At 66.5% G+C, this 53,545-nt stretch carries 61 protein-coding genes and 1 tRNA gene (2 of these 62 running past the window's edge); 39 read left to right on the top strand and 23 right to left on the bottom strand.

Translation table 11 applies throughout. From position 1 onward, the window contains the following. The 4 genes in view from G3545_RS28075 to G3545_RS28060 are tightly spaced (each overlapping or abutting the next) and all read right to left on the bottom strand, a layout consistent with a single transcriptional unit that may run on beyond the window. Nucleotides 1–473 carry the 5' end (the start) of a CCA tRNA nucleotidyltransferase gene (locus G3545_RS28075; RefSeq protein ID WP_170017577.1) on the bottom strand. The gene continues 751 nt to the left of window position 1, outside the view, so only the first 473 of its 1,224 coding nucleotides appear in the window; the start codon lies at nucleotides 471–473; the stop codon falls past the left edge of the window. Beyond that, nucleotides 470–733: a DUF6111 family protein gene (locus G3545_RS28070; RefSeq protein WP_170017576.1), complete on the bottom strand. Its 264-nt coding sequence runs from the start codon at nucleotides 731–733 to the stop codon at nucleotides 470–472. Before G3545_RS28070 ends, G3545_RS28075 begins: the two co-directional genes overlap by 4 nt. Continuing rightward, nucleotides 733–1,380: a CoA pyrophosphatase gene (locus tag G3545_RS28065; protein ID WP_170017575.1), complete on the bottom strand. Its 648-nt coding sequence runs from the start codon at nucleotides 1,378–1,380 to the stop codon at nucleotides 733–735. Before G3545_RS28065 ends, G3545_RS28070 begins: the two co-directional genes overlap by 1 nt. Further along, the gene (locus G3545_RS28060; RefSeq protein ID WP_170018315.1) at nucleotides 1,380–1,967 is read right to left on the bottom strand and encodes a DUF1285 domain-containing protein; all 588 of its coding nucleotides are present in this window, start codon (nucleotides 1,965–1,967) and stop codon (nucleotides 1,380–1,382) included. The genes G3545_RS28065 and G3545_RS28060 overlap by 1 nt, the downstream gene beginning before the upstream one ends. A gap of 194 nt (nucleotides 1,968–2,161) precedes the next feature. On the opposite strand from G3545_RS28060, the gene G3545_RS28055 reads away from it, so the two are divergent. The 4 genes from G3545_RS28055 (at nucleotide 2,162) to G3545_RS28040 (ending at nucleotide 9,257) form a co-directional block, all read left to right on the top strand. Further along, entirely contained in the window at nucleotides 2,162–3,172 is a 1,011-nt protein-coding gene (locus G3545_RS28055; RefSeq protein ID WP_170017574.1) for a MoxR family ATPase, read from the top strand. A gap of 16 nt (nucleotides 3,173–3,188) precedes the next feature. Then, the gene (locus G3545_RS28050; RefSeq protein ID WP_246702599.1) at nucleotides 3,189–4,169 is read left to right on the top strand and encodes a DUF58 domain-containing protein; all 981 of its coding nucleotides are present in this window, start codon (nucleotides 3,189–3,191) and stop codon (nucleotides 4,167–4,169) included. Beyond that, nucleotides 4,166–7,033 (top strand): DUF4159 domain-containing protein, encoded by a 2,868-nt coding sequence (locus G3545_RS28045; RefSeq protein ID WP_170017573.1) that lies wholly within the window; start codon nucleotides 4,166–4,168, stop codon nucleotides 7,031–7,033. Before G3545_RS28050 ends, G3545_RS28045 begins: the two co-directional genes overlap by 4 nt. 157 nt (nucleotides 7,034–7,190) lie before the next feature. Continuing rightward, nucleotides 7,191–9,257 carry a hypothetical protein gene (locus G3545_RS28040; RefSeq protein WP_170017572.1) on the top strand — a complete coding sequence of 689 codons (2,067 nt, stop codon included), beginning with the start codon at nucleotides 7,191–7,193 and terminating at the stop codon, nucleotides 9,255–9,257. Between the two features lie 18 nt (nucleotides 9,258–9,275). On the opposite strand, the gene G3545_RS28035 is transcribed toward G3545_RS28040, so the two are convergent. Then, nucleotides 9,276–9,800: an N-acetyltransferase gene (locus G3545_RS28035; protein WP_170017571.1), complete on the bottom strand. Its 525-nt coding sequence runs from the start codon at nucleotides 9,798–9,800 to the stop codon at nucleotides 9,276–9,278. Nucleotides 9,801–10,230: 430 nt separating this feature from the next. Between G3545_RS28035 and G3545_RS28030 the strand changes: the two genes are divergently transcribed. Together G3545_RS28030 and G3545_RS28025 are read left to right on the top strand one after the other, a co-directional pair. Further along, nucleotides 10,231–11,235 (top strand): glutathione S-transferase family protein, encoded by a 1,005-nt coding sequence (locus G3545_RS28030; protein ID WP_170017570.1) that lies wholly within the window; start codon nucleotides 10,231–10,233, stop codon nucleotides 11,233–11,235. A gap of 124 nt (nucleotides 11,236–11,359) precedes the next feature. Next, nucleotides 11,360–11,971: a hypothetical protein gene (locus G3545_RS28025; RefSeq protein WP_170017569.1), complete on the top strand. Its 612-nt coding sequence runs from the start codon at nucleotides 11,360–11,362 to the stop codon at nucleotides 11,969–11,971. On the opposite strand, the gene G3545_RS28020 is transcribed toward G3545_RS28025, so the two are convergent. Further along, a complete protein-coding gene (locus G3545_RS28020) occupies nucleotides 11,958–12,890 on the bottom strand; it encodes a metallophosphoesterase (protein WP_170017568.1) in 933 nt (310 codons plus the stop codon). The two genes, G3545_RS28025 and G3545_RS28020, sit on opposite strands and share 14 nt — an antisense overlap. Between G3545_RS28020 and G3545_RS28015 the strand changes: the two genes are divergently transcribed. The 4 genes from G3545_RS28015 to G3545_RS28000 all read left to right on the top strand — a co-directional run bounded on the left by G3545_RS28015 (nucleotide 12,873) and on the right by G3545_RS28000 (nucleotide 15,291). Then, entirely contained in the window at nucleotides 12,873–13,433 is a 561-nt protein-coding gene (locus G3545_RS28015) for an NUDIX domain-containing protein (RefSeq protein ID WP_281411694.1), read from the top strand. The two genes, G3545_RS28020 and G3545_RS28015, sit on opposite strands and share 18 nt — an antisense overlap. Before the next feature lie 112 nt (nucleotides 13,434–13,545). After that, nucleotides 13,546–13,622 (top strand) — tRNA-Met (locus tag G3545_RS28010). 478 nt (nucleotides 13,623–14,100) lie between these two features. Then, nucleotides 14,101–14,874 carry a sulfotransferase family 2 domain-containing protein gene (locus tag G3545_RS28005; RefSeq protein ID WP_246702598.1) on the top strand — a complete coding sequence of 258 codons (774 nt, stop codon included), beginning with the start codon at nucleotides 14,101–14,103 and terminating at the stop codon, nucleotides 14,872–14,874. A gap of 126 nt (nucleotides 14,875–15,000) precedes the next feature. Beyond that, on the top strand, nucleotides 15,001–15,291 hold the full coding sequence (locus tag G3545_RS28000) for a hypothetical protein (protein WP_170017566.1): 291 nt from the start codon (nucleotides 15,001–15,003) through the stop codon (nucleotides 15,289–15,291). Nucleotides 15,292–15,327: 36 nt separating this feature from the next. Here G3545_RS28000 and G3545_RS27995 read toward each other — a convergent pair whose 3' ends face one another. The 3 genes from G3545_RS27995 to G3545_RS27985 form a co-directional block, all read right to left on the bottom strand. Beyond that, nucleotides 15,328–16,404, bottom strand: a complete 1,077-nt coding sequence (locus G3545_RS27995) for an ABC transporter ATP-binding protein (RefSeq protein WP_170017565.1) — start codon at nucleotides 16,402–16,404, stop codon at nucleotides 15,328–15,330. Continuing rightward, complete coding sequence (locus G3545_RS27990; protein ID WP_246702597.1) at nucleotides 16,401–17,945, bottom strand: iron ABC transporter permease; 1,545 nt, start codon at nucleotides 17,943–17,945, stop codon at nucleotides 16,401–16,403. Before G3545_RS27990 ends, G3545_RS27995 begins: the two co-directional genes overlap by 4 nt. A gap of 133 nt (nucleotides 17,946–18,078) precedes the next feature. Then, the gene (locus tag G3545_RS27985) at nucleotides 18,079–19,086 is read right to left on the bottom strand and encodes an iron ABC transporter substrate-binding protein (RefSeq protein ID WP_170017563.1); all 1,008 of its coding nucleotides are present in this window, start codon (nucleotides 19,084–19,086) and stop codon (nucleotides 18,079–18,081) included. A 637-nt stretch (nucleotides 19,087–19,723) separates the two neighbouring features. Between G3545_RS27985 and minC the strand changes: the two genes are divergently transcribed. From minC to G3545_RS27965, 4 genes are all read left to right on the top strand, one after another. Further along, complete coding sequence (gene minC / locus G3545_RS27980; RefSeq protein ID WP_246702596.1) at nucleotides 19,724–20,362, top strand: septum site-determining protein MinC; 639 nt, start codon at nucleotides 19,724–19,726, stop codon at nucleotides 20,360–20,362. A 14-nt stretch (nucleotides 20,363–20,376) separates the two neighbouring features. Beyond that, complete coding sequence (gene minD / locus G3545_RS27975; RefSeq protein WP_170017561.1) at nucleotides 20,377–21,192, top strand: septum site-determining protein MinD; 816 nt, start codon at nucleotides 20,377–20,379, stop codon at nucleotides 21,190–21,192. Continuing rightward, nucleotides 21,189–21,464, top strand: a complete 276-nt coding sequence (minE, locus tag G3545_RS27970; RefSeq protein WP_170017560.1) for a cell division topological specificity factor MinE — start codon at nucleotides 21,189–21,191, stop codon at nucleotides 21,462–21,464. The genes minD and minE overlap by 4 nt, the downstream gene beginning before the upstream one ends. A gap of 492 nt (nucleotides 21,465–21,956) precedes the next feature. Continuing rightward, nucleotides 21,957–22,145, top strand: a complete 189-nt coding sequence (locus G3545_RS27965; protein ID WP_170008862.1) for a hypothetical protein — start codon at nucleotides 21,957–21,959, stop codon at nucleotides 22,143–22,145. A 25-nt stretch (nucleotides 22,146–22,170) separates the two neighbouring features. Here G3545_RS27965 and G3545_RS27960 read toward each other — a convergent pair whose 3' ends face one another. Beyond that, a complete protein-coding gene (locus tag G3545_RS27960; RefSeq protein WP_170017559.1) occupies nucleotides 22,171–23,178 on the bottom strand; it encodes a hypothetical protein in 1,008 nt (335 codons plus the stop codon). 35 nt (nucleotides 23,179–23,213) lie between these two features. Further along, a complete protein-coding gene (locus tag G3545_RS27955; protein ID WP_170017558.1) occupies nucleotides 23,214–23,735 on the bottom strand; it encodes a c-type cytochrome, methanol metabolism-related in 522 nt (173 codons plus the stop codon). Nucleotides 23,736–24,114: 379 nt separating this feature from the next. Between G3545_RS27955 and G3545_RS27950 the strand changes: the two genes are divergently transcribed. The 3 genes from G3545_RS27950 to G3545_RS27940 all read left to right on the top strand — a co-directional run bounded on the left by G3545_RS27950 (nucleotide 24,115) and on the right by G3545_RS27940 (nucleotide 24,952). Next, nucleotides 24,115–24,291 carry a hypothetical protein gene (locus tag G3545_RS27950; RefSeq protein WP_170017557.1) on the top strand — a complete coding sequence of 59 codons (177 nt, stop codon included), beginning with the start codon at nucleotides 24,115–24,117 and terminating at the stop codon, nucleotides 24,289–24,291. Nucleotides 24,292–24,566: 275 nt separating this feature from the next. After that, entirely contained in the window at nucleotides 24,567–24,722 is a 156-nt protein-coding gene (locus G3545_RS27945) for a hypothetical protein (RefSeq protein ID WP_170008861.1), read from the top strand. An 8-nt stretch (nucleotides 24,723–24,730) separates the two neighbouring features. Beyond that, nucleotides 24,731–24,952 carry a DUF4167 domain-containing protein gene (locus tag G3545_RS27940; protein WP_170017556.1) on the top strand — a complete coding sequence of 74 codons (222 nt, stop codon included), beginning with the start codon at nucleotides 24,731–24,733 and terminating at the stop codon, nucleotides 24,950–24,952. A gap of 37 nt (nucleotides 24,953–24,989) precedes the next feature. On the opposite strand, the gene G3545_RS27935 is transcribed toward G3545_RS27940, so the two are convergent. Further along, the gene (locus G3545_RS27935; protein ID WP_170017555.1) at nucleotides 24,990–25,286 is read right to left on the bottom strand and encodes a DUF1127 domain-containing protein; all 297 of its coding nucleotides are present in this window, start codon (nucleotides 25,284–25,286) and stop codon (nucleotides 24,990–24,992) included. A gap of 146 nt (nucleotides 25,287–25,432) precedes the next feature. After that, nucleotides 25,433–26,590 carry an acyl-CoA dehydrogenase family protein gene (locus G3545_RS27930; protein ID WP_170017554.1) on the bottom strand — a complete coding sequence of 386 codons (1,158 nt, stop codon included), beginning with the start codon at nucleotides 26,588–26,590 and terminating at the stop codon, nucleotides 25,433–25,435. A 139-nt stretch (nucleotides 26,591–26,729) separates the two neighbouring features. Here G3545_RS27930 and G3545_RS27925 point away from each other — a divergent pair, with 139 nt between their 5' ends. Together G3545_RS27925 and G3545_RS27920 are read left to right on the top strand one after the other, a co-directional pair. After that, nucleotides 26,730–27,440, top strand: coding sequence for a helix-turn-helix domain-containing protein (locus G3545_RS27925; RefSeq protein WP_206151353.1), 711 nt, complete (start codon nucleotides 26,730–26,732; stop codon nucleotides 27,438–27,440). A 250-nt stretch (nucleotides 27,441–27,690) separates the two neighbouring features. Further along, nucleotides 27,691–28,266, top strand: coding sequence for a DUF1236 domain-containing protein (locus G3545_RS27920; RefSeq protein WP_170017553.1), 576 nt, complete (start codon nucleotides 27,691–27,693; stop codon nucleotides 28,264–28,266). Nucleotides 28,267–28,284: 18 nt separating this feature from the next. Here G3545_RS27920 and phnF read toward each other — a convergent pair whose 3' ends face one another. Next, the gene (gene phnF, locus G3545_RS27915) at nucleotides 28,285–29,043 is read right to left on the bottom strand and encodes a phosphonate metabolism transcriptional regulator PhnF (protein WP_206151351.1); all 759 of its coding nucleotides are present in this window, start codon (nucleotides 29,041–29,043) and stop codon (nucleotides 28,285–28,287) included. Nucleotides 29,044–29,167: 124 nt separating this feature from the next. On the opposite strand from phnF, the gene phnG reads away from it, so the two are divergent. From phnG to phnN, 8 genes are all read left to right on the top strand, one after another. Next, complete coding sequence (gene phnG / locus G3545_RS27910; RefSeq protein ID WP_170017552.1) at nucleotides 29,168–29,662, top strand: phosphonate C-P lyase system protein PhnG; 495 nt, start codon at nucleotides 29,168–29,170, stop codon at nucleotides 29,660–29,662. Continuing rightward, complete coding sequence (gene phnH, locus G3545_RS27905) at nucleotides 29,663–30,289, top strand: phosphonate C-P lyase system protein PhnH (protein WP_170017551.1); 627 nt, start codon at nucleotides 29,663–29,665, stop codon at nucleotides 30,287–30,289. A 3-nt stretch (nucleotides 30,290–30,292) separates the two neighbouring features. Beyond that, on the top strand, nucleotides 30,293–31,387 hold the full coding sequence (locus G3545_RS27900) for a carbon-phosphorus lyase complex subunit PhnI (RefSeq protein WP_170017550.1): 1,095 nt from the start codon (nucleotides 30,293–30,295) through the stop codon (nucleotides 31,385–31,387). A gap of 8 nt (nucleotides 31,388–31,395) precedes the next feature. Further along, on the top strand, nucleotides 31,396–32,274 hold the full coding sequence (locus tag G3545_RS27895) for an alpha-D-ribose 1-methylphosphonate 5-phosphate C-P-lyase PhnJ (protein ID WP_281411741.1): 879 nt from the start codon (nucleotides 31,396–31,398) through the stop codon (nucleotides 32,272–32,274). Between the two features lie 163 nt (nucleotides 32,275–32,437). Further along, nucleotides 32,438–33,214, top strand: coding sequence for a phosphonate C-P lyase system protein PhnK (phnK, locus tag G3545_RS27890; protein WP_170017549.1), 777 nt, complete (start codon nucleotides 32,438–32,440; stop codon nucleotides 33,212–33,214). After that, nucleotides 33,211–33,909: a phosphonate C-P lyase system protein PhnL gene (gene phnL, locus G3545_RS27885; RefSeq protein WP_170017548.1), complete on the top strand. Its 699-nt coding sequence runs from the start codon at nucleotides 33,211–33,213 to the stop codon at nucleotides 33,907–33,909. Before phnK ends, phnL begins: the two co-directional genes overlap by 4 nt. Nucleotides 33,910–33,916: 7 nt before the next feature. Next, nucleotides 33,917–35,068 (top strand): alpha-D-ribose 1-methylphosphonate 5-triphosphate diphosphatase, encoded by a 1,152-nt coding sequence (locus tag G3545_RS27880; protein WP_170017547.1) that lies wholly within the window; start codon nucleotides 33,917–33,919, stop codon nucleotides 35,066–35,068. 14 nt (nucleotides 35,069–35,082) lie between these two features. After that, nucleotides 35,083–35,649 carry a phosphonate metabolism protein/1,5-bisphosphokinase (PRPP-forming) PhnN gene (gene phnN / locus G3545_RS27875; protein WP_246702595.1) on the top strand — a complete coding sequence of 189 codons (567 nt, stop codon included), beginning with the start codon at nucleotides 35,083–35,085 and terminating at the stop codon, nucleotides 35,647–35,649. A gap of 77 nt (nucleotides 35,650–35,726) precedes the next feature. On the opposite strand, the gene G3545_RS27870 is transcribed toward phnN, so the two are convergent. Further along, the gene (locus G3545_RS27870; RefSeq protein WP_029352570.1) at nucleotides 35,727–36,002 is read right to left on the bottom strand and encodes a DUF1153 domain-containing protein; all 276 of its coding nucleotides are present in this window, start codon (nucleotides 36,000–36,002) and stop codon (nucleotides 35,727–35,729) included. 381 nt (nucleotides 36,003–36,383) lie between these two features. Continuing rightward, nucleotides 36,384–37,013 carry a hypothetical protein gene (locus G3545_RS27865; RefSeq protein WP_170017545.1) on the bottom strand — a complete coding sequence of 210 codons (630 nt, stop codon included), beginning with the start codon at nucleotides 37,011–37,013 and terminating at the stop codon, nucleotides 36,384–36,386. A gap of 248 nt (nucleotides 37,014–37,261) precedes the next feature. On the opposite strand from G3545_RS27865, the gene mnmA reads away from it, so the two are divergent. Together mnmA and G3545_RS27855 are read left to right on the top strand one after the other, a co-directional pair. Further along, complete coding sequence (gene mnmA, locus G3545_RS27860) at nucleotides 37,262–38,452, top strand: tRNA 2-thiouridine(34) synthase MnmA (protein WP_170018310.1); 1,191 nt, start codon at nucleotides 37,262–37,264, stop codon at nucleotides 38,450–38,452. A gap of 33 nt (nucleotides 38,453–38,485) precedes the next feature. Next, nucleotides 38,486–39,169: a class I SAM-dependent methyltransferase gene (locus G3545_RS27855; protein WP_170017544.1), complete on the top strand. Its 684-nt coding sequence runs from the start codon at nucleotides 38,486–38,488 to the stop codon at nucleotides 39,167–39,169. A gap of 157 nt (nucleotides 39,170–39,326) precedes the next feature. Here the strand turns inward: G3545_RS27855 and G3545_RS27850 are convergent, their stop codons facing one another. Further along, entirely contained in the window at nucleotides 39,327–39,926 is a 600-nt protein-coding gene (locus G3545_RS27850; RefSeq protein WP_170017543.1) for an NAD(P)H-dependent oxidoreductase, read from the bottom strand. Nucleotides 39,927–40,023: 97 nt separating this feature from the next. On the opposite strand from G3545_RS27850, the gene G3545_RS27845 reads away from it, so the two are divergent. Both G3545_RS27845 and G3545_RS27840 read left to right on the top strand, forming a co-directional pair. Then, nucleotides 40,024–40,416: a helix-turn-helix domain-containing protein gene (locus tag G3545_RS27845; protein ID WP_170017542.1), complete on the top strand. Its 393-nt coding sequence runs from the start codon at nucleotides 40,024–40,026 to the stop codon at nucleotides 40,414–40,416. 33 nt (nucleotides 40,417–40,449) lie between these two features. Further along, nucleotides 40,450–41,187, top strand: a complete 738-nt coding sequence (locus tag G3545_RS27840; protein WP_170017541.1) for an NAD(P)-dependent oxidoreductase — start codon at nucleotides 40,450–40,452, stop codon at nucleotides 41,185–41,187. 326 nt (nucleotides 41,188–41,513) lie between these two features. On the opposite strand, the gene G3545_RS27835 is transcribed toward G3545_RS27840, so the two are convergent. The 6 genes from G3545_RS27835 to G3545_RS27810 all read right to left on the bottom strand — a co-directional run bounded on the left by G3545_RS27835 (nucleotide 41,514) and on the right by G3545_RS27810 (nucleotide 46,681). Then, entirely contained in the window at nucleotides 41,514–41,765 is a 252-nt protein-coding gene (locus G3545_RS27835) for a hypothetical protein (RefSeq protein ID WP_170017540.1), read from the bottom strand. Between the two features lie 32 nt (nucleotides 41,766–41,797). Further along, complete coding sequence (locus G3545_RS27830) at nucleotides 41,798–42,070, bottom strand: hypothetical protein (RefSeq protein ID WP_246702594.1); 273 nt, start codon at nucleotides 42,068–42,070, stop codon at nucleotides 41,798–41,800. Nucleotides 42,071–42,388: 318 nt separating this feature from the next. Next, entirely contained in the window at nucleotides 42,389–42,619 is a 231-nt protein-coding gene (locus G3545_RS27825; RefSeq protein ID WP_170017539.1) for a KGG domain-containing protein, read from the bottom strand. Between the two features lie 111 nt (nucleotides 42,620–42,730). Continuing rightward, a complete protein-coding gene (locus G3545_RS27820) occupies nucleotides 42,731–43,132 on the bottom strand; it encodes a globin family protein (RefSeq protein WP_170017538.1) in 402 nt (133 codons plus the stop codon). A 70-nt stretch (nucleotides 43,133–43,202) separates the two neighbouring features. Then, nucleotides 43,203–43,640 carry a heme-binding protein gene (locus tag G3545_RS27815; RefSeq protein WP_170017537.1) on the bottom strand — a complete coding sequence of 146 codons (438 nt, stop codon included), beginning with the start codon at nucleotides 43,638–43,640 and terminating at the stop codon, nucleotides 43,203–43,205. A gap of 68 nt (nucleotides 43,641–43,708) precedes the next feature. Next, complete coding sequence (locus G3545_RS27810) at nucleotides 43,709–46,681, bottom strand: FAD-binding and (Fe-S)-binding domain-containing protein (protein ID WP_170017536.1); 2,973 nt, start codon at nucleotides 46,679–46,681, stop codon at nucleotides 43,709–43,711. Nucleotides 46,682–46,820: 139 nt separating this feature from the next. On the opposite strand from G3545_RS27810, the gene G3545_RS27805 reads away from it, so the two are divergent. The 8 genes from G3545_RS27805 to G3545_RS27770 form a co-directional block, all read left to right on the top strand. After that, nucleotides 46,821–48,029 (top strand): aminotransferase class V-fold PLP-dependent enzyme, encoded by a 1,209-nt coding sequence (locus G3545_RS27805; RefSeq protein ID WP_170017535.1) that lies wholly within the window; start codon nucleotides 46,821–46,823, stop codon nucleotides 48,027–48,029. A gap of 83 nt (nucleotides 48,030–48,112) precedes the next feature. Beyond that, nucleotides 48,113–48,793 carry a GntR family transcriptional regulator gene (locus G3545_RS27800; protein WP_246702593.1) on the top strand — a complete coding sequence of 227 codons (681 nt, stop codon included), beginning with the start codon at nucleotides 48,113–48,115 and terminating at the stop codon, nucleotides 48,791–48,793. 160 nt (nucleotides 48,794–48,953) lie between these two features. Next, nucleotides 48,954–49,439, top strand: coding sequence for an SRPBCC family protein (locus G3545_RS27795; protein WP_170017533.1), 486 nt, complete (start codon nucleotides 48,954–48,956; stop codon nucleotides 49,437–49,439). A gap of 11 nt (nucleotides 49,440–49,450) precedes the next feature. Beyond that, nucleotides 49,451–49,948: an SRPBCC family protein gene (locus G3545_RS27790; RefSeq protein WP_170017532.1), complete on the top strand. Its 498-nt coding sequence runs from the start codon at nucleotides 49,451–49,453 to the stop codon at nucleotides 49,946–49,948. A 253-nt stretch (nucleotides 49,949–50,201) separates the two neighbouring features. Further along, nucleotides 50,202–51,209 carry a tripartite tricarboxylate transporter substrate-binding protein gene (locus tag G3545_RS27785; RefSeq protein ID WP_170017531.1) on the top strand — a complete coding sequence of 336 codons (1,008 nt, stop codon included), beginning with the start codon at nucleotides 50,202–50,204 and terminating at the stop codon, nucleotides 51,207–51,209. An 88-nt stretch (nucleotides 51,210–51,297) separates the two neighbouring features. After that, nucleotides 51,298–51,780, top strand: coding sequence for a tripartite tricarboxylate transporter TctB family protein (locus tag G3545_RS27780; RefSeq protein ID WP_170017530.1), 483 nt, complete (start codon nucleotides 51,298–51,300; stop codon nucleotides 51,778–51,780). Between the two features lie 18 nt (nucleotides 51,781–51,798). Then, complete coding sequence (locus tag G3545_RS27775) at nucleotides 51,799–53,313, top strand: tripartite tricarboxylate transporter permease (RefSeq protein ID WP_170017529.1); 1,515 nt, start codon at nucleotides 51,799–51,801, stop codon at nucleotides 53,311–53,313. Nucleotides 53,314–53,386: 73 nt separating this feature from the next. After that, nucleotides 53,387–53,545, top strand: the beginning of a protein-coding gene (locus tag G3545_RS27770) for a GntR family transcriptional regulator (protein ID WP_170017528.1). It continues 573 nt past the right edge of the window; the window shows 159 of its 732 coding nt (coding positions 1–159); its start codon is at nucleotides 53,387–53,389; its stop codon lies off the right edge, out of view.

The following is a 53,545-nucleotide window of genomic DNA, read 5'->3' as shown; positions in this document are numbered from 1 at the left end:
CGGATGCGCTGGTCGGCATCGCCGATGAAGCGCACATGGCCGGCCTCGGCATCCGCTTGGCCGCCGACCAGGTCCACCACCTCGCCGTCGCGGCGCATATAGAGCGCGTTCATGGTGAAGTCGCGCCGCGCCGCATCCCGTGCCCAGTCGCGGCCGAACATCACCTTGGCGCGGCGCCCATCGGTCTCGACGTCTTCGCGCAGGCTCGTCACCTCGAATGGCTCGCCCGCCGCGATTACCGTCACCGTGCCGTGCTCGATGCCGGTCGGCACCGCCTTAAGCCCGGCGGCCTCGACCCGCCGCACCACCTCGTCGGGTAGCGCCGTGGTGGCGAGGTCGATGTCGGCGCGCACGCCACGCCCGATCAGCCAATCGCGCACCGCGCCGCCGACGATGCGCACCTCCTCGCCGTCGCGATCGAGCGCGTCGAACACCAGAGGGAGGCCCGGATGGCGCGCCAGCAGCGGATTCATTCGATATGCCCCGGGGTGAGCACGCCATCCTTCCAGGCGGGCGGCACGTAGCGGCCCTTGGTCGGCCCGCGGCCTTCCCATTCGATGACGTAGAGACTGCCAGCGACGAGCACGACCGCGATCAGCGTGCAGATCGCGAACGCCGTCGTCGACCACCCGGCCAGCAGGGAATCGAGCCCCCGCCCGAAGCGCAGATAGAGCGCGAACACGATGAACGGCGCGAGAAACAGCAACAGCTCAGTGAGAGCGACGCGCGCCATCAGCCGTACATCCTCTCATACATGTTGCGCAGGATGCCGGCGGTGACGCCCCAGATGAAGCGCTGGTCATAGGCCATGGCGTGGAAGGTCCGCGTCAGCCCATTGGCCTCGCGGGTATGGCGCTGGTGGTTGCCGGGGCTCATCAGGAACTCCAGCGGCACCTCGAACGCCTCATCGACCTCGCCGGGGTTCAGCGTCAGCCCAAAGCCGGGCTCCACCAGCGCCACCACCGGCGATATGCGGAACGCGGTCCGGGTGAGGTAGGTGTCGAGATAGCCGAGCGGCGCGACGCGCTCGCGCTCCAGCCCGACCTCCTCCTCCGCCTCGCGCAGCGCGGTGGCGATGGCATCGGTGTCGGTCTTGTCGACCTTGCCGCCGGGAAACGCGATCTGCCCGGCATGGTTCGGCAGATGGGCCGAGCGCAGCGTCAGCAGCACCGTCGGCTCAGGGCGCGCGATCACCGGGATCAGCACCGCGGCCTCGCGGATCGCGGCGCTGTCGACCAGCGCGCGCAGCTCGGGCATGAGGTCATGGTCGCCCGCCCGCGCGTCGCCCGACGGGGCGGAATGCAGGCGCGTGCGCGCCCGCTCGAGGAAGTCGGCGAGGCCGGGGGACGAGGCGGCGGGAGGCGGCACGAAGGCGGTCATCAGGACATATCCAGCGCCGCGGCCGGCACTATGGGGAAGAAGGCTCCGGCGGAGGCGACGCCGAACATCGCCTCCCCCTCTACCTCCCGCACCTCGCCGAGGGCGGCAAGGTCAAGCGCGAGGGCCGGCGTGAGGCGCGCCCAAAGGTCGCGGCGCACATGTATATAGGGACGCAGGCCGCCGGTCGCGCCATCGGTCTCGAAGCGCAGCGGATGGCCCCCGTCGCAATAGACGAGGTCGTCGAGATTGGTGCGGAAAACCAGGCGGTTTCCCTCGGCCATCTCCTCGCTCGCCATGTCGACGGCGAGAAACGGCACGTCTTCGACGGAAATGCCCACCTTCTCCACAGGCGTGACCAGTACGTAGCGCTCGCCCTCGCGCGTCAGCACGGAGGCGAACAGACGCACCATGGCTGGACGATTGATCGGCGTTCCGGCATAGAACCACGTTCCGTCGCGCCCGATTCGCATGTCAATTTCGCCGCAATCCGGCGGATTCCAGCGCTCCACCGGTGGTAGGCCGCCTCTATCCACGGCCTTAGCGGCGTTCACCAATTCCTCAAGTCGCGCCGAAACGCTTGGATTCATAGGTCTTTCCGCTTCACACAAGCGTAATCGCGCAGTCGTGATGCACTGCCGCATGGTCGACGCGGTGGCAAGATAGCGTAAGCTCAACGTTACGACAGCCGGATTGCCGTCGGCCGATGGATGCCGACCTGGTGCGTTGCAATGTTTGATGTTGCAATGCAACATAGCCAGCGAATGGTCAGGAGCATGAAATAATGACGTCCGCCACCAGCGAGAATTTCGAATCGCTCGACGCCATGATCATCCGCAATGCCGAGACCACGGCAGCGAATGTACGCGCCGCGCGCACCGGCATCGGCGCGGTGATCTTCGGCCAGGAGGCGGTGGTCGAACATGCGCTCATCACCATCCTCTCCGGCGGCCACGGCCTCCTCGTCGGCGTGCCCGGCCTCGCCAAGACCAAGCTGGTGGAAACGCTCGGCACCGTGCTCGGGCTCGATGCCCGCCGCGTGCAGTTCACCCCGGACCTGATGCCCTCCGACATTCTCGGCGCCGAGGTGCTGGAAGAAAGCGCCGGCGGGCGCCGCTCCTTCCGCTTCATTCCCGGCCCGGTGTTCGCGCAATTGCTGATGGCGGACGAGATCAACCGCGCCAGCCCACGCACCCAGTCGGCCCTGCTGCAATCGATGCAGGAAGGCCACGTCACCGTCGCCGGCGTGCGCCACGATCTGCCCAAGCCGTTCCATGTGCTGGCGACGCAGAACCCGCTGGAGCAGGAAGGCACCTATCCGCTGCCCGAAGCCCAGCTCGACCGCTTTCTGATGCAGATCGACGTCGACTATCCCGACCGCGACGCCGAGCGGAAGATCCTGTTCGACACCACCAGCGCGGAGGAGACCAAGCCGCGCGCGGTGATGACCGCCGAGGATCTTGCCGCCGCCCAGCGCCTTGTGCGCCGCCTTCCCGTCGGTGAATCGGTGGTCGAGGCTATCCTTACCCTCGTGCGCTCCGCCCGCCCGGGCCCGGAAACCGGCGCGATCGGCAAGGCGATCTCGTGGGGGCCCGGTCCCCGCGCCTCGCAATCGCTCATGCTGGCGGTGCGCTCGCGTGCACTGCTGGACGGCCGCTACGCCCCTTCCATCGACGATGTCGCCGCGCTCGCCGAGCCCGTGCTGAAGCACCGCATGGCGCTGACCTTCGCGGCGCGCGCCGATGGCGAGAGCGTGCAGGGCGTGATCCGCAAGCTCGTGGCGAAGATCGGCTGAGGGGGGACTTAAGCGGGTGGAGTTCGACGCCGATACCGCCGTCCATAGCGCGGCGCAGGATGCAGCAGGCCTTGTCGCCGCGATGCCACGCCTCGTGCTCGAGGCCCGCAAGATCGCCGCCAGCGTCTATCACGGCCTGCATGGCCGACGGCGCGCCGGCACCGGCGAGAATTTCTGGCAATACCGCCGCTTCATGGATGGCGAACCGTCGAACCGCGTGGATTGGCGCCGCTCCGCCCGCGACGATCATCTCTATGTCCGCGAGCGCGAATGGGAAGCCGCCCACACCGTGTGGATCTGGCCGGACCTGTCGCCCTCCATGGTGTTCGCTTCGCCTTTGGTCTGGGAGACCAAGCGCGACCGCGCGCTGGTCGTCGCCTTCGCGCTGGCGGAACTGCTGGTGAAGGGTGGCGAGCGCGTCGGCATTCCCGGCATCATGCGCCCGTCGGCAAGCCGCGGCATCGTCGAGAAGATGGCCGAGGCAATCGTCCATGCACCGAGCATGCAGGGCAGCCATATTCCAAGCCTGCCGCCGAAATTCTCGCCCTCCCCGCTCGCCGAGGTGATCGTGCTCGGCGATTTGTGGAGCCCGACTCCCGAAGTGATCGCCAGCATCGCCGGCCTGTCCGCCACCGGCGCGCACGGCCATGTGGTGCAGGTGTGCGATCCGGCGGAAGAAACCTTCCCGTTCTCCGGCCGCGTGGAATTTCGCGAGCCTGAGAGCGGCACCACGCTGACCATTGGCCGCGCCGAGACGGTGCGCGAGGACTATGTCGAGCGCGTCGCCCGCCACCGTGCCGCCATCCGCTACGAGGCCGAGCGGCGCACCTGGACCTTCATTGTCCACCGTACCGACCGCCCGGCGAGCGAACTGCTGCTGGCACTGCATGCCCGTATGAGCGGCGGCGTGCCGCTCGCCGACGCGCAGGCCGCAAGACCGACCAATATGATGGACGACGAGGGGGTGCAGGGCACGGCCACGGAGAGCGCGGCATGATGGGTTTGTTCGGCTCCTTCCCGCTCGCCTTCACCTCGCCGCTGATCCTTGGGGCGCTGGTCGGCCTGCCGCTGCTGTGGTTCCTGCTGCGGCTGGTACCGCCGCGCCCGCGCCGCATCGCCTTCGCGCCGACCCGCCTGCTGCTCGACATCCCGCCTAAGGAAGAGACACCGGCGCGCACCCCGTGGTGGCTCACCGCGCTGCGCCTGCTGATCGCCGCCATCGTCATCTTCGCCGCGGCCGGCCCGATCTGGAATCCGCCGGTCGCCGGTCCCGCGGCGTCCGGCCCGGTGGTGCTGTTGATCGATTCCGGCTGGCCGGCCGCCTCCAGCTGGGAAGCACGGCGCGCCAGCGCCGCGGGCGCGGTCGCCGATGCCGATCTCGGCAATCGCGGCATCATACTGATCCCCACCGGCGAGCCGCCGCTCGACATCCGCGTGCTGCGCCCGAGCGAAGCGCGCGACCGGCTGCGCACGCTGGCGCCGGTGCCGCACCTGCCGGACCGCCACGCCGCGCTGGCGAGCCTAGAGAAGGCGCTGCAGACCGCGCCCGACGCCTCGGTCGTCTATCTCTCCGATGGCATCGAGCTGGCGGATGAGGACGGCTTTCCCGCCGATCTCAAGCGCGCAGTGGGAGACCATCCGCTCACCACGCTCGCCGGCGGCCTGCGCGAGCCGCTGGCGCTCGCTGCCGCCGACAATGGCGTCGAGGCGCTCACCGTGAAGGTGTTGCGTGGCGACCGCGACACCTCCTCGCGTGAAGGCACGGTGCGCGCGCTCGACATGCGCGGCCTGCCGCTCGGCGACGCGCCGTTCACCTTCGAACCGGGCGCCCGCGAGACCGAGGCCCGCTTCGAGACCCCGGTCGAGATCCGCAATGAGGTGGCCCGCCTCGAGGTCGTCGACGAGCATTCGGCCGGCGCCGTGCAACTGCTCGACAAGCGCTGGCGCCGCCGCGCCGTCGGCCTGGTCTCCGGCGCCACCGCCGACCAGCGTCAGCCGCTGCTGGCGCCCTCCTACTACCTCACCCGCGCGCTCGGCCCGTTCGCCGATCTGCGCCCGTCCGAAGGGCGCGGCACCTCGGAAGCCATCGAGCGCTTCATCGACCAGAAGCTGCCGGTCATCGTGCTCTCCGACATCGGGACCATCCCGCCGGAGACCCATGACCGCCTGGCGCGCTGGATCGAGGGCGGCGGCGTGCTGGTCCGCTTCGCCGGCCCGCGCCTCGCCAACGGCTCCGACGATCTGGTGCCAGTGATGCTGCGGCGTGGCGGGCGCGTGCTCGGCGGCTCGCTGTCCTGGGAGCAGCCGCAGAAGCTGGGCTCCTTCTCCGGCGAAGGCCCGTTCCGCGATGTCACCGTGCCGGACGACGTCACGGTGCAGCGCCAGGTGCTCGCCGAGCCCGACGGGCTGCTGCAATCACGCACCTGGGCGACGCTCGCCGACGGCACGCCTCTCGTCACCGGCGAGAAGCGCGGCAACGGCATGCTGGTGCTGTTCCACGTCACCGCCGACACCTCGTGGTCGAACCTGCCGATCTCCGGCGCCTTCGTCGACATGCTGCGCCGCGTGGTGGCGCTCGGCGGCGCCAGTGCAGCCGAGGCGGCGGCGAATGACGGCAGCGCGGCGCCGAGCGGCGAGACCGTGGCGCCGAGCCGCCTGCTCGACGGCTTCGGCGCCTTCCGCCCGGTGACGCCCACCGCCAAGGCGATCTCCACCGGCTTCAATGGCCGCGCCAGCGCCGACCATCCGCCCGGCTTCTACGGCCCGCCGGAAGGCCTTGTCGCGGTGAACACGCTGCTGCCGCGCGATCGGCTGGCCCCGCTCGACCTGTCCTCCCTCGGCCGCATCGAGCCCTATCGCGAGGCCGCACCGCGCGACCTGCGGGCGCCGATGCTGCTCGGGCTGCTCGCACTGCTGCTGATCGATGCCATGATCGTGTTCCTGCTCTCCGGCGGTCTCGCGCGCCTCACCACCCGCCGCGCCGCTACCGCGGCGAGCCTGCTGCTCGCCTGCGCCCTGGCGCTTGGCGGCGTGTCGGATGCCCGCGCGCAAGTGCCGCCGCCGCCCGCCGGCCCACCTGTCGCACGCGCCGCTCCGACCCCCGCGGACGACGATTTCGCGGTGAAGGCGACCAGCGCCACGCGGCTCGCTTATGTCATCACCGGCGATGCCGCGACCGACGAGGTCAGCCGCGCCGGGCTGAAGGGCCTCACCGACTTCCTCGGCCAGCGCACCGCACTTGAGGCCGGCGACCCGATGGGCGTCGACCCCTCGCGCGACGAGCTGTCCTTCTTCCCGCTGCTCTATTGGCCGATCCTGGCCAATGCGCCGAAGCCGACGCCGGCCGCGCTCGCCCGCGTCGACAGCTTCATGAAGCAGGGCGGCACGGTGCTGTTCGATACCCGCGACGCCGAGACGGTGCTGCCCGGCTCGAACGGCTCCGGCACGCCGGAGAACGATGCGCTGCGCGCTATCCTCGACGGTCTCGACATTCCCGAGCTGGAGCCGGTGCCGCGCGACCATGTGCTGACCAAGGCATTCTATCTGCTGCGCGACTTCCCCGGCCGCTTCAACACCGGCACCACCTGGGTGGAGGCGCTGCCGCCGACGGAAGACGGCGAGGAGCGCCCGGCCCGCGCCGGCGACGGCGTCTCGCCGGTCATCATCACCTCCAACGACCTGGCCGGCGCCTGGGCGGTTTCCGACGACGGCCAGCCCTTGCTGCCGATGACCGGCGGCGAACCGCGGCAACGCGAGTTCGCCTACCGCGCCGGCGTGAACCTCGTGATGTACGTGCTGACCGGCAACTACAAGGCCGACCAGGTCCACGTACCCGCGCTGCTCGAAAGACTGGGGCAGTGATGATTTTCTTCTTCCTCTCATTCCCCACGTCGTCATCCCGGCCGCAGGCGCAGCCGGAGAGCCGGGATCGCAAGAAGGTGCCGATCAACACCTTCCTACGATCCCGGATCGGCCTGCGGCCGTCCGGGATGACGGCGGATGAATGTGGACGTCCCGCATGAATCTCGGCCTCTCCTTCGATCCGCTCATCCCCCTGCCCTGGCTCATCGCGGTCGGCGGCGTGGCGCTGCTCGTTGCGGCTCTCGTTCTGGTCGCCCGCGCCCGCGGCGCAGTGTTCCGTGCGCTCGCCATCGCGCTTGCCGTGCTGGCGCTCGCCAACCCGTCGCTGACCAGCGAGGAGCGCGAGCCGCTCTCCACCGTTGTCGCGGTGGTGGTCGACAAGAGCGCCAGCCAGGAATTCGGCGATCGCACCGCCATGACGGAAGCCGCCCGCGCCGAGCTGAAGCAACGGCTCGAGCGCTTCCCCAATGCCGAGGTGCGGTGGGTGGAGGCAGGGTCCGGCTCCGGCGAGGTCGACGGCACCCGCCTGTTCACGGCGCTCTCCGCCGCGCTCGCCGACGTGCCGCCGGAGCGCGTCGCCGGCGCCATCTTCCTGACCGACGGCCGGGTCCACGACATCCCCGCCACCGCCGCCGCGCTCGGCTTCCGGGCGCCGGTGCACGCCATCATCTCCGGCCATCCCGGCGAGCGCGACCGCCGTGTCGCGCTGACCTCGACGCCGCGCTTCGGCATTGTCGGCCAGACCCAGACCGTCGGCTATCGCGTCGAGGACGAGGGCGCGCCCGCCGGCGCCCGCGTCGGCGTCACCGTGCGCCGCGACGGCGAGGTGGTGGCCCGGCCCATCGTCACCGCCGGCCAGCCGGCGGAAGTGAATGTCGAGATCACCCATGCCGGCCCGAACATCGTCGAGATCGAGGCCGCCGGCCTTCAGGGCGAACTGACGCTGGTGAACAACCGCGCCGCGGTCTCCATCGACGGCGTGCGCGACAAGCTGCGCGTGCTGCTCGTCTCCGGCGAGCCCCATGTCGGCGAGCGCACCTGGCGCAACCTCCTGAAGTCGGACGCCAATGTCGATCTCGTCCACTTCACCATTCTCCGCCCGCCGGAGAAGCAGGACGGCACGCCGATCAACGAGCTCTCGCTGATCGCCTTCCCGACTCGCGAGCTGTTCCAGCAGAAGATCAAGGATTTCGACCTGATCATCTTCGACCGCTACGCCCAGCAGGGCGTGCTGCCGATGATCTATTTCGACAACATCGTGCGCTATGTCCGCGAGGGCGGCGCCGTGCTGGTCGCCGCCGGCGCCGACTATGTGTCGGACGGATCGATCTTCCAGACCCCGCTGGAATCCATCCTGCCCGCCGAGCCCACCGGCAAGATGACCGAGCAGCCCTATTACGCGCACATCACCGATGCCGGCCAGCGTCATCCGGTGACCCGCGCGCTGCCGGGCTCGGAGAGCAACCCGCCGCACTGGAGCCGCTTCTTCCGCGTCATCGACACCAATGGCGCCAAGGGCACCAGCGTGCTCGAGGCTCCCGGCAACAAGCCGGTGCTGCTGCTCGACCGGGTCGGCGAGGGCCGCGTCGCGCTGTTGCTGTCCGACCATATCTGGCTGTGGGCGCGCGGCTATGAGGGCGGCGGCCCCTATATCGACCTGCTGCGACGCCTCTCGCACTGGCTGATGAAGGAGCCGGACCTCGAGGAGGAGCGGCTGCGCATGGTGGCGCGCGGCGGCGACATCGTCATCGAGCGTCAGACCATGGGCGATGCGGTGAACCCGGTCACGGTGACCACGCCGACCGGCCAGACCCGCACCATGACGCTCTCCGCCGCCGAACCGGGGCTGTTCCGCGCCACCTTCCCGGCCGACACGCTGGGCCTGTGGCGCGCGACCGACGGCACCTTTACGGCCCTGGTTAATGTCGGCCCGCTGAACCCGAAGGAATTCGCCGAGGTCACCTCGACCACGGAGACGCTGAAACCCATCGTGACGGCGACCAACGGCGGCGTCTGGCGCATGGCCGACCTTGCCGGCGGCGTGCCGCGCGTGGTGGCGGTACGCTCCGGCGAGCGCTATGCCGGCGAGGACTGGATGGGCCTTGCCATGCGCGAGGTCAGCGTGGTGCGCGGCCTCGGCCTGTTCCCGCTGTTCGCCGGCCTGTCGGGGCTGCTGATCCTGATGGCCGGCATCGCCGCGGCCTGGGCAAGGGAAGGCCGGTAGGGTGAAGGCCGGTAGGGGTCAGGCCCCTACTGCCTCCACCCGCACATAGTCCGGCCGCACCGCCCCGGTGACGCCCTCTATGCCGCCGCCATGAAGCGGGCACACCAGCACCCGGTCCGGATCGACCGGACCAGGCAGCGTCACCTGCCCGCGCGGGATGCGCAGGAAGCCCATGCGGCCATAATAGGGCTCGTCGCCGACCAGCAGCACCAGCTTCGCCCCCGCCGCATTCGCCGCCTCCAGCGAGCGTTCCACCAGCCGCCGGCCAATACCGTGCGCGCGGAATGGCGGCTCCACCGTGAGCGGGCCGAGCAGCAGCGCCGGCGCCTCGCCGATCAGCAGCGGGCTGAGCCGCACCGAGCCGACCAGCATGGTGCCGATATAGGCGGTGAAGGAGAGCTCGCGCACATGAGGATTGCCCTCGCGCAGCCGATAGGCGGTGCGTGCAAACCGGCCGGGCCCGAAGGTGCGGGCCACCAGCCGCTCGATGGCGGGTTCGTCGGAAGGCTGCTCGGGCAGCAGCGTGATGGAAAGTTCGGTCATTCTGGCACTCGGGACATCAAGCGAGTCAAAGACCCGCCCCGAGCGTCCGCATCCTCACGGCGCCAAGAGCGGGCAGACGAACAGGCGCGCGCGGGAAGCGCGGGCTCGCTCATCTCGTCGTCGCTGGGCCGGCCGGAATCTCATGACCATCTCCGAGGGTGCGGCCGGATAGCACAAGCGGGAGGGAAGGTGAAGGGGTTGTGCGAGTGGGCATCCTTCGAGGCCGGCCTCCGGCCGGCACCTCAGGATGACGTCGCTTTAGCGAACCACGTCATCCTGAGGTGCGAGCACAGCGAGCCTCGAAGGATGCTCAAGCCATACAAGATTGCACAAACGCATTAGTTCTCGTCATTTCAAGCAATCAATATTGCACACATCCCATCCCCAAACCCGCTAGTCTCTCGGTCGACCCCTTCCCAAGGAGACCGCAATGGGCCTGCTCGTCGACGGCAAATGGTCGGACCAGTGGTACGACACCAAATCCACAGGCGGCCGCTTCCAGCGCACCGTCACCCGCTTCCGCAACTGGATCACCTCGGACGGCAGCGCCGGTCCGACCGGCGAAGGCGGCTTCGAAGCCGAGGCCGGGCGCTATCATCTCTATGTCTCGCTGGCCTGCCCCTGGGCGCACCGCACGCTGATCTTCCGCAAGCTGAAGAAGCTCGAAGACATCATCTCGGTCTCGGTGGTCGACCCGCATATGGGCAGCGAGGGCTGGACGTTCGGCAATGGCGCGGGCGGCATTTCCCCCGGCGCGACGGCCGACACCGTGCTCGGCAAGAGCCGGCTCTATGAGGTCTATCTGCAGGCTGATCCGCATTATTCCGGCCGCGTCACCGTGCCGGTGCTGTGGGACAAGAAGCGCGGCACCATCGTGAACAACGAGTCCGCCGAGATCATCCGCATGTTCAACTCGGCGTTCGGCGCCTTCACCGAGGTGAAGACCGACTATTATCCCGAGAAGCTGCGCGCCGAGATCGATGCCCTGAACGCCGAGATCTACGACCGGGTGAACAACGGCGTCTACAAGGCCGGCTTCGCCACCTCGCAGGATGCCTATGAAGAAGCCGTCACCGCGCTGTTCGAGACGCTCGACAAGCTCGACGACCGCCTCTCCCGCAGCCGCTATCTGCTGGGCGACCGGCTGACCGAGGCCGACTGGCGGCTGTTCACCACGCTGGCGCGGTTCGATCCGGTCTATGTCGGCCACTTCAAATGCAACATCCGCCGCATCGCCGACTACCCGAACCTGTCGGGCTATCTGCGCGAGCTTTACCAGGTGCCCGGCGTGAAGGAGACGGTGAACTTCACCCACATCAAGCGGCACTATTATGAGAGCCACGTTACCATAAACCCGACCGGTATCGTCCCCGTCGGCCCGGTGCTCGATCTCGACGCGCCGCATGGTCGAGACACGCTGGCCAAGGCGGCCTGACACTTACCGCCTTATCCACGCCCGATGCGATGACGGCTCACGTCCACAGCCGTCATCGCTCTGCCATCTGGTGGAACCCTGCCGCAGCGGCTACTCTCAATTCGTCGTGACGAGGGTAGAGTAAATGGACGACATCGGACGTCGCCGCGGCGAGCCGCCGGCGCTTTCGCTCCGCGATGCGATCCGCGCGGCGCGGGTGGATGCGGCGGAACAGGCCGGGGTGGTCGTGGAACTGCGCGATGCCGAGCTCGCCCGCCTCGCCATGCTCAACGAGATGCTGGAGCCGGTGTTCGCCGAAGTGCCGGTCGAGCATGCCGACCTGTTCGACCGCGGCCTGATGCCCGGCGAGACGCCGCGGCTGTTTGTCGACATGGTGGCGCACATCGCCATGGGTCGCGACCGCCGCACCTACCGTTTCCTCCAGGATAGCCGCTCCGGCCGCCGCGTGCTGGCGGAAAGCGCCAATCCGACCGACATCGTCGATGCGGTGACACGCTATGTCGCCCGCCGCCTGATCGCCCGCGAGCAGGTGCTGACCTCCTTCGCCAGCGAGGCGGATGCGCTCGCCCCGCTCCCGATGCCGAAAAAGGCCGGTCGCCGGCCGCTGCCGGTCGTCACGGAAGAGCAACCCGTCGCGCCGGCAAGCCGCGGCGGCACCATACTGGTGTTCCTGGCCGGCCTCGTCGCCGGAATCGTGCTGCTGCTCGGGCTCGGTCTGGTCTTCAGCGGGCGGTAGCGAGCGGCGGCGCCGTCAATATCCGCACCGTGCGAAGAGCCACGCCGGTCTCGCCGCGCGCGAAGCCGTGCGCTTCCATAGTGCAGCGCCAGCTATGCAGCCCCTCGCCGGTCCGCTCGATGCGATAGAGGTGATAGCCGCCGGGCCAGCGCTTATCCTCCGGACCCGCCGCTGCCGAGGGCGCCTCCACCACCGGGATCAGCCCGCGCGGCCCGAAGAGTTGCTCCACCATCGGGTGATGGTCGTGGCCGCACAGCACCAGCTCGGCGCCGTGCCTGGTCAGGCAGGCGCGCACACCGTCGGCATCGATCAGCCGCTTGTGGCCCGGACGCGGCCCACAGGGCGGATGATGGATCAGCACCACGCGGAACAGCCCTTCCCTCCCGAGTTCGTCCAGCACCGTGCCGAGCCGCGCCAGCTGCGCCCGACCGACCCGGCCGGTGGCCATGAAGGGATTGGTGGGGATCGCACTCGACACGCCGATCAGCGCCACGTCGCCGCGCCGCCGCACGAACGGGAACGCCTCTTCCACGGTGACGTCGCCGGCCGCGCCGTCGCCGCGCATATAGTCGCCCCAGTTCAGAAGCGCGTGATGGGCGGTGGAGCGCACATAGGCGTCGTGATTGCCGGGCACGACCGTGACATGCTGGCCGTCACCGAGGCTCGCCAGGAAGGTGAGCGCGGTCTCATACTCCGCCGGCAAGCCGACATTCACCAAGTCGCCGGTAACTGCGATATGATCCGGCGCATTGGCCTTGATGTCGGCGACCAGCGCATCGATGGTGCCTGCGGCGAAGCGCGAGCGCCGGCCGCGCCGCCAGTTCATGACGCCGAGCGCCCGCTTTCCCGCGAGTTCCGCGAGGCGGGCACGCGGTAACGGGCCGAGATGGGGATCGGTGAGATGGCCGAGCACGAACACGACCGCTTCCATACCAGCCGACGCACCGGCAAGGAAGGTGCAGGAGCGTCCGGCGTCGAGACGCCGCTGCCGACCGAACCGGGCCGCGGACCGGCCTGGCGCCCCCTCGCCCATTTGTGGTGGCGGTTCTCGCGCGGCATGACGCTCGGCGTGCGCGGCGTGATACTGAGCCCGCAGCGCCACGTCCTGCTGCTGCGCCACACTTATGTGTCCGGCTGGCAGTTTCCCGGCGGCGGCGTCGAGCCCGGCGAGACGCTGCGCGAGGCTTTGGCGCGCGAGCTCGACGAGGAGGCCGGCATCAAGGTCGAAGGCGAGCCCGCGCTGCACGGCGTGTTCTTCAATTCATTCGCGTCGCGGCGCGATCATGTCGCGGTCTATGTGGTGGAACGCTACCGCACCGGCACGCTGCTCACTCTGCCGAACCGCGAGATCGAGGCGGTGGAGTTCTTCGCCCTCGACCGCCTGCCCCGCGACACCACCCCCGGCACCCGCCGCCGCCTGCACGAGATCGAAGGCCGCCTGCCACCCGCACCGCGCTGGTGACCGCGCCACGGTGGTAAGCATGCGGCCGGGCAGCGTCTGCGCTTGACACGTCTCCGGCCGGTTCCTTATATCCCGCACCTCGCGGCACGGCGTTACACGCACCTGCCCCGGCGGCGGAGTAGCTCAGCTGGTTAGAGCACGGGAATCATAATCCTGGGGTCGGGGGTTCGAGTCCCTCCTCCGCTACCAATCGGACCTAAGACATTTCAATCACTTGCGAGATAGCGCCCTTGTCGACAGGCTGGGGATAATCGCGGCTTGTCGCCACCTAGTCGCCACGGCGGTGAAAATTGGCGGGATAAGGCGGGATTTTCCGGGATATGGCGGGACGACCGCCTAGCCGTCCAAGGTGACATTCCCGACTCATCGTAGAAATTTGTTGATGGCCGAGCGCCGAGGTTACCTTGATGGCATCGCCAGCGCTAACAATGGCCGGGAGCCGGAACGTGACGTGATGGTCACGCCTTGACGGCAAGAAGCGATCCATGCCGAGATCAGACAAGCTTATTTTGGCGATTTCGTCTGTCGGCCTCGATGGCTAGGCTGATCGATTGAGGCGCCGACCTGATGCTGTGTCTTTTGTGACCCTGGGTGTTGGCCAGAATATTTGCGTTCGAGGAATCCAAAGATCAGCGAAGCGCTGAGACGTTATTATGCTTGTCGACAGGTGGGGGCCGTATTGATTATTTCTTATCGTCGCAAGTTCACATTCCTTCATTGCCCCAAGACTGCGGGCAGCTCAATTAACCTCGCTCTCGCGCCTCACCTCGGCCCCCTAGACATTATCTTGGGCGCTCAGCGTGAAAGATTGCAAATGGGAATGAGACCAAACCTGCGCGCCCGCCTGGATACGTTTCAGACTCGGCGCTTTTCCGCTGCTTTAACCGCTATGGGAATGCGCTCCCAGCAGACGAGACGCATCCTGAGCCTGCAGGACAAGAAATATCATCGGCACTTCGGGCCGTTGGTCGACCATCCAACGGCCACACAGGTCCGGCGCTTCGATGAGAGGGCGTGGCGGCGACACTTCAAGTTTACCTTCGTCCGCAACCCCTACGCGCGAATGGCGTCGCTATATTTTTATCTAACGCGAAAGTCTGACCCGCCCCGCATGGAATTTCAGGAATTTTTGTGCAGACTAAAAGATGGGGACGACCTATTCAAGAAATGGAGCCATCTTGTCAGCACATGGTCCATCTACACGATCGACGATCAGATCGCCGTGGATTTCGTCGGTCGCTACGAAAACCTTGATGCCGACTTTGCCTCACTTTGCGAACATTTGAATATCCCTGGCCAGAGCTTGAAGCAGACGAAAGTGGGCCCCCGTTATAATTACTGCGAGCTGTATGATGAAAATACCCGCTTGTTGGTCGGGCAGCTCTGCGGATCCGAGATCGAACATTTCGGGTACAGATTTGACGGGCCTTTAAGTGACTGAGGCAGACCGGCAGTCAAGAAGGCCGTCGATTTACCCGGACCGGCCGGTTCAGTATCTCTACGGCCGGTAGCACGCTATTACGCGGGCATGCCGTCAGCCGCATGGCGGTCTCGCACTAACGCCCCCTTGGAGATCACCGTGTGCGACTGCTTTGACGATGATGACGACGACGTCACAGACAAAGTGCTGATGACGCCCGAAATGATCAAGCGGATGCGCTCGATCGAACATTCGTTGCCCGGCCAGCCGGTCCCCTCCGAGACATGGGCGATCTTTCTCGGCGAGGCGAGCGGCAGTCTGCCCTGGGGTTATCTGGAGCGGCTGATGCGGTGCCGGCAGATAGCCGGCGACTGGTCGCGACACATGCGTATCTTCCGCCCGCACCAGCGGGCACGCACAAGCCTCAGCTGTCTATAGCCGCAGCGAGCATTGCCGACGCCGCCCGGTGGTCCCTTAATTCGGGAAAAAATGCGCGCTGCCGATGAGCCGCACGCGAACCCGATCCCCGGCGACAGGCGGATCGGCGGCGGCCAGGCGCAGCATGATGGCGGCACTGTCGTCCGCCGCAACCGACCCGCCGCCCGATACGCTCAGCGCATACGATGAATGGCCGCCGGCATAGCTGGCGCTCATGACGACCCCGCGCACGCCGTCGTCCCTATTGTCGATCTCTGCATCTGACACCCGCGCGAGGGAAACCTGCGCGGGTCGCAGCATGAGGGTTGCGGACCCGGCAAACACCATGTCCGCGACTTGGATGCGCCCAAGCGCGCATAGGGCCGATCCGGCGGCGATTGTCGCGGGAAGAAAAATGGCATCACCCAGGAAGCTCGCGACAGCGGGAGTTGCCGGCCGCGCATAGATCTCCCGCGGCGGTCCGACCTGCAGGAAGCGACCCTTGTCCATCACCGCCACCTGGTCCGCGAAGGAAAGCGCCTCCTCCTGGTCGTGGGTGACGAGGATGGTGGTGATGCCGGCGTCGCCCAGCAGTGCCGCCACCGCCTCGCGGGTGCTGGCACGCAGGCCGGTGTCGAGCGCGGAGAACGGCTCGTCGAGCAGCATCAGCCGCGGCTCCAGAGCCAAGGCGCGGGCCAGTGCCACCCGCTGCTGCTGGCCGCCCGACAGTTCATCCGGCCGCCGCGCCAGCATCGAACTGCTGAGCCCCACGAGGTCGGCAAGCCGCGCGATCCGCGCATCCCGGTCGCGATCCGCCCGCGGCAATCCGAAGCCGATATTCTCACCAACGGTCAGATGCGGGAACAGCGCGCCATCCTGCGCCACGATGCCGATCTTGCGCCTATAGGCCGGGACGATGCCGGCATGGTCCGCCAGCGTCTCGCCATCGAGCATGACCTTGCCCGCATCAGGCGCCTCGAAGCCGGCGATGATCCGCATCATCGTCGTCTTGCCGCATCCCGACGGTCCGACGATCGCGGTCCGGCTGCCCTTGGCGACGCTGAGCTCGATGCCATCGAGCGCAGTGACCTTGCCGTATGCTTTCGTCACGGCCCTCAGTTCAAGCATGGTCATCGGCCGGCAATCCGCTTCGATTCGGCATACAGCACCCATGTCAGCGGCACCGACAGCACCACCATCATCAGCGCATAGGGTGCCGCGCCGGCATAGTCGATCTCCCCGCTCAGCGACCAGAACGCCATCGCCAGCGTGCGCACCCCATTCGGGGCCAGCATCTGGGTGGCGGTGAGCTCATTGGTGATGCCAAGCCCCACGAGCGCCATCCCCGACGCGACGCCGGGCGCGGCAAGCCGCAAGGTGATGCTCGACATCACCCGCGCCGGCGAGCGCCCGAGGCTGGCGGCGGCCTGCTCGAGCCCGATCGGGATCTGCGCGATGCTCGCCCGCAGGCTGATGAGGGCTCGCGGCAGGAACATCAGCGCGTAGGCGAAGATCAGGGTCACGGAGGTCTGGTACAGCGGCAGCACGACGCGCACCGTAATGGTGACCAGCGCCAGCGCCACCACGACGCCGGGTAGCGCACCGATGATGTAGTTGCTGCCTTCCAGCAGCCGGGAAAGCGGCCCGGGCGAGCGAACGGAAAGCCACGCCATCGGCAGCGCCGCGAGCGTCGCGACCACGCCGCCGGCAATGGCAAGGCCCAATGTCTGCATCAGCGCCGGCACCATGGCGTCGGCCTGCCACACCGCACTGCCGCCGGCGGCCAGCCACTGGGCGATCGTGAGTAGCGGCACGCCGATGGAGAGCAACGTAACGCCAGCCGGCAGCAGCACGCAGATGATCCTGCGTCGTCCAAGCCGTGTCCGCGGCGCCGGCCGCGATGCCCCCGAGCCGACGCGGGCATATTTCCGCTCGCCGCGCAGCACCACCTCGAGCGCCAGCAGCCCGAGACAGCACAGCACGAGCACCCCGGCGAGCATGTTCGCCGCTGGTCCGTTGAAGGTGGACTGGAACTGCTCGACGATCGCGGTGGTGAAGGTATCGAACCGGATGAACACGTAGAGTCCGTATTCGGCCAGCAAATGCAGGCCGATCAGCAGCGATCCGCCGCAAAGCGCCAGCCTCAATTGCGGGACCACGACGCGGAAGAACACCCGCCACGGTGGCTGGCCGAGCGAGGCGGCCGCTTCTTCCAGGCCTGGATCGATCCGGCGCAGCGTCGCCGCAACCGGCAGATAGAGGAACGGGAAATAGGCGAGCGTCGAGATCAGCACCCCGGCGAACAGCCCGTGCAGGCCGGGAAACAGCGTGATCCAGGCATAGCTCTGGACGAAGGCGGGAATAGCCAGCGGTGCGACGGCGAGCCAAGCCCAGATCCGGACGCCGGGAAGGTCGCTGCGTTCCGTCAGCCATGCCAAGGCGGTAGCCAGCACGATGCAGAGCGGCAGCGTACAGACCACGAGCAGGACCGTGCTGGTCAGGAGTTCGCCAACCCTCGGACGGAAGATCAAAGCGGCTGCCGTGCCCCAGCCGGTCGCGATGCCCGCCCACACCACGAAGCCCAGCGGCAGCAGCGTGGCCAGCGATACCACTATGGCGAGGATCGGCATCCAGCGGATGCGGCGTGAAGGCGCGCGGCGGCGCCCGCTACGCATGACATCCAAGCTGACGTGTTCGAGGCCGGCGGCCAATCGCGAGGTGTCCATGCCGATGGCGTATCCGAACAGTGAGGAAGCTCCTGCGAAACCGTGATTCCGCAGGAGCCATGAGCGCGACGTGTCGGTGGTGCTAGAGCAGCCCGGCCGCCGTCATCAGGTCGGTGACCTGCTTGCTCTTCAAATTGGAGGGCTCCACTTTCGGAGCCTGCAGGTCGGACAGCGGGACCAGCTTCGGATTCGATTGCGCGCCGATGCCGACGGCGTATTCGAACGAATTCCCGGTCTTCAGCACGTCCTGGCCGCCCTTGCCGGCGATCCATTTGATGAAGGCCTGGGCTTCCTTGGGATGCTTGCTGGAGGCGAGCACCCCGCCACCGGAAATGCTGACGAACGCACCGGGATCCTGGTTGCGGAAATAGTGCAGCGCCACGTTCTTGCTGTTCTCGGCCGTCTTCGCCTGATCGCCGAACCAGTAATAATGGTAGATGACGGCGCCTTCGGTCTGGCCGGCATTGACCGCCTTCATCGCGGTGCTGTTGCCCTTGTAGGCCGTAAAGTTCTCCTTCATCGCCTTCAGCCACGCGGCGGTCGCCTGCTCGCCCTTGAGTTCGAGCATCGCCGCCACGATGGCCTGGAAATCCGCGCCCGACGGCGACGCCGCCCAACGACCCTTCCAGGAGGGATCGGCGAGATCCATCAGCGACTTCGGCAATTGGTCGGGCTTCAGCTTCCGGCTGTCATAGGCGAAGACCGTGCTCCGCGCGGCGATGCCGGTCCACTTTCCGCTCGCAGGCCGGAAATTGTCGGGCACCAGCGCAAGGGTATCGGCGTCGAGCGGCGCGAATAGGCCGGCATTCTCGACGAGGACCATCGCCGGGGAGTTCTCGGTCAGGAACACGTCGGCCGGCGACGCGGCGCCCTCCTGGATGATCTGGTTGCCGAATTCGGTATCGCCGCCATTGCGCAGCGTGACCTTGATGCCGGTCTCCTTGGTGAAGCCATCGGCCCACGCCTGCGCCAGGCTCTCATGCTGGGCGTTGTAGACCGTGATTCCCGGGGACGAGGCGTCTTGCGCGTTGGCAACGAGAGGAGCAGCGCTCACCAGCGCCAGCGCCACACTAAATATCGAGAGTTTCATGCAAGCCTGGCCCCGAGGACAAGTCGTCGAAAGGTGACGACAGCGGGGGTTTGGTCGTGGCCGGCCAATTCAGTCAAGCCAAGTATTCTGTAATCGTTACAATAACAAGCAGCATCGACTTATAACAATTAAAAACAAAGGACGATGCTCAAGCTGCATCTTCTTCGCACTTTCGGGCAACGAACTGTTCTCACATCAGAAAATGCAAGCCCCGGATTTTGAAGCATTCCGCATCCGAGGCGACCGCCGCCTTCAGCCTGCTCGCGGCGCTCTCATCTATTTGAAGCGATGGTTTACTCTGACGTAACGGCAGTCTTCGCCAGGCCACATCAGTAACGAGCAAGATTTTGGTGCTCGCACCGGTCGGCGATTCCATCGGATACACCGCGCGGCACCCGGGCACCGGATGCCGCGAAGCCCCCTCGGGCCGGCCGCTCACGCGAGAGCCCGGACAGCAACTGTGCCCGCCGGTACCTGGATGCATCCCATCGCCGGACATCACCAACCAGACCAGCGTCTTAACCAGCCATTAACCAAGATTAACTGAATCTCTCTTGAACAAAGGGAGATTCGAACGGTGAGTGCTGTCAGCCGCTCCGGTCCATCCATCCGCTTCCGCGGTCGCTCGTTTGTCGCGATGACGCTCGTCGCCGACGCGCCGATCCAGCAGTGGTTCGCAGATTTCGACGTCTGGCTACAGCGCTCGCCCGGCTTCTTCACCGGCCGCACGGTGGTGCTCGACATGGGTGGAACCGCGGCCGGCAAACCTGAACTGGAGCGCTGGATCAGCGAGCTCGCGGCGCGTGGCGTGCGCCTCGTCGGGCTCGAAGGTGTCCGCCCCAGCATGGTCGATGCCAGCATGCCGCCGATGCTGCGTGGCGGCCGGGATATTTCTCTCGCCATCTCGGACGAAATCGCGGTTCCCGCCGAACCGAGCAAGCCGGCGGAACCGGTCAACATGCTCATCGAGCAGAAGGTGCGATCGGGCCAGTCGATCGTCTGCCTCGAGGGCGACATCACCGTCGTCGGATCGGTCGCTTCGGGGGCCGAGATCATCGCCGGCGGCTCGATCCACGTCTATGGCGCACTGTGCGGACGGGCGATCGCCGGCGCGACGATCGGCTCGAAGGCGCGGATCTTCTGCACGCGGATGGAAGCCGAGCTGATCGCCATCGACGGCGCGTACATGACGGCAGAAGACCTCGACGGGAACATTCGGAGCCAGGCCGTCCGGGTGTGGCTCGACAATGACGCGATGCGGTTTGCCGCACTTTAGGAGCGAAGCAGGTCATGGCGAAGATCATCACAGTCACATCGGGAAAGGGCGGCGTCGGCAAGACCACGACGACTGCCGCCCTCGGCGCCGCACTGGCGCGAACAGGCGACCGCGTGGCCGTGGTCGATTTCGACGTCGGCCTGCGCAACCTTGACCTGGTCATGGGTGCCGAGCGGCGCGTGGTCTATGACCTCGTGAACGTCGTCCAGGGCGACGCCCGGCTGTCGCAGGCCCTGATCCGGGATAAGCGCGTCGAAACCCTCTTCCTGCTGCCCGCGTCGCAGACCCGCGACAAGGACGCGCTGACCGAAGAAGGCGTCGACAAGGTGATCGGCGAGCTGGCGACCCAGTTCGACTGGGTGATCTGCGACAGCCCGGCGGGCATCGAGCGCGGCGCGACGCTGGCCATGCGCCATTGCGACATCGCCGTCGTCGTCACCAATCCGGAAGTCTCCTCGGTCCGCGACAGCGACCGCATCGTCGGCATCCTCGACGCCAAGACCTTGAAGGCGATCCGCGGCGAAACCGTCGACAAGCGGCTGCTGCTGACGCGCTACGACGCGGCGCGCGCCGCCCGCGGCGACATGCTGAAGACCGAGGACGTGCTGGAAATCCTCTCGCTTCCGCTGCTCGGCATCATTCCCGAGAGCCCCGACGTGCTGAAAGCCTCGAACTTCGGCGTGCCGGTTTCGATCCATGATCCGGCGAGCGCACCGGCCCGGGCCTATGTCGATGCCGCCCGACGCCTCAAGGGCGAGAACCTGACGGTGGAAGTGCCGACGACGCAGCGCCTCGGCCTGTTCAGCAAATTCCTCAGGAGGGCGGCATGAGCCTATGGAAAAAGCTGTTCTCCACCACCGGGAGCGCGCCGGAGGCGCGCGAACGACTGCAGATCCTGCTGTCGCACGAGCGCCAGGTGCTGGGTGGTGACGACCTGTTGTCCAGCCTGCGGGAGGACATCCTCGCGGCGGTCGCCAAGCGCGTGCCCTGCGACCGCGATGCGGTGAAGGTTCGCCTCGAACGCGGAACGCCGATGTCGGTCCTGGAGATAGAGGTCGAGATCCGCGGCAACGTCGAACTCGGCAGGGCGCAGGCAGCCTGACGGCATGCTCCCGGCCGTCAGACGTGGAAGTGACGACTTGGCGTCGGAGTTGATGCCCAGTCCACCGATCAATGCGCAAGCGCCACAAGTAGGGGCAGCGCCGTCCCACTGCCGGGCAATGACCGTGGCGCCAAGATCCGACCGCCATCCGGCGTGTTCTGCGGAACAGTGCGCACGGCACGCAGCTTCGACCGCAGGCCCACGCCCGACCGCTGCGGGTCGCTTCTCGCCACGGCGGCGGAAATTCAGCCATTCCATTTGAATGACGAAACCGCACTCCAACTTGCGCTAAGCTGTCGCGCAATGGGAAGCATTTATACCTTCAATATTCGCGACGCGAACACGATAGACCTCTGCTATGACCGCCATTGCCCGTGCAATCGTTTGGGAATGGCAGCCCCCGCTCTCCAGGTCACCCTGTTGACCCGGTGTCGGTCCGGCCTTCAACTGGCTTGACCGGAGCGGTGAGAGCCCTAGAAGTTCAAAGGGCTCATGAAGCGCGAAGGAACCATGCGAACAAAACTGACAGAACTACGTGACCGCCTGTTGCAAGCGCAGCAAGAACTCATCCACGCCGCCGCCGAGGCCGGCACCATTCCGTCCGACAACGCCCTGCGGAAAATCGCGGACCTTGAGGTGGCAATCGGCGCGGTCGAGCACATGCTGGAAACTGCGAAGTGACGACGGCAGGGATTTGCGCTGAGGCTCAAGCCGCGTGAAGTAACACCTGGCTGCTCAGCACCGCATCCCTGACATCGGTAATTGCAAAACCGGCCCGTGCCGCCAGGGGCCGGAAGCCATCGATTCCGCGCGCGATCAGGTCAAACCCGCTCATGGCGATTATGCGGCGCCGGAGCGGGTCGGCGTTGGTCACCGAGCCGACGACAGGGCGGGTGACGCCGCCTTCGCGAAGAGCGAGGAGATTTTCCACAATCGCGGCGTCGCTTCCGTATTCGAACAGCGCCCCTTCCGTCGATACCGCGGCAACGCCTCCTCCCGCCTTCACCTCCCGTATCAAGCGTCCCAGCGGTTCCTGCTCATTCCAATTGTAGTCGCGCCGCTCCAGCCGCACGTCGACGCCCGCGAGAGGACCGTCTTCCGCCTGCAGGGCGGCCAGTGCGTTCGCTCCGAAAAGCGCGCCCTGGCTGTCGCCGTCCAGCACATGGATGACAATCTCGCGGCTCAGCAATTGCGGGTGGCTGAGTCTCAGCAGAACGAGCGCATTTACGCTGTCGAGCGCCGGACCGCCGCCGATATTGATCAAATGAAGCGGCTGTTCGCTCGCGAATGCCGCGTCATCAGCAATGGCCCGCGCCAGCAAACATACGGTTTGTCGGGTCCGAAGGCGTAACATCGTGCCGTGCGGAGACCCCGCCACCTTGCGATCGATCGCCGTATCGAAGGGCGGGACCAGATTGTCCGCGCCAAGTTTCATGACATAGGTGGAAATACCATCGAGATATCTCGCCTTTGGATCGACGATCGCAGTCATGAGACGCGAATTCCTGGCCGCGGCGCGAAACATGAGGCGCATCACAAAGCGCGGAATGAATCGCCGCTGTCGCATTTCCTCGGCGATCGATGCTCGTACGGCATCGAGGTCCGCGAACTCTTCTGGAATGGCGAAGCTGGGATTTGAGACATCGAGGACGGGCAGCTCAAAACCTTCCCCAGTCCTCGCATATTTGAGAGCGGGGTTTTGGATATAGGTCATTACCAGCTTCCGTCGGGGCTTCCGTCTGGGCGAAACTAGCCCATGCAGGCATCCTCGGTAGCGCTGTAGCCGGGCGGCCGCGGTTCACTTTTCTGGGGCTTGCCGCGCCCGAGCGCATCATCGGAGCGTGCTCGCAGATAGATGAAGATCGCATCCAGGTAACACATCACGTTCGGATTGACGCCGAATGACGGCATGACCAGATCCTGGCTCGCGCTCACGTTCTTCTTGCCGTTCGTGACGGTGTCCACGAAATCGCTGTAGCTCAGCGTCTGCAGCGCATCGGTGAGTGCAGGCCCGAAACTCGACCCCAGCCCATCCGGACCATGGCACTGCATGCAGTTCGCGGTGTACCGGGTGTAGCCGATCGATGTGTACCAATCGACTGTCCCATCCTTTGATATGTTGAAGGTGGGATTGCCATCCTTGTCGCTATATTGCCCAGCCGTGGAGCTCACGGCCGCGGGAGGCCCGCTTCCATCGGCCCAGAGACAGGTCGGCAGGAAAATCGCGACGATCCCGCCGGCGACCACCAGAGGTCGAATCCAGGCACTCATTGCTGCCTCCCCTATGTTGCAGGCTTTCGGCGGCACGGCAGTCGTACGGCGAGTATCTCAGAGAACTTCACCGGCGCCCGAACCGACCCTCGTCCCAATGGGGCGGGGGCACAATCATACTCGAATATGGTCGAGGGCCCAGGCGCGCCCCCGGCACCGGCCGGTGGTCCGCCGCCGATTCGAGCGTGCGCGGTAGCGGCGAGCACAAACCAAGATATGAGCTTGTGAAACCGTCTTATGGACTGATTACGCCTCGATATAATATCAGCGCCAGCGCCGGATGACTAATCTGCCTCCATCGCTTGGTGACGCGGCAAGCGCATCGTTTGTGATGTCCCGCCGCGATGTCTTTCCCAATTCGTCAACATAGGAGGCACAAATGACCAGGATCCTTTCTGAAACCCTGACCGAAGCCATGCGCTCGCTCGGCAATTCCATGCAGATCGTCGGCTCCAAGACCGATGATAAGCCGCAGACTTTCCAGCCCTCGCTCGGCGATCCGGTAAATGCGCCCGGCACGCCGGACACCGCGGAAAAAATTGCGGACGGGAAGTGAGCATGGCCGGCCAGACCTGATCCGAGGCGCGTCGTCGGCCTGCCGCGGACAGGTCGCCCGCCGGGCCGCTTCTTGTTGTTACTCTTGATTTTTTCGACCCGCGCCTTACCTAGGTCTTAGTCGGTGGTCACCTTGGGTATGCGGCGCGTTTTCGGAGCGTCGAGCCGGCAAATCAGATTATCCGAAATTACAGGCTGTCGATGACAGCTCGCCGGGTTGCACCTTTGCCGCCCCGCAACAAATGCCGCCCATCTAGCCGGGCGGCCGAAGGAAACATGAAAACTAAACTCCAGAAGCATATGCGGCCGATCGAGCCGCGCCACGACAATCAAGAAATTACCCCAGTGAAATCCAGCCCAGACTGGAAACCCGAGCCTTGCGGCCTGAGCCGCGAAGAGGTCCGGAGAATCATCGCCGAGCAGCTCGGCTGAGGAAAGCCATGAATATAGAACCGAACAGATCCGCCCGCTCGATGCCCCGGCTTGCCCGCCGGGAGAATGGCGGCGCGAAGCAGAAATACGAACATTATCTGGCGCTCGCCAGAACAGAAGTCGCGATGGGTGACACGGTCGCCGCCGAGAACTACTTCCAGCATGCCGAACACTATCTGCGTTCGATGGCGTCGCCTGCGCTCGTGAGCGACAGCAAAAGCCCGGCCTGAATTTAGCCGGGCTTTGTGCAGGCAAAGGCCGTGATCGTCACGGCAGCACGCGCCACCTTGCAGACCCGGCACGGCCGGGCACACCCACCGATCCATCGATACGGCCATAATGGACGAGGGTCTCGACCTCGGACCTGCTGACACCCATGTCCTTCAGAAGGACGTCCGGCAGGTCGAGCAGTTCCCTTTTCGCTCGGCGGATCACGCAATGGCGGTTCGCCGCCAAAGGGCGACGGTAGAGCCAGACGGCAAAAGCCTTCAGGAGCGACGCGGCCGACCGCAATCCGGTCGAACCGCCCTCGGCCCCGAATGTAGCTTCGCTGGTCGTGAACATCAGATCCTCCTCGTGAACGAGGGACGCGTTGAGACACATCGCCTTGGCGATGCGCTGCATCATGTGAGTGGAAGTGGAAGCCGGGAGAACGGGCGTCGCCGGACCGTTCGGTCCGGCGACGCGTCCGCGTCCGCCCCCGGTCGGACCTAAAATGTCCGCGCGGTATCCAGCCCGAGCGCCAGCCGCCCCGCGAACTCCTGCTGCGCGCCGCTCCTCATCGGGTGGTAGCGGGCGCCCTGGATGTCGCGGAAGCGGCGCTCCAGGCCGTTGTCGCGGAAGAAGGCGGCGCCTCCCGCGGCCTCCATCGCCAGTTCGACCGCGGCGATGGCATGGCGCGCGACCAGCGAGCGGCCGATCATGATCTCGTTGGTGGTCTCCGGCGACGGCGTGCCGCGCTCTGCCGTAGCGATCATGCCGGCATGGGCGTATTGCGCCGCACGCAACTCGGTCTCCATCTGGCCAACCAGCGTCACCACATGCGGGTCCGCCGCGCGACGCTTCGCCATGCCGAGCGCGATATCGCGCGCGCTCTCGGCGACGCCGAGATAGGCGGCATAGATGATCGGGAACGCCACCATCGAGATGATGTGGAACAGCATGTGCCATTCGCCCTGCTTGCGGCGCAGCGCGACCCCCTCCTCCGGCACGAAATGGCCGTCGATCACCACGTCGTTGGAGCCGGTGCCGCGCATGCCGAGCGCCTTCCAGGTCAGCGGCACGGAGACGTGCTGCGACTTCATCGGCACGCCGAAATGCAGCACCAGCGGGCCTTCCGGCTCGCCCTCCAGCACCGCGCCCGTCATCAAGAGGTCACCGGACGGCGATCCCGAGGTGAAGACCTTGCGCGCGGTGATCTTGTAGCCGCCTTCGACGCGCTCGGCCTTGCCGGAACCTTCGATCCAGTCGGAGCCGCCGCTCGACAGCAGGATGATGCGCTCCGCCGCCACCCGCTTCAGCAGCGGCACCACCGGGGCAGCCTGCTGGTGGGTCCAGCGCCAGGCCGGGATCGCCACCTGGTGGGTGTGCATGGCGAAGGCGAGCGCGGTCGATCCGCAATGCTGCGCCAGTTCGCGGATCATGGCGCAGAGCTGGCCGACATCGGCGCCGCGGCCGCCGAAGTCGGCAGGCACGCCGGCTTCAACGAGGCCCGAGGCTCTCAAATCCTTGTAATTCTCCGAGACGAAGACATCGTCATCACCGGCTGATCTTGCACGCTCCGCGAATTTCGGTCCGAGTTCCTTAGCAATCGCAAGGATCTCCAGAGGTGTCGCGGATGAGAATTCTGTTTGTGTCGCAACGGTCATCGTACTGCTCCTAGGCAGGGGGCACGGTGATCCTTTGCCTTCCAAGAGCAGTCATCAAGTACAAAAAATGTACTCGTGCGGTGCCACGGGACGGCGTAATCTTACTCTGGGTTCGGCGGCTCGATAGAGGATCGCCTTGATGGAAATAACTGCGAGCTACGGCCAGTTCTGCCCGGTCGCGATGGCGGCGGAGATCGTCTGCACGCGCTGGACGGCCCTGGTGCTGCGCGAATTGCTGTGCGGCAGTCGGCGCTTCAACGATCTGCGCCGCGGCGTGCCGCGCATGTCGCCGACGCTGCTGTCGAAGCGCCTCAAGGAACTGGCCCATGCCGGCATCATCGAGGTGCGGCGCGGGGATGACGGGTTCGAATATCATCTCACGCCGGCCGGCGAGGATCTGCGCGGCGTGGTGATGACGCTCGGCTTCTGGGGCCAGCGCTGGGTCGAGACCGAGCAATCGCTGGAGAAGCTCGACCCCTCGCTGCTGATGTGGGACATGCGCCGGCACCTCGATCCGACGCCGATGCCGCCGCAGCGCTGCACCATCCGCTTCCACTTCCCGGAACTGGCGGCAGCCCGGCAGAAATTCTGGATGGTGGTCGACGGCCGCAAGGTCGATCTCTGCTCCACCGATCCCGGCTTCGAGATCGACCTCTATGTGCAATGCTCGTTGCGCACCTTGACGGCGATCTGGATGGGATTTGCCAATGTGCGCGGCGAGATCGAGGAAAAGCGACTCCAGCTCGACGGCGATCCCCATATCGCCGCCTCGATGCAGCAATGGCTCGGCCTGAGCCCGTTCGCGCAGGAGCGCAACCGTGCCGGCAAAAAGGTCGAGCGCGCCGCCTGAGCGGTCTGTTGGAAATTCGACGTGGTTGCTTGAAAAGCAATTTTCGATCTAACAAGAGGTATCCGGCCGATCTTGCGGCCTATATTTACCTCGCCTCCAGTATTATCGTCCGGAAATCCATGAAATTTCTGCACATCGCGGAAACTCTTCGTACGCCGATCGTTACAGCGATGTCGGATGCGACGTAACGCCAGAGCGAGGCCGGCAGGCCTCGGCAGACGTCTGATCGCGACATTTCATGGAGACGATCATGCGCACCATGCTTTTCACCACAGTGGCGGCCCTGCCGCTGTTGCTCGCCACCCCGGCTCCGGCGCAAGCGCCGGCGCCGCTCCCGGAGACCGGCGCTCAGCCCGTGCCCACTACGCCCGGCACCCCGCAAAAGCCCGCGGTACGCCAGCAGCAAATGCCGCAGGGCGCCACCAGCCCTTCCGGGACCCGCCCGCAAACCGGCGAGGCCGCCCCTGCCCCGGGCGAAGCCGCTCCCATGCCCAAGTCCGGCAAGGCGGCGCAGGAACAGACCACTCCGCGCAAGAAGTCGACTGCCGATTCCGGCCCGACCGGCGGGATCGGAGCGCTCAGCGCCGAGAAGCGCACGAGCGTGCGGCAGTCCTTCGCCAAGCAGCATGCAAGGCCGGTGACGAACATCACCTTCAATGTGGGCGTCGGCGTCGCGGTGCCGCGGACCGTCGAGTTGCAGGTGCTGCCGCGAGAAGTGGTGGAGATCGTGCCGCAATATCGCGGCTACCGCTATTTCGTCATGGCTGACGGGCGGATCATCATCGTCGACCCCGCGACCTACGAGATCGTCTACATCATCGCGTGATGCGATCCGCCGGGCGCGTCAGCTCTTGACGACGAGTTGCACGCGGTCGGCGGAGAAGCGGGCGCGGGAGAACTGGATCGGCCGGCGCTGCGCATCGCCATTGATGGCTTCCACCACCATCACGGTGCGGCCCGGCGCGAGAGCGAGGTGACGACGCTCCTCCTCATCGGCAAGCCGCGCGGTGATGCGCGTCTCCAGCCGGCGATAATCGCCGAGGCCGATCGTCTCCAGCGCGCGGGTGACCGAGCCGGTGGCGGCGGTGATGAGGTCGAGGTCGCGGCAGCGTTCGGCGACATACCAGTGGCTGCCCACCGTGATCGGCACGCCGTCGGCATCGCGCACCATCTCGATGCGCAGCACGTCGTCGCCCGGCGCGATCCTGAGGGCCGCAGCGACATCAGGCGTCGCCGGCTCGATCCGCGAACCCGTCACCCGCCCGCCGGGCTCGCGCCCCTCCGCCGAGACGATCTCCGAGAAGCGGGTGCGCGGGCCGATCGGGTAGCGCAGCGGCGGCTCGCGCACGAAGGTGCCGCGGCCCGGCGTCGCCTCGATGAGCCCCTGATCGGTGAGCGTCGCCAAGGCACGGCGCAGCGTGTGGCGATTGACGCCGAAGCGCTCGGAGAGTTCGGCTTCGGTCGGCAGCCGCGCGCCCGGCGCCAGCCGGCCTTCGACGATCTCGGCCTCGATGCGCTCGGCAATCTGCTTCCACAACGCCACGCCCGAGCCGCGGGCGACATCGTCTGCAGTTGGTGGCGTCATCACAGTGTTGTCGGTCATCGCTACGTCCGAACAAACTAGGGCGAGCCCAATTTAAATCACGCCCTTGCATGTTTGTATAGATAAATATACAAACTCTTCCGTCCTGCTCCCGGCGAATGAAGCCGGCCACTCAGAGACGGCCATGACCACTGAAAATTCAACGCCGACTGAAAACCCGACGGATCGCGAGGCCTCCCCCGAGGCAGCAGCGCGGCGGCAAGCCATGGCAGCGCTGGCCCGCGCGGAACCGGCCGAACTCGATTCCATGCTGCACGCACTGGCACCGGTCCCCACCGCCATCGATCTCAGGGCGCCGGAAGTCGGGCTCGTCATGCTGCGTGGCCGCACCGGCGGCGATGGCGCCCCCTTTAATCTCGGCGAGGCGACGGTGAGCCGGGCGGCGGTGCGGCTCGATGGTGGCGCTGCCGGCTTCAGCTACCGGCTCGGCCGCGCGCCGCAATCGGCACGCGCGGCGGCGATCATCGATGCGCTGTGGCAGGATGCCGGCCGCCGGCTCGCGGTGGAAGCGGCGCTGGCGCCGGTGCGCGAGCGGCTGGCACGTGAGGCCGGCACCGTGCGGGCCGAGACCGCCGCGACCAAGGTCGAGTTCTTCACACTCGTGCGCGGGGAGGACTAGATGTCGCCGCCCACCTTCTCCGCCGCCAAATCCCTCGCCAGCACCCTGGCGCCCGGCTTCGCCGACCCGGTGCTCAATTCGCAGGCCGTATTCCGCGCCGTGATGTGGGCGCTGGCCCGGCCGGGAACCGTCGAGCCGTTGACCCTCGATCTCGCCCCGCCTGCGCCACTCTCGATCGAGGCGGCGGCGGTGACGTTGGCTCTTGCCGATTACGAGACCCCGCTCTGGCTCGATCCGGTGCTGGCGGCGGTACCCGAAGTTGGTGCCTTCCTGCGCTTCCATACCGGTGCGACAATCGTCGCTGATCCCGCTGCGGCCCGCTTCGCACTGGTCGCCGATCCGGCGCGGCTGCCCGATTTCTCGATCTTCGCGCAAGGCACGCCTGACTATCCCGACGCATCCGCGACCTTGATCCTGCAGGTCGAGCGCTTCGCGACGACGGGTTTGCAGCTTCATGGGCCGGGCATCGAAGGCGTGCGCTACTTCAACGCCGAGCCGCTGCCGGCCGACCTGGCCGCCCGCTGGACAGCAAACCGCGCGCTGTTCCCGCGCGGCATCGATCTCATCCTGGCCGGCCCGGGCGGCGTCGCCGCGCTGCCGCGCTCCATCGCGATCGTGGAGGCTTGACCGATGTATGTCGCGGCCAAAGGCGGCGAGAAGGCCATCCGCAACGCCCACGAACTGCTCGCCAAGCGGCGGCGCGGCGACAAGAACCTGCCGAGCATCGGGCTCGACCAGATCGTCGCCCAGCTCTCGCTCGCCGTCGACCGGGTGATGGCCGAGGGCTCGCTCTATGACACCGCGCTCGCCGCTTTGGCGGTGAAGCAGGCGCGCGGCGACCTGATCGAGGCGATCTTCCTTGTGCGCGCCTTCCGCACCACGCTGCCGCGCTTCGGCAATTCGCTGCCCATCGACACCGCCGCCATGCTGGTGCGCCGGCGCGTCTCCGCCACCTTCAAGGATCTGCCGGGCGGGCAATTGCTCGGTCCGACCTTCGACTACACCCACCGGCTGCTCGACACCTCGCTCAGTGCCGCCGACCCGGCCGACGCCACCGCCGACGCGCCCGAAGCCATCGTGGACGCCGGCCCGATGCCGCGCGTCACCGACCTGATCGGCGCCGAGGGGCTGATCGAACCCTCCCCGGACGATGACGGCAGCGAGCCCTTCGATATCACCCGTGCGCCGGTCAGCTTTCCCGTCGACCGCGCTGCGCGCTTGCAGACGCTGGCCCGCGGCGATGAAGGCTTCCTGCTGGCGCTCGGTTATTCCTCGCAGCGCGGCTTCGGCCGCACCCATCCTTTCGTCGGCGAGATCCGCTTCGGCGATATCGAGGTGTCGTTCTTCGCCGAGGAGCTGGGTTTCGAGGTCTCGCTCGGCACCGTCCAGGTCACCGAGTGCCAGATGGTGACGCAGTTCCAGGGCAGCGCCGACGCGCCGCCGCAATTCACGCGTGGCTATGGCCTCGTCTTCGGGCAATGCGAGCGCAAGGCCATGTCCATGGCGCTGGTCGAACGGGCGCTGCGCTGGAAGGAACTCGGCGAGGAGTTCGGCGCTCCGGTACAGGACGAGGAGTTCGTTCTGTCCCACTCCGACAATGTGCAGGCGACCGGCTTCGTCGAGCATCTGAAGCTGCCGCATTATGTCGACTTCCAGGCCGAACTCGATCTGGTGCGCCGCATGCGCAATGAGCGCGAGGACGAGATGCGGGAGGCCGCGGAATGAACGCTCCGATGAACACGCACTCGGGCGGCATGCCGGAGATCACCTACAACTTCGCCTATCTCGACGAGCAGACCAAGCGCATGATCCGCCGCGCGATTCTGAAGGCGATCGCCATTCCCGGCTATCAGGTGCCGTTCGCGAGCCGCGAAATGCCGATGCCCTATGGCTGGGGCACCGGTGGCGTGCAGGTCACCGCCGCCGTGCTCGGCCCGGACGACGTACTCAAGGTGATCGACCAGGGCGCCGACGACACCACCAACGCGGTGGCGATCCGCGGCTTCTTCGAGAAGACCGCCGGCATCGCCACCACCACCTCGACGCCGGACGCCACCATCATCCAGACCCGCCACCGCATCCCCGAGGCGCCGCTCTCCGAGCGGCAGATCCTGGTCTATCAGGTGCCGATCCCCGAGCCGCTGCGCTACCTGGAGCCGCGCGAGACCGAGACCCGCGAGTTGCACGCGCTGGCGGAATACGGCCTCATGCATGTGAAGCTCTATGAGGACATCGCCCGGCACGGCCACATCGCCACCACCTACGCCTATCCGGTGGAGGTGGCGGGCCGCTATGTGATGGACCCCTCGCCCATCCCCAAATTCGACAATCCGAAGATGGATGACAGCCCGGCGCTGCAATTGTTCGGGGCTGGCCGCGAGAAGCGCATCTACGCCATCCCGCCCCACACCAGGGTGCGCTCGCTCGATTTCGACGACCACCCCTTCCGCGTCCAGCGCTTCGCCAAGCCCTGCGCCCTGTGCGCCGCCGAGGGCGTCTATCTCGATGAGGTGATCCTCGACGATGCCGGCGGGCGCATGTTCGTGTGCTCGGACACGGATTATTGCGAGGGCCGGCAGAAGGAAGGGCATCGCGGGGAGATGGCGCCATGAAACCTCACAGAGGTCATTCGGCTTCAGCATCCTTCGAGGCCGGCCACAGGCCGGCACCTCAGGATGAGGTCGCCTTTTCAACCAACCTCATCCTGAGGTGCGAGCGCAGCGAGCCTCGAAGGATGCTCACATGCACGCCCTCTTCTTTGAGGAGCGGAGACGAATGACCGACATCCCGCTCCTGATCGCAGACGGCCTCTCGAAAAACTACGGCGCGCGCATCGGCTGCCGCGACGTCTCGCTGGAAGTGCATCCCGGCGAAGTGCTGGCTGTGGTCGGGGAATCCGGCTCCGGCAAGTCGACCTTGCTCGGCCTGCTCTCCACGGAACTCGCTCCCTCAACCGGGCGCGTGCTCTACCGCATGCGGGATGGGCAGACCCGCGATCTCGCCAGCCTCGGCGCGGCCGAGCGGCGGCTGCTGATGCGCACCGACTGGGGCTTCGTGCGGCAGAACCCCGAGTCCGGACTGCGCATGGCGGTCTCCGCCGGCGGCAATGTCGGCGAGCGGCTGATGGCGGTGGGCTGGCGGCACTACGGCAATATCCGCGACGAGGCGCTGGATTGGCTGTCCCGCGTCGAGATTGCCGCCGATCGCGTCGACGATGATCCACGCGCCTTCTCCGGCGGCATGCGCCAGCGCCTGCAGATCGCCCGCAACCTCGTCACCCGCCCGCGCCTCGTCTTCATGGACGAGCCGACCGGCGGCCTCGACGTCTCGGTGCAGGCGCGCCTGCTCGACCTCATCCGCACGCTGGTCTCCGAGCTCGGCCTCGCCGTCATCATCGTCACCCATGATCTCGCGGTGGCCCGGCTGCTCTCGCACCGCATGGTGGTGATGCGTCATGGCCGCGTCATCGAGACCGGCCTTACCGATCAGGTGCTCGACGATCCGCGCGAGCCCTATACGCAGCTTCTGGTTTCCTCGGTGCTGGCGGCATGAGCGCGCTTCTCGACGTCTCCGGTCTCTCCAAGACCTTCATCCTGCATCTGCGCGACGGCGCCCGGCTGCCGGTGGTCAATGGCGCCGGCTTCACGCTCGATGCCGGCGAATGCGTCGCGCTCGGCGGCCCCTCGGGCGCCGGCAAGAGTTCGCTGCTGAAGATGGTCTATGGCAATTACCGGGTCGATGCCGGCGCCATCCTGGTCGCTGACGGCGGCGAGATGGTCGATGTCGCCACCGCGGAGCCGCGCCGGCTGATGCGGCTGCGCGCCTCCACCATGGGCTATGTCAGCCAGTTCCTGCGCGTCATACCTCGGGTCTCCGCACTCGACGTGGTAGCCGAGCCGTTGATCGGCGACGGCGTCGCCCGCGACGAGGCGCGCGCCCGCGCCGGTCGACTGCTCGCCCGGCTGAACCTGCCGGAGCGGCTATGGGCACTGCCGCCGGCGACCTTCTCCGGCGGCGAGCAGCAGCGCGTGAACATTGCCCGCGGCCTCATCGCCCACCGCCCGCTGCTCCTGATGGACGAGCCGACCGCTTCGCTCGACGCCGCCAACCGCGCCGTGGTGATCGCCCTGATCGAGGAGAAGAAGCGCGAGGGTGTCGGCATTCTTGGCATCTTCCACGATGCCGAGGTGCGCGATGCGGTCTGCGACCGCGTGATCGACGTGACGCAATTCGCTGCCGCGGCCTGAGGGATCGATGACTGACACTATTCTCGCCAATGCCCGGCTGGTGCTGCCCGACGAAGTGCGCGAGGGCCATGTCGTGCTGCGCGACGGGCGCATCGCCGAGATCGGCAGCGGTGCCGTGCCGCCCGGCGCGCTCGACCTGAAAGGCGACTATCTGCTGCCCGGCCTCGTCGAGCTGCACACCGACCATGTCGAGGGCCATCTGTTCCCGCGCCCCCGCGTGCGCTGGAATCCATTAGCCGCGGTGATCGCCTACGACGCACAGATCGCTGCCTCCGGCATCACCACGGTGTTCGACTCGCTGCGTGTCTGGCCCGATCGCAAGGCGGTCGGCGTCGATGGCGACGCCGCGCTGATCGCCGCCACCGTCAACCAGGCGGCGAAGGCCGGCTTGTTGCGCGCCGAGCACCATGTGCACCTGCGCTGCGAAGTCGCGGCCGACGGCGTGGTCGAGGACACCGAAGACCTGCTCGATGATTTCGAGGTGAGGCTGATCTCGCTGATGGACCACACGCCGGGCCAGCGGCAGTTCCTCAGCGAGGAGCATTTCCGCAGCTATTACAAGAAGAAGAGCGGCATCACCGACGAGGAGATGGACATCATCGTCGCCGAGCGCCTGCGCGCCCACGAGTTGCACGCCCGCACCAATCGCGACCGCCTCGTCGCCCATGCCCGCCAGCGCGGCATCGTGCTGGCCAGCCATGACGACGCCACTGACGCTCATGTCACCGAGGCGGTGGCCGACGGCGTCGCCATCGCCGAATTCCCCACCACCGAGCGCGCCGCGGCGGGCTCGCACCAGGCCGGCATCCGCGTGCTGATGGGTGCGCCGAACCTGGTGCGCGGCGGCTCGCACACCGGCAATGTCGCGGCCGAGAGCCTGGCCCGGCAGGGCGTGCTCGACATCCTCTCCTCGGATTATGTGCCGGCGAGCCTGCTGTTCGCCGCCTTCGACCTGCCGCGCCGGGTACCGGAGATCTCGCTACCCGCGGCGGTACGGACCGTCAGCGCCAATCCGGCCGCAGCGGCAGGCTTGACCGACCGCGGCCGCATCGCCGAAGGGCTGCGCGCCGACCTGATCCGCGTCACTGTCGCCGACGCCGGAGAATCTGCCGTGCCCGTGGTGCGCGCGGTGTGGCGGCAAGGCGAACGGGTGTCCTGACCATGAACGGGACGATGCCGGACACACAGCCGGAGGCGAGCGTGCGATCGGGCCTGCTGGTGTTCGTCGTCGGCCCCTCCGGTGCCGGCAAGGATACGCTCCTCGCCTTCGCCAAGGCGCGGCTTGCCGCTCGATCCGACATCGTGTTCGCCCGCCGCCTCGTCAACCGGGCCCCGGATGGCACCGAGGATCACGAGCCGTTCGACGAGGCCGCATTCGAAGACGGCATTGCCGCGGAACGTTTTGCCCTCGCCTGGCGGGCCAATGGCCTGTGCTATGCACTCGGCCCGGATGTGAAGGCGGCGCTGGCGGGGGGGCGCACCGTGGTCGCCAATGGCTCGCGCGCCGCAGTGGCCGAGGCGCGGGCGCGTTATCCGAACGTGAAGCTGGTGCTGATCACCGCGCCGCCCGAGGTGCTCGCTGCCCGTATCGCCGCGCGCGGGCGCGAGGACGCCAACGCCCGGGCCGGGCGGCTGGCGCGCGAACCCGCTCTCGGCGCTGCGCCCGATCTCACCATCATGAATGACGGCGCGGTCGAACCCGCTGGTGAGAAGCTGGCGGCGTTCCTGGCGGGCCTGTAGGCGCAGACGAAAACCCCGGCGCGAGGCCGGGGCTTACGTGACAAGAATTCGCAAGATCGCCGAAGTAAAGCGGCCGACTACTGCCGATACTGCTGGATGCGCGTGGTGCGCAGGCCGGCAAGGCCATGACGGTCGATGGAGGCCTGCCAGGACAGGAACTCCTCGGTAGTCAAAGTGTAGCGTTTGCAGGCTTCCTCGAGGCTGAGCAAGCCGCCGCGCACAGCAGCAACCACCTCCGCCTTGCGACGGATCACCCAGCGCTTGGTTTCGGGCGGAGGCAGATCCGCAATGGTTAACGGACTGCCATCCGGCCCGATTACGTATTTGACCCTAGGCCGATAGGGTTCGGTCATTGGTACGCTCACTAAACACACCCAATCGAGGGTAACGCTACGCGAGAGCGATGAATTTTTCCCTAAACGAATCACAGGGTTTTGAGGCGTCTTCCTGTCGGATTTTATTAATATTTGAGAAACGCTTCGTTTACTTGCCGCACTGCGGCGAAAATGGTTAACGACTGTCGCACGCCGGCCACGGCGTACCTCTCGCGAGCGATGCGTTGTCCTGCTTCAGCATCCTTCGAGGCCCGGCTGTGCCGGACACCTCAGTATGACGTCGATTTAGAAGGACCACGTCATCCTGAGGTGCGAGCGCAGCGAGCCTCGAAGGATGCTCGAGCATAGCCGTATCAATGCTTGAGCAAAGCCACGGCAATGCCAGCCTAAGGTCGAAGATCACATCGGCGGCACGGTGCCGTCCTTGCCCACCGTCACCCGGCTCGCGACCATCGTGCCGTCGTCGCCGCGCGCATAGAACGCCACGATGTGCGCGCCCGGCACCAGCATCGCGCGGTCGCCCTTGTCGATGGTCACGATCGGCACATCGGGCGGCACCACGATGGTCTGCACGCCGCCTTCGCCATACTTCACCGTCATGGTGCGCCCGTTGGAGACCACGAGATCACCCACCGTGCCATTGGTCATGGAGGCGTTCGGGTCCGTGCCCCAGGGCCTGTGTCCCTCCCCGGTGCCGCGCATGCTCGGCGGGAAGACGTGCACCTCCAGCGCGGTCAGCGTGCCGTTCGGCCCCGGCAGCGCGGCGCTGCCGATGAAGCTGCCGGGCTTGATCTCCTCGGGCGAGGCCGTCGCCACCGCGGTGATCCGCAGATTGTCCGGCAGCTTGAAGCTCACCGGCTTGCCGCTGCTATCCGTGGCCTCGAGCCGGTCGCCATCCGCCTTCACCACGGTGGCGGCGAGCCGCGCGGCAGGCGGCGCACCTTGCGCCAGCGCGCCGCCGGTGAGGACGGCGCTCGCCGCAAGCGCGGCAAGCAGGGTGCGAAGGCGGGATTTCGGGGCGATGTTCATGGGCCGACCTTTATCGGGGGAACGCCGAAGAGCCGCCATCAAACGCCGCTTCCCGCCGATTGCCAGCCCGCTACGCATCACTTCCCGGCGATGAGCCAGCGGACGCCGGCAAGCCCCGCTGCGGCTTGGCTTGCGTCGCGGCCGCACCACCCGTAAAACCTTGGTCCGTAAACCATGGTAACCAGGGCCCGAGTCCCTTGCGCAAGACGGCGCGCAACACCGGCCAGATTCCCGCGTTCCGCCGCCTCATGATCCTGCTCGACGATACCGGACGTTCCCCTGCCCAGACCCGCGTCGTGGTGGCGATGTCGGGCGGCGTGGATTCGTCGGTGGTCGCAGCGCTCTATGCCAAGGCTGGCTATGAGGTGATCGGCGTCACGCTGCAGCTCTACGACCATGGCGAGGCGATGCACCATCGCCCGGGCGCCTGCTGCGCCGGCCAGGACATTTACGACGCCAGCATGGTCGCCGAGCGGCTCGGCATCCCGCATTACGTGCTCGACTATGAGAGCCGGTTCCGCCACGCCGTGATCGAGCGCTTCGCCGATGCCTATGCCGCGGGCGAGACACCGATCCCCTGCGTCGACTGCAACCGCACCGTCAAGTTCCGTGACCTCCTGGAGACCGCGCGCGACCTCGGCGCCGACATCCTCGCCACCGGCCATTACGTGACCAGCCGGGCGCTGCCGCAGGGCGGGCGCGGCCTGTTTCGCCCGCTCGATCTCTCCCGCGACCAGAGCTACTTCCTCTATGCGACGACGCGCGAGCAGATCGACATGCTGCGCTTCCCGCTGGGCGAGACCACCAAGCCGGAAGTGCGCGCGCTCGCCGAGAGCTTCGGCCTCAAGGTCGCGGACAAGCCGGATAGCCAGGACATCTGCTTCGTGCCGACCGGGCGCTACACCGACATCGTCGAGAAGCTGCGCCCGGAAGCCGCCGAGCCCGGCGAGATCGTGCATCTCGATGGCCGTGTGCTCGGCCGGCACAATGGCGTGATGCGCTACACCATCGGCCAGCGCAAGGGCCTCGGCATTGCTTCCTCCGAGCCGCTCTATGTGGTCGGCATCGACGCCGTGGCCCGCCGCGTACTGGTCGGGCCGCGCCATTCGCTGGGAGTCTCGGTGGTGCGGGTCGACGAGCTCAACTGGCTGGGCGATGAGCCGATCGAGGCCGCGCTCGACGCCGAGCGTGAGTTGCACGTGAAGGTGCGCTCTACCCGCGCCCCGGTGCCCGGCCATCTGGCGCGGGAACCCGATGGCACCGTTGCGGTTCATCTGCATGCCATGGAAGAAGGCGTCGCTCCGGGGCAGGCATGCGTGTTCTACGAAGACGGTGGCGAGGCGGCCCGCCTGCTGGGTGGCGGGGTGATACGTCGCGCACCGGCATTCACTGCTTTGACACGAGAAGCGGTCATGGTGACGGATACTCTCAGGAGCTGATTCGCTAACCGAGCCGCAGGTTTGGGGGGAAATATGACGACGACCGATCTCGACCGCGCGACCGTCGAGGAAGCCTATGCCCGCTGGGCGCCGGTATATGACGTGGTGTTCGGTGCGGTGTTCGACGCCGGCCGCAAGGCGGCGATTGCGGCGGCGGAACGGGTCGGCGGACGTATCCTCGAATTCGGTGTCGGCACGGGCCTCGCCCTGCCCTCCTACAAGCGCAGCAATCGATTGGTCGGCGTCGATATTTCCGAACCCATGCTGCAGAAGGCCCGCGAGCGCGTCGAGAAGGACGGCCTGAGCCACGTCGAAGGCCTGTTCCTGATGGACGGCGCCGATCTCGGCTTCGCCGACAACAGCTTCGACGTCGCTATCGCCCAGTTCGTCATCACCGTGGTGCCGCAGCCGGAGAAGACGCTGGACGAACTCGCCCGCGTGCTGAAGCCGGGCGGCGAGATCATCCTGGTCAATCATCTCGGCGCCGAAGAGGGGCTGCGCGCCTCGTTCGAGCGCTGGTTCGCCCGCCGCGCCCGCAAGCTCGGCTGGCGCCCGGAATTCCAGCTCGCCCGCCTGCACGCCTGGGCGCAGAAGAACGGCACCGCGGAGCTGATCGAGGCGAAGAATGTCGGCCTCGGCGTCTACACGCTGGTGCGCTTCCGCAAGCTCGCTGCCGGCGCCAGCAACGAAGCCGAGCCGACCGCGCTGGCGGGGTGATCCTCTAACCGTTCATCGTCATCCCGGACGGCCGAATGGCCGATCCGGGATCGCGTTTGTCATGGCCGGGCTCGTCAGGCCATCCACGGTTGCCACTTGCGCAAGGTCGTGGATGCCCGGGACGAGCCCGGGCATGACGAAATGAAGCAAAAGGCTCTCAAGCCGCCTTCAATTCTCCGGCGCTGCGCAGAGCGCTTTCCAGCGCCTGTTCGCGCAAGCCTGCCTGGATGCCCTCGGCAATGATGAATTCCGGCGCCTTCACGCCGATGAAGCCGAGGATGAAGCGCAGATAGGTCTCGGCATGCTCGGCGATCGCGGCGAAGGCCGGATCGGAATAGATGCCGCCGCGGGACAGCGCGACGATGACGCGCTTATTGCCGGCGAGGCCCTCGGCGCCGTTCGCGCCATAGCTGAAGGTCTTGCCGGGCACGACGATGCGGTCGATCCAGGCGCGCAGCTGCGTCGGCACGGTGAAATTGTACATCGGCGCGCCGATCACCACGATGTCGGCGGCGAGGAACTCGTCCAGCGCCTGCTGGCTCACCGCGTCGCCGGCGCCGCCGGAGAGCGGATGGTCGGCCGGCATGCTGGCCGGGGTCGCGTGCGGCAGCGGCGTGCCGGCGAGATCGCGATAGACGATGCTCAGCGACGGATCGGCGGCGCGCAGGTTCGCGACCACGGCGGCGCTCACCGTGCGGCTGACCGAATGTTCGCCGAGAATGCTGGAATCGATGTGCAGAAGGGTGCGGTGGCTCATAATGTCCTGACCGGTTACGAAATGTGACCTGGACTAATTACGTGCCTGCCATTAGATAACGCAAGAAGGCACATTCGCTATACCAGGGCACAGCCAAGTGACTGAGATACATAGAGGTTTCCACAATACGGAGTGCCGCAAGGTCAGCCGCGTACTGGCGCGCGTCGGCGACAAATGGAGCGTGCTGATCGTCATGCTGCTCGCCGATGGCCCGCGCCGCTTCAATGAGATGAAGCGCATGGTCGAGGGCATCTCGCAGCGCATGCTCACTTTGACGCTGCGCGGTCTGGAACGCGATGGACTGGTGACGCGCACCGTGTTTCCCACCATTCCGCCGCGCGTGGACTACGAGTTGACCGCGCTTGGCCGCTCGCTGTGCGTGCCGGTGATGGCGCTCGGCAGTTGGGCACAGGCGAATATCGACGCCATCGACGTCGCGCAGGCCGATTTCGACAAGCGCTGCGTCGAGGACGGCAAGATACGCGCCTGAGGTCAGGGCGTCGCCTCAAACGGAAATAGACTCATGGGATATCGCGTCTTTCTCGCCGGCGCCTCGGGCGCCATAGGGCGGCGGCTGGCGCCGCTGCTCCGCGCCGCCGGCCATGATGTCGCCGGCACCACCCGCTCGCCCGCCAAGGCAGATGCGCTACGCGCCGCCGGCTTCACCGCCGTGGTGGTGGATGTGTTCGATGCGGACGCACTGTCGCGTGCCGTCGCCGCGTTCCGGCCGGAGATCGTGATCCACCAATTGACCGACCTGCCCGCCGGCCTCGCGCCGGATCAGATGGCGGCGGCGATCGCCAACAATGCCCGCATCCGCGACGAGGGCACGCGGAACCTCGTCGCCGCAGCGGGAGCGGCCGGAGCCCGGCGGATGGTGGCCCAGAGCATTGCCTGGGCCTATGCGGCGGGCCCGGAGCCGCACACCGAGGCCGATCCGCTCGACCTCGCGGCGGACGGCCCGCGCGGGACCAGCGTGCGCGGCGTCGCCGCGCTGGAACAGCACGTGCTGAACGCGCCGCCGATCGAGGGCGTCGTGCTGCGCTATGGCCGCTTCTATGGCCCGGGCACCGGTGTCGATGCCCCGCCCCAAGGCGTCGCGCTCCATGTCGACGCTGCGGCCCATGCGGCGATGCTCGCCATGGACCACGGCGAGCACGGCATTTTCAACATCGCCGAGCCGGGTGGACCGGTCTCCGCCGAGAAAGCGCACGCTGATCTCGGCTGGCACGCCGATTTCCGCCTACCGGTGTCATCCTGAAAATAGCCACGTCATCCTGAGAGCCTGACTCAAAATTCGACTTATCCGTTGAAGAGCCACCTTTCCACCTTCATCCCCGGACTTGATCCGGGGATCCAGACTTCTCCCGGGTGGGCTGGATCCCCGGATCAAGTCCGGGGATGAGGGCCAATTGGAGTTTTCGGTCAGGCTCCGAGTTGCGAGCGGCAGCGAGCCTCGAAGGATGATGAAGCAAAACGGCGTCCCACGATAATGAGCATCCTTCGAGGCTCCGGCGGCGCCCGAGCACCCAGGATGACGTGGTTCTCGCCTCGAGAAGGAGTTTCAGGTCATCCTCTCGAGGATGCTCACGCCGCGATGCGCACGCCGGTCGCGTCGGCCCAGGCGCAGAAACTGCGCAATGCCTGATGGGCCTCGTCCTCGTCGCTCGCCATGTCCATCTGGCGGATGATTTCCTGCGTCTCCGGCGTCGGCACCTGCTCCTGCAGGAAGCCGCGTGCCAGCCAGAGCGCGGAAAGCGCGACCACCTTGCCGTCCCGCCCGGCGACGCGGACCGGGCCGTGTTCGAACTCGACGAAATCCGTGCTGGGCTGGTCCATCGCCTAACCTCCCGCCGTGTTGCCAGCTGGTCTCAGCCCGGCAGGCCGCGCTCAACCAGTATGCCGTTGGACTCCGCCCACCAGCGGAAGGCATTGCCCGCCTCGATGATCTCGTCCGGCTCGTCCGCGCTTTGCAGGCGGCGGATCAGCCCTTCGTGGTCGCCTTTCGGATAAGGGTTGGCGCGGGCAAAAGCCAGCGCCTCATCGAGGTTGGCAATATTGTAGAACGCCTGCCCGGCCCGCACGCGCAACGGCGGCATCAGGGCCGGCGGGATCATGTCGTAAGGCGCAATATATAAGTCCATGGCGCTTCTCCTCGCCTGGATGCCGGGCGTTCAGCGGCCTGACGGCTTGTCGGTAAACGTGCCCTAGTCGCCGCCATGGCCGCGAAACTCGCCCATGGCGAAATACTCTCGCTTGTGTTGAACGAATGTCAACGCAGGTTGCCGGCCATGGTTCCGAACATGTTGGGAATCCATGAAGTTTCCCGAGCGACACCACCGCCCGGCGCGGAGCCGGGCCGCGCCGGGCGGCGATCGAACCGGGAGATGGAACGGCAAGCGCCCTTCCCGTTCGGATCGAACCGTCCGAAGGATCGAAAAGTGCCTTGATTTCAGGATGCTCTAACGCTGGTCGCCCTTGCGGCCCGCCTCCCCGGCGCTCTGCGGATCATTGGCGAAATTGCCGGAGCCGTCACGTTCGCCGCCCTGCTGGCGGTCGTCGCCGCCGCTCTGGCTGTGCTGCTGGCCGCCATGGCTGTGCGCGCCGCCCTTCCTGCCAGCCTCACGAGCGCGCTCGCGATTTTCGGCAAAGTTGCCGGAACCGCCACGATGCTCCTGTTCGCGATTTGCCATGAGGTATCTCCTGTCTGGATTATCGCCCCCTGCCGTTTGCCAACGACCGAGGGACGGGGCTGTTCCGGCCGGGACACTCTTTTCGGCTGACGAAGCGACAGGCCGGTCGGCTTATTCCGCATGCATCATGATGTCGGCGAGCGCGGTGTACGCGGCGAGCCAGGCGTCCCGCGCCGCCGGCGTGAAATCGTCACCGAGGCAGCGCTCCAGCATCCACAGCAGCGCCACGCCGACCGGCACGAAATGCGCCTGCGTCACGCCATAGCCATGATGGCGGCGACCCAGATTCTGCACAGCCGGCCGCATGAGGTGCATCTCGTCAATGCCGTTGATGACGGATGCCAACGTCGCCATCAGCTTGCGACCCTGCTCCGGCATCGGGCTCTTGAACAGGATCCGCGCCTCCGGCTCGATCTCGAACAGCCGGGCATAGAACAACGCTGCTGCCTGTTCCGAGATCGGACGCAGCTTGTCGAAGCCGGAACGCAGCAACAGGACCTGATCGGGTGTCATGAGCCTTCCCCACCACCTTTGATAAGGCGGCGGGGCGGCAGCATGCAACTATACGTCGGGAGAGGTTGCGTCAGTCGGCGCCGGGGTCGGCCTTGAAGCCGGCGGCGGCGATGCCCGCGTTTGCCGCCGCTTCGTCATGGTCCGAAGTATCGCCGGAGATGCCGACCGCGCCGATCACCACGCCTTCGGCATCGCGGATCAGCACGCCGCCGGGCACCGGCACCAGCGCCCCGCCGACCACATTGGTCACCGAGGCGACGAAGAAGGCCTGCTCCTTGGCGCGCTTGAAGATGGAGCGCGAGCCGATGCCGAGCGAGAGCGCGCCATAGGCCTTGCCATGGGCGATGTCGAAACGCTTCAGGCTGGTGCCGTCCTCGCTCGCCGAGGCCTTCACTGCGCCGCGCGCATCGAGCACGACGACCGCCATGGGCAGGAACTTGCCCTTTCGGCAATGCTCCAGCGCGGTGGTGAGGATGGTCTGGGCGGCGGCAAGGCTGAGGACGGTCATGGGTACGTGGCTTTCGCTGGCGACGGGTTCATTCCGATAGGCGGGCGGGGCTGCCTGATCAAGCCTGGCTATTCGGCGGCCTCCAGATGTCGTGGCGCATCGGCGCGGGCGGCCTCCAGGCTCGCCGCCAGCACGCGGATGACATGCACCGCATCGCGCTGCGCGCCGTCATGGATCTGGTGCCGGCACGAGGTGCCGTCGGCCACCACCAGCGTGCCGGCTTCCGCCTTGCGCACCGCCGGCAGCAGCGACAGCTCGGCCATGGCCAGCGACACGTCGATGGTCTCCGAGTGATAGCCGAAGGCGCCCGCCATGCCGCAGCAACTGGATTCCACCGTCTCCACCTTGAGCCCGGGAATGAGCCGCAGCGTCTTCTCCACCGCGCCCATCACGCCGAAGCTCTTCTGGTGGCAATGGCCATGCAGCAGCGCCCGGTCAGCCACCGGGCCGAGCGGCAGCATCAGCCGCCCGGCCTCCGCCTCGCGGGCCAGGAACTCCTCGATCAGCAGCGCGTGGGCGGCGAGCCGCTGCGTGTCCTCGCCGGGAATGAGCGAGGGCAGTTCGTCGCGGAAGGCGAGCAGGCAGCTCGGCTCCAGCCCGACCACCGGCACGCCGCGCGCCACGAACGGCGCATAGGTCGAAAGGACACGCCTCGCCTCGGCCCGCGCCTGGTCGACCAGGCCGGCCGAGAGAAACGTGCGCCCGCAGCACAGCGCGCGCTTCGTGCCATCGACCGGAGCCGGCATGTGCACGCGATAGCCGGCGGCGGTGAGCACGCTGAGTGCGGCATCGACATTCTCCCGCTCGAACCAGCGATTGAAGGTGTCGGCGAACAGCACCACCTCGCGCCCACCCTCCGGACCGAACGTGGTCGCTTCCTCGCGGAAGGCGTCGGTGCGCCAGCGCGGCAGGGAGCGGCGCGCGCTGAACTGCGCAAGCTTCTCCGAGAGTGCCGCAGCGCCGGGTAGCCGGTCGCGCACATTCATCAGCCACGCCGCTTTTGAGGCAAGGCCGGCATAATGCGGCAGATAGGCGACCAGCCGCTGGTGCAGCGTCAGGCCCTTGGCCTTCACACGTGCCGCGAGAGCCTCGATCTTCATCTTCGCCATGTCGACGCCGGTCGGGCATTCACGCCGGCAGCCCTTGCAGGAGACGCAGAGCTTCAACGTCTCCATCATCTCGTCGGAGGCCAGCGCATCGGGACCGAGTTGGCCGGAAATGGCGAGCCGCAGCGTGTTGGCGCGCCCGCGGGTAACATCGCGCTCGTCGCGGGTGACGCGGTAGCTGGGGCACATCACGCCGCCCGCCGATTTGCGGCAGGCGCCGTTGTTGTTGCACATCTCGATGGCGCCCTGCAGCCCGCCGCCCGCACCGGAATAGCCGGTCCAGTCCAGAGCCGCCTGCAAGCCCTCCACCCGATAGTCCGGCGAATAGCGGAACAGGGTGCGGTCATCGAACTTCGGCGGGTGGACGATCTTGCCGGGATTGTAGAGCCCCTTCGGATCGAAGCGGTCCTTCACCTCCTCGAAGGCGTGTACCAGCCGCGAGCCGAACATCGGCTCGTGGAACTCCGAGCGCACCATGCCGTCGCCGTGCTCGCCGGAGTGAGAACCCTTGTATTCGCGCACCATGGCGAAGGCATCCTCGGCAATGGCGCGCATCGCCTTGACGTCCTTCTCGAGGCGCAAATTCAGCACCGGGCGCACGTGCAGGCACCCCTCCGACGCGTGGGCGTACCACGTGCCCCTGGTGCCGTGCTTCTCGAACACCTGGGTCAGGCGGTCGGTATAGTCGGCGAGATGCTCCAGCGGCACCGCGCAATCCTCGACGAAGGAGACCGGCTTTCCCGCATCCTTCATCGACATCATGATGTTGAGGCCGGAGGTGCGCACATCCGCGATGGCGGCCTGCAAGCCGGCGTCGCGAATCTCGACCACCCCGCCCCAATTGGCGCCGCTGCGGTCCCAGCCGAAGCCGAGATCGCCCATGGTGTCAGCGAGCAGCTTCAGCCGGCGCTCATTCTCGTCGTCATCCTCGGCGAACTCGACGAGCAGGATCGCCTCCGGCTGGCCGCGCACGAAGCGCTCCAGTGTCGGACGGAACATCGCGATCTCGCTGGCGAGCTTGAGCAGCGTCGCATCGACCAGTTCCACCGCGATCGGCTTCAGCTTGACCAGATGCTGCGCGGCATCCATCGCCGCATAGAAGCTGCCGAAATGGCAGGCGCCCAAAACCTTCTTGCCGATCAGCGGCCAGAGCTTGAGCTCGATCTTCGTCGAGTAAGCGAGCGTGCCTTCCGAGCCGACCAGCAAATGGGAGAGGTTGTAGCCCGCCGGATTCGGCACCAGCGAATCGAGATTATAGCCGCCGACCCGGCGCTGCACTTTGGGGAAGCGCGCCGCGATCTCCGCGGCCTCGCGCCCACCCAGCGCCAGCAGGTCGCGGGCGAGCGGGGCCAGCGGCGAATCGGGCGGCAGTTCCGAGAGATTGTGGTCGACCCGCCCGAAATGCGCCTTGGCCCCATCAGCCAGCATGGCGTCGATGGAGAGCACATTGTCGCGCATGGTGCCGTAGCGCAGCGACCGCCCGCCGCAGCTATTATTGCCGGCCATGCCACCAATGGTGGCGCGGCTCGCCGTGGAGACGTCGACCGGGAACCACAGGCCGTGCTGCTTCAACTGTGCATTGAGGTCGTCGAGCACGATGCCCGGCTCAACCACGCAGCGCCGCCCTTCAAGATCCACCTCCAATATGCGCTTGAGGTGCTTCGAGCCATCGACCACCAAGGCCTCATTGATGGTCTGCCCGCATTGCGAGGTGCCGCCGCCGCGCGGCAGCACCGGAATACCCTCGCTGCGGGCCAGCGCGATGGCGCGCTCGGCCTCCTCGACCGTACGCGGCACCACCACACCCATCGGCATGATCTGGTAAAACGACGCATCGGTCGCATAGCGACCTCGGCTGAAACGGTCGAACAGCACGTCCCCGGTCATCTCAGACCTCAGGCGCCGCTCCAGACCCGGCGCCAGCCGTGCCGCCATGTTTTCCTCCCTCACACATTTGCGTCCACATAGTGCGTCCCGACGGCGCAAATGGACTTGACTGAATTTTGCATTCATAATTCATTTCGGCAAGAGCGAAGCCACATCGTCAATGCGCATGCCGTCTATGGAGGATCCTATGTCCAGCAATGCCGCCCGTGTCGCCGGGCGCCACTTCCTGCAGATTCCGGGGCCGACTCCGGTTCCCGACCGCATCCTGCGGGCGATGGACATGCCGACCATCGACCATCGCGGCCCGGAATTTCAGAAGCTGGGCCGGCGCGTGCTGGACGGCATGAAGACCATCTTCAAGACCGCCAACCCGGTCATCATCTACCCCGCCTCCGGCACCGGCGCGTGGGAAGCGGCGCTAGTCAATGTGCTCTCGCCCGGCGACAAGGTGCTGATGTTCGAGACCGGCCATTTCGCCACGCTGTGGAAGAACATGGCGATCAAGCTCGGCCTTGTCCCCGAATTCATCGCCTCCGACTGGCGCATCGGTGCCGACGCCGCCCAGATCGAGGCGCGGCTGCTCGAGGACAAGAACCACGAGATCAAGGCGGTCTGCGTCGTCCATAACGAGACCTCGACGGGGTGCATCTCCCGCATCGACGAGGTGCGCAAGGCGATCGATGCCGCCGGCCACCCGGCGCTGTACCTGGTCGACACCATCTCCTCGCTGGCCTCGATCGATTATCGCCATGACGAATGGGGCGTCGACGTCACCGTCTCCGGCTCGCAGAAGGGCCTGATGCTGCCGCCGGGCCTGTCCTTCAACGCGCTCTCGCCGAAGGCGCTCGCTGCCGCCAAGGCCTCGAAGTCGCCGAAGCTGTTCTGGTCGTGGGAAGAGATGCTGCCGCACAATGAGCGCGGCTTCTTCCCCTATACGCCCGGCACCAATCTGCTCTACGGCCTCGCCGAGGCGATCGACATGCTGCACGAGGAAGGCCTCGAGAACGTCTTCGCCCGCCATGACCGCCATGCCGAGGCGACACGCCGCGCGGTGCGGGCCTGGGGACTGGAAGTGCTGTGCCGCGAGCCGAAATATTACTCGTCCTCGCTGACCGCGGTGCTGATGCCGGAAGGCCACGACGCCGACGGCTTCCGCGAGAAGACGCTGGCGCATTTCGACATGTCGCTCGGCACCGGCCTCACCAAGCTGGCGGGCAAGGTGTTCCGTATCGGCCATCTCGGCGACACCAACGACCTCACCATCCTCGGCGCGCTGTCCGGCGTGGAGATGGGGCTGTCGATCGCCGGCGTGCCGCATCGCAAGGGCGGCGTTCAGGCGGCACTCGACTACCTCGCCGAGAGTGCCGCCAGCCCCCTGCGCGCGGCCGCCGAATGAGGAATAGCAACGCCGGCTTGCCAAACCCGCTGGCGGGAGCAATCTAGAGGCGAGTTCCCCAATTCGAGGTCGATCGAATGGTCATGCCGGACACCGCCGTCATCCCACGCCGCAGCCTGCACGGCGAGCTCGCCGCGCAGCTACGCGACATGCTGATGCGTGGCGAGTTGAAACCGGGTGACAAGATTTCCGAGCAGATGCTCTGCTCGCGCTTCGGCGTGTCCCGCACGCCGCTGCGCGAGGCATTGAAAGTGCTGGCGAATGAAGGGGTTCTGATCCTCTCGCCGAACCGCGGTGCCAGCGTCGCCCGCATCTCCCCGAGCGAGGTCGACGAACTGTTCCCGATCATGGGCGCGCTGGAGATGCTGGCCGGCGAAGCGGCCTGCGCCCGCGCCACGCCGGAAGACGTTGCGCGGCTCGAGGCGATGCACGCGCTGATGGTGGACGCCTACCGCCGGACCGATTCGGCCACCTATCTCAAGCTGAACCGGCAGATCCACGAGGCGTTCTTCGAGATCGCCGCGAACAACTCGCTGACGCAGATGTACCAGACGCTGATGGTGCGCATCCACGCGGTCCGCTTCATCGCGCAGAAATCCTCCGAGCGCTGGCGCGAGGCGGTCGAGGATCATGAGCAGATGATGGTGGCGCTGCGTGCCCGCGACACTGCCCGGCTCGGTGCCATCCTGAAGGAGCACCTGCGCCACAAGGCGGCGATGGTGCTCGAATCGCTCACCGACCGCGGCAAGGAGGCCGCGGAATAAGCTGGGTGGCTCGGCTTTGTCATCCTGAGGCGCAGCGAAGCGGCCTCGAAGGATGCTCCAACAGCACCTCCCCAACGTCATCCGCGTCGAAATCGTGTCGACTATGTCGGTCTGGCGGCATCTCGTTCGTCCTTAGTGGGAACCCGCCAAGGAGGACACGATGACGACCAGGCCTGCGACCACCCTCGATGCCGAGCGCGATCTCGTGCTCACCCGGGAGATCCACGCGCCACGCGAGAAGCTTTTCCGCGCCTGGACTGAGCCGGAACTGATGAAGCAGTGGTTCGCGCCACGGCCCTATACGACGCCGGTCGTGGAAACCGACGTACGCTCGGGCGGCAACAGCTTCATCGTGATGCGCGGGCCCGACGGCACCGACATGCCGATGCACGGCGTCTATCTCGAAGTGGTGCCCAATGAGCGCATCGTCTTCACCGATGCCTTTGTCTCCGCCTGGAAGCCCTCGGCCAAGCCCTTCTTCACCGGCATCATCACCTTCGAGGACAATGGCAAGGGCGGCACGACCTACACCGCCATCGCCCGCCACTGGAATGCCGAGGATCGCAAGGCCCATGAGGCGATGGGCTTCCATGAAGGCTGGGGCCAGTGCGCCGACCAGTTGGCGGCGCTGGTCGCCAGGATCTGACGGAGCCGGCGATGACGAACGCTGGCGAGACCACCATCAAGCATCTCGGCACGCTCAGGCTGTTCGCTCAAGGCGCGCGCGAGATCGTCATGCAGCGTGAGTTCGACGCCGCGCGCGAGCGTGTGTTCGACGCCTTCACGCAGCCGGAGCTGGTGAAACAGTGGCTGGGGCCCGGTAGCCGCTCGCTCATCATCTGCGCCATCGACCCGGTGCGTGGGGGCGCCTATCGCTACCTGATGCGCCGCCCGCCCGGGGACGAGATCGGCTGGAGCGGCAGCTTCCGCGAGGTGGTCCGCCCGGAACGCCTGGTGCAGACCGAGCGCTTCGAGCCGGCCTGGTATCCGGGCGGCGCCGTCATCACCACGGTGTTCGACCAATGTGCCGGCAGCACGCGGGTCACCATCACCATGACCTATGAAAGCGGCGAGGCCCGCGACACCGTGCTCGCCGCGCAGATCCGCGATGGCGAGATCGAGAATTACGACCGGCTGGCGCGGCTGCTGGCGTAGCACCCTTCCCTGCCCCTACCCGTTGGCGTCATCCCGGACGGCGCAAGGCCGATCCGGGATCGCGCGCAGGAAGGAGTGCCACTTTCGGCACGCGATCCCGGCTCTACGGCTGCGCCTCCGGCCGGGATGACACCTCAAACAAGCTCACTGAAAATCGCATCTATAATTATTGATGTGAAATGATTGATGCGTTACGGTCTTGCCAACAAGCTGGCTAACCGCCAATCCAAGAACATCCATCAGGGAGGCTTTGATGCCGAAACACGCAGTGACCGCGCTTGCCGTCTCGCTCGCCCTCATCGTGCCGGCGAGCGCACAGAGCGACTGGAAGCCCAACCGTCCGGTCGAATTCGTGGCGGCAGCGGGTCCCGGCGGCGGCACCGACACTTTCGCGCGGGTCGTGCAGTCGGCGCTGAGCAAGAACGAACTGCTCACCACGCCGATCATCGTCAGCAACAAGGCCGGCGGCAGCGGCGCGGAGACCTTCGTCTACGCCAAGACCAATCCCGGCGATCCCTACAAGCTCTATTTCGGCACGCAGGACGCCTATGTGCTGCCGCTCGCCTCCAAGCTGAATTATGACGCGGGCAAGGACCTCACCCCGGTCGCCGCCATGGTGTTCGACCCCTTCATCCTCTGGGTGAACCCGAAGACCTCCGGCATCGAGGACGTGAAGGGCTTCATCGCCAAGGCCAAGGAAGCGCCGGGCAAGCTGAAGGTCGGCGGCGCCAAGGCCAAGGAGGCCGACGAGACGTTGATGACGCTGATCGAGCAGGCCGGCGGCGTCGACCTCACCTACATCCCCTACAAGAGCGGCAGCGAGGCGGCGATCCAGGTCGCCGGCGGCCATATCGACGCCAACGTCAATAATCCGAGCGAGAGCGTCGAGCAGTGGAAGGCCGGCGTGCAGAAGCCGCTCTGCGTGTTCGAGGAGGCCCGCCTCGCCGACAAGACGGTGATCGCCGACGGCAAATCATGGAACGACGTGCCGACCTGCATCGAGGCCGGCCTCGACATCAAGAGCTTCGCCCAGCCGCGCACGGTGTGGATGGCGGCAAACGTGCCACCGGAAGCCCTCGCCTACTACACCGCGCTCCTGACCAAGGCGGCTGCGGCGCCGGAGTTCAAGGCCTATGCCGAGCGCGGCGCTCAGATTCAGAAGGTGCTGACCGGCGACGCGTTCAAGGCCTTCATCGCCACGCACAAGGCGAGCTATTCGGAAATGTACAAGCGTAACGGTTGGCTTCGCGCCGAGCAGTGATGCCCGGTCCCAGCGCGAAGGGCACGCGGGGTGGCAACGCCCCGCGTCTCGCGCCCCGCTCGATGCCGTAGCCCACGGAACAGGTGCCATGGAAATATCCCGTCCGGCCATGGAGGTCGTCACTGCCGCTACCACCGCGCTGATCGGCGCCGTGGTGTGCTACGGCTCGCTGCAGAACGGCATCGAATGGGCCGATGGCGGCCCGCAGCCGGGCTATTTCCCGTTCTATGTCGGCTGCCTCATCATGCTCGGCAGCGCCGCCACCGCCCTGCAGGCGCTCATGCGCCGCGAGGCCGGCAGCGCGCCGTTCCTCGATGGCGAGCGGCTTCGCACCGTCGCCGCCTTCTTCCTGCCGATCGTCGGCTTCGCGCTGATCTCGGGCTTTCTCGGCCTTTATATCGGCATGGGCATCTATGTGTTCTACGCCATGTGGACCGCGGCCAAATTCCGCCCGCATGTGGCGCTGCTGATCGCGCTTCTTGTCGTCGCGGTGAACTTCATCATCTTCGAAGAGCTGTTCATGGTCCCGCTGCTGAAGGGACCCGTGCTCAATCATTTCGGCATCTATTGAGCCGGGCGGGAATGCATCATGGGTAATTTCGGCCAGCTCATGGACGGCTTCGCGGTGGCGCTCACCGCGCACCACGTCCTCATCATGGTGGTGGGCGTGCTGCTCGGCCTCGTGGTCGGCGTGCTGCCGGGCCTGGGGGCGCCGAACGGCGTGTCGCTGCTGCTCCCCCTCACCTTCACCATGGATCCGATCTCCGCGATCATCCTGCTGACCTCGATGTATTGGGGGGCGCTGTTCGGTGGTTCCACCACCTCGATCCTGTTCAACATCCCCGGTGAGCCCTCCTCCGTCGCCACTACCTTCGACGGCTATCCGATGGCCAAGCAGGGCCAGGCGGTGCGGGCGCTGACGCTGGCCTTCTCCTCCGCCGGCATCGGCGCGCTCACTGGCGTCATCGTCATCACCCTGCTGTCCGGCTGGGTCGCGCAGTTCGCCATGCGCTTCGGCGCAGCGGAATATTTCGCCGTTTATTTCATGGCCTTCGCCAGCTTCATCGGCATGGCCGGCGGCTCGCCCTTCAAGACCCTGGTGTCGATGATGCTCGGCTTCGCCGCCGCCACCATCGGCATGGACACAATCTCCGGCGAGAGCCGCCTCACCTTCGAACTGGACGAGTTGATCGGCGGCATCTCCTTCCTTGTCGCGGTGATCGGCCTGTTCGGCCTCGGCGAATTGCTGCTCACCATGGAAGAGGGGCTGAAGTTCGAGGGCGTCAAAGCCAAGCTCGATCTGCGCACCATCTTCCGCACGCTGGCCGAAGTGCCGCGCTACTGGGTGTCGATCATCCGCAGCGCGTTGATCGGCTGCTGGATGGGCATCACCCCGGGCGGGCCGACCGCCGCTTCCTTCATGAGCTACGCGCTCGGACGCCGCTTCTCGCGCCGCGGCAAGCATTTCGGCAAGGGTGAGCCGGAAGGCATCGTCTCGCCCGAGACCGCCGACCATTCCGCCGGCTCCTGCGCCCTGCTGCCCATGCTGGCGCTCGGCATTCCCGGCTCGGCCACCGCCGCAGTGATGATGGGCGGGCTGATGATCTGGGGTCTCTCGCCCGGCCCGATGCTGTTCACCACCCGGCCGGATTTCGTCTGGGGCCTGATTGCATCCATGTATCTCGGCAACATCATTGCCGTAGTGCTGGTGCTGGCGACGGTGCCGCTCTTCGCCACCATATTGCGCGCGCCCTTCACCGTGGTCGGGCCGATGATCACCGTGGTCTGCGTGATCGGCGCCTACACAGTTGCGAGCCACAGCTTCGACATCTGGCTGGCGCTCGGCTTCGGCATTGCCGGCTATGTGTTCAAGAAGCTCGATTATCCGCTGGCGCCGTTCGTGCTCGCCATGGTGCTGGGCGACAAGGCGGAAGACGCCTTCCGCCAGGCGATGCTGACCTCGGACGGCTCGGCCTCGATCTTCTTCTCCAACGGCCTCGTCGCCACCATGATGGGCATCGGCATCTTCCTGCTGCTGCTGCCCGCCGTCAGCGCTATCACCGGCGGCAGCCTGCTGGGCGGTCGCAACGCGGAAGCGGCGTGAGGCGAGAATTCCTGATGGCAAGAATCGCGTCTATGCTGTTCATAATACTTTCGAAGCAGCGTCAGGATCGATGATGGCAGCCGGACAGATCGTTCGTCATTCCCTGCATGAATCGCTCGTGGCGCCGCTGCGGGAGATGATCCTGCAAGGTGAGTTGCGCCCCGGCGAGAAGGTGCCGGAGGAGCAGCTGTGCGAGCGCTTCGGTGTCTCCCGCACCCCGATCCGCGAGGCG

It is taken from the genome of Starkeya sp. ORNL1 (assembly GCF_012971745.1).
Lineage (GTDB): Bacteria > Pseudomonadota > Alphaproteobacteria > Rhizobiales > Xanthobacteraceae > Ancylobacter.
Note: the sequence above shows the minus strand (reverse complement) of the source record. Positions and strands in the feature narration are given on the sequence as shown.

Coding starts and splice junctions, on each gene's coding strand:
- G3545_RS28070 (WP_170017576.1), bottom strand. CDS start 733: ATGGCGCGCGTCGCTCTCACTGAGCTGTTGCTGTTTCTCGCGCCGTTC.
- G3545_RS28065 (WP_170017575.1), bottom strand. CDS start 1,380: ATGACCGCCTTCGTGCCGCCTCCCGCCGCCTCGTCCCCCGGCCTCGCC.
- G3545_RS28060 (WP_170018315.1), bottom strand. CDS start 1,967: ATGAATCCAAGCGTTTCGGCGCGACTTGAGGAATTGGTGAACGCCGCT.
- G3545_RS28055 (WP_170017574.1), top strand. CDS start 2,162: ATGACGTCCGCCACCAGCGAGAATTTCGAATCGCTCGACGCCATGATC.
- G3545_RS28045 (WP_170017573.1), top strand. CDS start 4,166: ATGATGGGTTTGTTCGGCTCCTTCCCGCTCGCCTTCACCTCGCCGCTG.
- G3545_RS28040 (WP_170017572.1), top strand. CDS start 7,191: ATGAATCTCGGCCTCTCCTTCGATCCGCTCATCCCCCTGCCCTGGCTC.
- G3545_RS28035 (WP_170017571.1), bottom strand. CDS start 9,800: ATGACCGAACTTTCCATCACGCTGCTGCCCGAGCAGCCTTCCGACGAA.
- G3545_RS28030 (WP_170017570.1), top strand. CDS start 10,231: ATGGGCCTGCTCGTCGACGGCAAATGGTCGGACCAGTGGTACGACACC.
- G3545_RS28025 (WP_170017569.1), top strand. CDS start 11,360: ATGGACGACATCGGACGTCGCCGCGGCGAGCCGCCGGCGCTTTCGCTC.
- G3545_RS28015 (WP_281411694.1), top strand. CDS start 12,873: ATGGCCGAGCACGAACACGACCGCTTCCATACCAGCCGACGCACCGGC.
- G3545_RS27995 (WP_170017565.1), bottom strand. CDS start 16,404: ATGACCATGCTTGAACTGAGGGCCGTGACGAAAGCATACGGCAAGGTC.
- G3545_RS27990 (WP_246702597.1), bottom strand. CDS start 17,945: ATGCGTAGCGGGCGCCGCCGCGCGCCTTCACGCCGCATCCGCTGGATG.
- G3545_RS27985 (WP_170017563.1), bottom strand. CDS start 19,086: ATGAAACTCTCGATATTTAGTGTGGCGCTGGCGCTGGTGAGCGCTGCT.
- minC (WP_246702596.1), top strand. CDS start 19,724: ATGACGCTCGTCGCCGACGCGCCGATCCAGCAGTGGTTCGCAGATTTC.
- minD (WP_170017561.1), top strand. CDS start 20,377: ATGGCGAAGATCATCACAGTCACATCGGGAAAGGGCGGCGTCGGCAAG.
- minE (WP_170017560.1), top strand. CDS start 21,189: ATGAGCCTATGGAAAAAGCTGTTCTCCACCACCGGGAGCGCGCCGGAG.
- G3545_RS27965 (WP_170008862.1), top strand. CDS start 21,957: ATGAAGCGCGAAGGAACCATGCGAACAAAACTGACAGAACTACGTGAC.
- G3545_RS27960 (WP_170017559.1), bottom strand. CDS start 23,178: ATGACCTATATCCAAAACCCCGCTCTCAAATATGCGAGGACTGGGGAA.
- G3545_RS27955 (WP_170017558.1), bottom strand. CDS start 23,735: ATGAGTGCCTGGATTCGACCTCTGGTGGTCGCCGGCGGGATCGTCGCG.
- G3545_RS27950 (WP_170017557.1), top strand. CDS start 24,115: ATGACCAGGATCCTTTCTGAAACCCTGACCGAAGCCATGCGCTCGCTC.
- G3545_RS27945 (WP_170008861.1), top strand. CDS start 24,567: ATGAAAACTAAACTCCAGAAGCATATGCGGCCGATCGAGCCGCGCCAC.
- G3545_RS27940 (WP_170017556.1), top strand. CDS start 24,731: ATGAATATAGAACCGAACAGATCCGCCCGCTCGATGCCCCGGCTTGCC.
- G3545_RS27935 (WP_170017555.1), bottom strand. CDS start 25,286: ATGTTCACGACCAGCGAAGCTACATTCGGGGCCGAGGGCGGTTCGACC.
- G3545_RS27930 (WP_170017554.1), bottom strand. CDS start 26,590: ATGACCGTTGCGACACAAACAGAATTCTCATCCGCGACACCTCTGGAG.
- G3545_RS27925 (WP_206151353.1), top strand. CDS start 26,730: ATGGAAATAACTGCGAGCTACGGCCAGTTCTGCCCGGTCGCGATGGCG.
- G3545_RS27920 (WP_170017553.1), top strand. CDS start 27,691: ATGCGCACCATGCTTTTCACCACAGTGGCGGCCCTGCCGCTGTTGCTC.
- phnF (WP_206151351.1), bottom strand. CDS start 29,043: ATGACCGACAACACTGTGATGACGCCACCAACTGCAGACGATGTCGCC.
- phnG (WP_170017552.1), top strand. CDS start 29,168: ATGACCACTGAAAATTCAACGCCGACTGAAAACCCGACGGATCGCGAG.
- phnH (WP_170017551.1), top strand. CDS start 29,663: ATGTCGCCGCCCACCTTCTCCGCCGCCAAATCCCTCGCCAGCACCCTG.
- G3545_RS27900 (WP_170017550.1), top strand. CDS start 30,293: ATGTATGTCGCGGCCAAAGGCGGCGAGAAGGCCATCCGCAACGCCCAC.
- G3545_RS27895 (WP_281411741.1), top strand. CDS start 31,396: ATGAACACGCACTCGGGCGGCATGCCGGAGATCACCTACAACTTCGCC.
- phnK (WP_170017549.1), top strand. CDS start 32,438: ATGACCGACATCCCGCTCCTGATCGCAGACGGCCTCTCGAAAAACTAC.
- phnL (WP_170017548.1), top strand. CDS start 33,211: ATGAGCGCGCTTCTCGACGTCTCCGGTCTCTCCAAGACCTTCATCCTG.
- G3545_RS27880 (WP_170017547.1), top strand. CDS start 33,917: ATGACTGACACTATTCTCGCCAATGCCCGGCTGGTGCTGCCCGACGAA.
- phnN (WP_246702595.1), top strand. CDS start 35,083: ATGCCGGACACACAGCCGGAGGCGAGCGTGCGATCGGGCCTGCTGGTG.
- G3545_RS27870 (WP_029352570.1), bottom strand. CDS start 36,002: ATGACCGAACCCTATCGGCCTAGGGTCAAATACGTAATCGGGCCGGAT.
- G3545_RS27865 (WP_170017545.1), bottom strand. CDS start 37,013: ATGAACATCGCCCCGAAATCCCGCCTTCGCACCCTGCTTGCCGCGCTT.
- mnmA (WP_170018310.1), top strand. CDS start 37,262: ATGATCCTGCTCGACGATACCGGACGTTCCCCTGCCCAGACCCGCGTC.
- G3545_RS27855 (WP_170017544.1), top strand. CDS start 38,486: ATGACGACGACCGATCTCGACCGCGCGACCGTCGAGGAAGCCTATGCC.
- G3545_RS27850 (WP_170017543.1), bottom strand. CDS start 39,926: ATGAGCCACCGCACCCTTCTGCACATCGATTCCAGCATTCTCGGCGAA.
- G3545_RS27840 (WP_170017541.1), top strand. CDS start 40,450: ATGGGATATCGCGTCTTTCTCGCCGGCGCCTCGGGCGCCATAGGGCGG.
- G3545_RS27835 (WP_170017540.1), bottom strand. CDS start 41,765: ATGGACCAGCCCAGCACGGATTTCGTCGAGTTCGAACACGGCCCGGTC.
- G3545_RS27830 (WP_246702594.1), bottom strand. CDS start 42,070: ATGGACTTATATATTGCGCCTTACGACATGATCCCGCCGGCCCTGATG.
- G3545_RS27825 (WP_170017539.1), bottom strand. CDS start 42,619: ATGGCAAATCGCGAACAGGAGCATCGTGGCGGTTCCGGCAACTTTGCC.
- G3545_RS27820 (WP_170017538.1), bottom strand. CDS start 43,132: ATGACACCCGATCAGGTCCTGTTGCTGCGTTCCGGCTTCGACAAGCTG.
- G3545_RS27815 (WP_170017537.1), bottom strand. CDS start 43,640: ATGACCGTCCTCAGCCTTGCCGCCGCCCAGACCATCCTCACCACCGCG.
- G3545_RS27810 (WP_170017536.1), bottom strand. CDS start 46,681: ATGGCGGCACGGCTGGCGCCGGGTCTGGAGCGGCGCCTGAGGTCTGAG.
- G3545_RS27805 (WP_170017535.1), top strand. CDS start 46,821: ATGTCCAGCAATGCCGCCCGTGTCGCCGGGCGCCACTTCCTGCAGATT.
- G3545_RS27800 (WP_246702593.1), top strand. CDS start 48,113: ATGCCGGACACCGCCGTCATCCCACGCCGCAGCCTGCACGGCGAGCTC.
- G3545_RS27795 (WP_170017533.1), top strand. CDS start 48,954: ATGACGACCAGGCCTGCGACCACCCTCGATGCCGAGCGCGATCTCGTG.
- G3545_RS27790 (WP_170017532.1), top strand. CDS start 49,451: ATGACGAACGCTGGCGAGACCACCATCAAGCATCTCGGCACGCTCAGG.
- G3545_RS27785 (WP_170017531.1), top strand. CDS start 50,202: ATGCCGAAACACGCAGTGACCGCGCTTGCCGTCTCGCTCGCCCTCATC.
- G3545_RS27780 (WP_170017530.1), top strand. CDS start 51,298: ATGGAAATATCCCGTCCGGCCATGGAGGTCGTCACTGCCGCTACCACC.
- G3545_RS27775 (WP_170017529.1), top strand. CDS start 51,799: ATGGGTAATTTCGGCCAGCTCATGGACGGCTTCGCGGTGGCGCTCACC.